This window comes from Candidatus Pantoea multigeneris (genome assembly GCF_011752615.1).
Lineage (GTDB): Bacteria > Pseudomonadota > Gammaproteobacteria > Enterobacterales > Enterobacteriaceae > Pantoea > Pantoea multigeneris.
The window spans coordinates 345706-400406 of record NZ_VWXF01000005.1; the positions used below are offsets into that span (position 1 = coordinate 345706).

General features: G+C 53.2%; 47 protein-coding genes, 1 rRNA gene, 1 pseudogene and 1 riboswitch (1 of these 50 running past the window's edge). Of the genes and pseudogenes, 20 read left to right on the forward strand and 29 right to left on the reverse strand.

Annotated features, from left to right (window positions below; all coding sequences use genetic code 11):
* Positions 1-1459, forward strand: partial view of a hypothetical protein gene (locus tag F3J40_RS14340; RefSeq protein ID WP_017347294.1) — the 3' portion only. Its footprint begins 86 nt before the window's first position; only the last 1459 of its 1545 coding nucleotides appear in the window; its start codon lies beyond the left edge, outside the window; the stop codon is at positions 1457-1459.
* Positions 1460-1502: 43 nt separating this feature from the next.
* On the forward strand, positions 1503-2453 hold the full coding sequence (locus F3J40_RS14345; RefSeq protein WP_167015608.1) for a carbamate kinase family protein: 951 nt from the start codon (positions 1503-1505) through the stop codon (positions 2451-2453).
* 125 nt (positions 2454-2578) lie between these two features.
* Here F3J40_RS14345 and F3J40_RS14350 read toward each other — a convergent pair whose 3' ends face one another.
* From F3J40_RS14350 to F3J40_RS14365, 4 genes are read right to left on the reverse strand one after another with little or no spacing between them, the layout of a single operon-like run.
* On the reverse strand, positions 2579-3892 hold the full coding sequence (locus tag F3J40_RS14350) for an MFS transporter (protein WP_017347292.1): 1314 nt from the start codon (positions 3890-3892) through the stop codon (positions 2579-2581).
* Complete coding sequence (locus F3J40_RS14355) at positions 3885-4517, reverse strand: DUF4286 family protein (RefSeq protein WP_167015610.1); 633 nt, start codon at positions 4515-4517, stop codon at positions 3885-3887. The genes F3J40_RS14350 and F3J40_RS14355 overlap by 8 nt, the downstream gene beginning before the upstream one ends.
* Positions 4518-4519: 2 nt before the next feature.
* On the reverse strand, positions 4520-5863 hold the full coding sequence (locus F3J40_RS14360) for an amidase (RefSeq protein ID WP_167015612.1): 1344 nt from the start codon (positions 5861-5863) through the stop codon (positions 4520-4522).
* An 11-nt stretch (positions 5864-5874) separates the two neighbouring features.
* Positions 5875-6555 (reverse strand): DUF2848 domain-containing protein, encoded by a 681-nt coding sequence (locus tag F3J40_RS14365; protein WP_167015614.1) that lies wholly within the window; start codon positions 6553-6555, stop codon positions 5875-5877.
* 114 nt (positions 6556-6669) lie between these two features.
* Between F3J40_RS14365 and F3J40_RS14370 the strand changes: the two genes are divergently transcribed.
* A complete protein-coding gene (locus tag F3J40_RS14370) occupies positions 6670-7344 on the forward strand; it encodes a GntR family transcriptional regulator (protein WP_017347288.1) in 675 nt (224 codons plus the stop codon).
* A gap of 269 nt (positions 7345-7613) precedes the next feature.
* Here F3J40_RS14370 and ssb1 read toward each other — a convergent pair whose 3' ends face one another.
* Positions 7614-8162, reverse strand: a complete 549-nt coding sequence (gene ssb1 / locus F3J40_RS14375; RefSeq protein WP_017347287.1) for a single-stranded DNA-binding protein SSB1 — start codon at positions 8160-8162, stop codon at positions 7614-7616.
* A gap of 224 nt (positions 8163-8386) precedes the next feature.
* On the opposite strand from ssb1, the gene uvrA reads away from it, so the two are divergent.
* Together uvrA and F3J40_RS14385 are read left to right on the forward strand one after the other, a co-directional pair.
* A complete protein-coding gene (uvrA, locus tag F3J40_RS14380; protein WP_017347286.1) occupies positions 8387-11218 on the forward strand; it encodes an excinuclease ABC subunit UvrA in 2832 nt (943 codons plus the stop codon).
* Positions 11219-11433: 215 nt separating this feature from the next.
* Entirely contained in the window at positions 11434-12486 is a 1053-nt protein-coding gene (locus tag F3J40_RS14385) for an NAD(P)-dependent alcohol dehydrogenase (protein WP_167015617.1), read from the forward strand.
* A 15-nt stretch (positions 12487-12501) separates the two neighbouring features.
* Here the strand turns inward: F3J40_RS14385 and F3J40_RS14390 are convergent, their stop codons facing one another.
* The 7 genes from F3J40_RS14390 to dnaB all read right to left on the reverse strand — a co-directional run bounded on the left by F3J40_RS14390 (position 12502) and on the right by dnaB (position 19237).
* The gene (locus F3J40_RS14390; RefSeq protein ID WP_017347284.1) at positions 12502-12849 is read right to left on the reverse strand and encodes an MmcQ/YjbR family DNA-binding protein; all 348 of its coding nucleotides are present in this window, start codon (positions 12847-12849) and stop codon (positions 12502-12504) included.
* Entirely contained in the window at positions 12846-13268 is a 423-nt protein-coding gene (locus tag F3J40_RS14395; protein WP_167015619.1) for a secondary thiamine-phosphate synthase enzyme YjbQ, read from the reverse strand. Before F3J40_RS14395 ends, F3J40_RS14390 begins: the two co-directional genes overlap by 4 nt.
* A gap of 111 nt (positions 13269-13379) precedes the next feature.
* Positions 13380-14927, reverse strand: coding sequence for a catalase (locus tag F3J40_RS14400; RefSeq protein WP_240155467.1), 1548 nt, complete (start codon positions 14925-14927; stop codon positions 13380-13382).
* Between the two features lie 213 nt (positions 14928-15140).
* Positions 15141-16334, reverse strand: coding sequence for an amino acid aminotransferase (locus F3J40_RS14405; protein WP_167015621.1), 1194 nt, complete (start codon positions 16332-16334; stop codon positions 15141-15143).
* A 48-nt stretch (positions 16335-16382) separates the two neighbouring features.
* A complete protein-coding gene (locus F3J40_RS14410; RefSeq protein ID WP_017347280.1) occupies positions 16383-17000 on the reverse strand; it encodes a YitT family protein in 618 nt (205 codons plus the stop codon).
* Positions 17001-17259: 259 nt separating this feature from the next.
* Complete coding sequence (locus tag F3J40_RS14415) at positions 17260-17721, reverse strand: Lrp/AsnC family transcriptional regulator (protein ID WP_017347279.1); 462 nt, start codon at positions 17719-17721, stop codon at positions 17260-17262.
* 109 nt (positions 17722-17830) lie between these two features.
* The gene (gene dnaB, locus F3J40_RS14420; protein ID WP_017347278.1) at positions 17831-19237 is read right to left on the reverse strand and encodes a replicative DNA helicase; all 1407 of its coding nucleotides are present in this window, start codon (positions 19235-19237) and stop codon (positions 17831-17833) included.
* A gap of 71 nt (positions 19238-19308) precedes the next feature.
* On the opposite strand from dnaB, the gene F3J40_RS14425 reads away from it, so the two are divergent.
* Positions 19309-20292, forward strand: a complete 984-nt coding sequence (locus tag F3J40_RS14425; RefSeq protein WP_167015623.1) for a quinone oxidoreductase — start codon at positions 19309-19311, stop codon at positions 20290-20292.
* Positions 20293-20480: 188 nt separating this feature from the next.
* Here F3J40_RS14425 and pspG read toward each other — a convergent pair whose 3' ends face one another.
* The 3 genes from pspG to F3J40_RS14440 all read right to left on the reverse strand — a co-directional run bounded on the left by pspG (position 20481) and on the right by F3J40_RS14440 (position 23266).
* On the reverse strand, positions 20481-20744 hold the full coding sequence (gene pspG / locus F3J40_RS14430; protein ID WP_167015625.1) for an envelope stress response protein PspG: 264 nt from the start codon (positions 20742-20744) through the stop codon (positions 20481-20483).
* A 169-nt stretch (positions 20745-20913) separates the two neighbouring features.
* Positions 20914-21909, reverse strand: a complete 996-nt coding sequence (gene dusA, locus F3J40_RS14435) for a tRNA dihydrouridine(20/20a) synthase DusA (protein ID WP_167015697.1) — start codon at positions 21907-21909, stop codon at positions 20914-20916.
* Positions 21910-22015: 106 nt separating this feature from the next.
* Entirely contained in the window at positions 22016-23266 is a 1251-nt protein-coding gene (locus F3J40_RS14440) for a conjugal transfer protein TraF (RefSeq protein WP_167015627.1), read from the reverse strand.
* A 433-nt stretch (positions 23267-23699) separates the two neighbouring features.
* On the opposite strand from F3J40_RS14440, the gene zur reads away from it, so the two are divergent.
* On the forward strand, positions 23700-24221 hold the full coding sequence (gene zur / locus F3J40_RS14445) for a zinc uptake transcriptional repressor Zur (RefSeq protein WP_167015629.1): 522 nt from the start codon (positions 23700-23702) through the stop codon (positions 24219-24221).
* A 72-nt stretch (positions 24222-24293) separates the two neighbouring features.
* Here the strand turns inward: zur and F3J40_RS14450 are convergent, their stop codons facing one another.
* The 4 genes from F3J40_RS14450 to F3J40_RS14465 all read right to left on the reverse strand — a co-directional run bounded on the left by F3J40_RS14450 (position 24294) and on the right by F3J40_RS14465 (position 27168).
* Positions 24294-24506, reverse strand: coding sequence for a CsbD family protein (locus tag F3J40_RS14450; RefSeq protein WP_017347271.1), 213 nt, complete (start codon positions 24504-24506; stop codon positions 24294-24296).
* A 149-nt stretch (positions 24507-24655) separates the two neighbouring features.
* On the reverse strand, positions 24656-25978 hold the full coding sequence (gene dinF / locus F3J40_RS14455; protein ID WP_167015631.1) for an MATE family efflux transporter DinF: 1323 nt from the start codon (positions 25976-25978) through the stop codon (positions 24656-24658).
* A 101-nt stretch (positions 25979-26079) separates the two neighbouring features.
* Positions 26080-26694, reverse strand: a complete 615-nt coding sequence (gene lexA, locus F3J40_RS14460) for a transcriptional repressor LexA (RefSeq protein WP_026042543.1) — start codon at positions 26692-26694, stop codon at positions 26080-26082.
* A 114-nt stretch (positions 26695-26808) separates the two neighbouring features.
* Positions 26809-27168, reverse strand: coding sequence for a diacylglycerol kinase (locus F3J40_RS14465; protein WP_017347269.1), 360 nt, complete (start codon positions 27166-27168; stop codon positions 26809-26811).
* 127 nt (positions 27169-27295) lie between these two features.
* On the opposite strand from F3J40_RS14465, the gene plsB reads away from it, so the two are divergent.
* Positions 27296-29719, forward strand: a complete 2424-nt coding sequence (gene plsB, locus F3J40_RS14470) for a glycerol-3-phosphate 1-O-acyltransferase PlsB (RefSeq protein ID WP_167015699.1) — start codon at positions 27296-27298, stop codon at positions 29717-29719.
* 64 nt (positions 29720-29783) lie between these two features.
* Here the strand turns inward: plsB and ubiA are convergent, their stop codons facing one another.
* The 3 genes from ubiA to psiE all read right to left on the reverse strand — a co-directional run bounded on the left by ubiA (position 29784) and on the right by psiE (position 31665).
* The gene (gene ubiA, locus F3J40_RS14475; RefSeq protein ID WP_167015633.1) at positions 29784-30668 is read right to left on the reverse strand and encodes a 4-hydroxybenzoate octaprenyltransferase; all 885 of its coding nucleotides are present in this window, start codon (positions 30666-30668) and stop codon (positions 29784-29786) included.
* A gap of 2 nt (positions 30669-30670) precedes the next feature.
* Positions 30671-31189 carry a chorismate lyase gene (ubiC, locus tag F3J40_RS14480; RefSeq protein ID WP_167015635.1) on the reverse strand — a complete coding sequence of 173 codons (519 nt, stop codon included), beginning with the start codon at positions 31187-31189 and terminating at the stop codon, positions 30671-30673.
* A gap of 65 nt (positions 31190-31254) precedes the next feature.
* The gene (gene psiE, locus F3J40_RS14485; protein ID WP_017347265.1) at positions 31255-31665 is read right to left on the reverse strand and encodes a phosphate-starvation-inducible protein PsiE; all 411 of its coding nucleotides are present in this window, start codon (positions 31663-31665) and stop codon (positions 31255-31257) included.
* Between the two features lie 325 nt (positions 31666-31990).
* Between psiE and F3J40_RS14490 the strand changes: the two genes are divergently transcribed.
* From F3J40_RS14490 to F3J40_RS14515, 6 genes are all read left to right on the forward strand, one after another.
* Complete coding sequence (locus tag F3J40_RS14490; protein WP_167015637.1) at positions 31991-33052, forward strand: ABC transporter substrate-binding protein; 1062 nt, start codon at positions 31991-31993, stop codon at positions 33050-33052.
* 18 nt (positions 33053-33070) lie between these two features.
* Complete coding sequence (locus tag F3J40_RS14495) at positions 33071-33883, forward strand: alkaline phosphatase family protein (RefSeq protein WP_167015639.1); 813 nt, start codon at positions 33071-33073, stop codon at positions 33881-33883.
* Positions 33880-34725 carry an ABC transporter permease gene (locus tag F3J40_RS14500; protein ID WP_017347262.1) on the forward strand — a complete coding sequence of 282 codons (846 nt, stop codon included), beginning with the start codon at positions 33880-33882 and terminating at the stop codon, positions 34723-34725. The genes F3J40_RS14495 and F3J40_RS14500 overlap by 4 nt, the downstream gene beginning before the upstream one ends.
* Before the next feature lie 36 nt (positions 34726-34761).
* A complete protein-coding gene (locus F3J40_RS14505; protein WP_036645783.1) occupies positions 34762-35514 on the forward strand; it encodes an ABC transporter permease in 753 nt (250 codons plus the stop codon).
* A 2-nt stretch (positions 35515-35516) separates the two neighbouring features.
* Entirely contained in the window at positions 35517-36509 is a 993-nt protein-coding gene (locus tag F3J40_RS14510) for an ABC transporter ATP-binding protein (protein ID WP_167015641.1), read from the forward strand.
* A gap of 108 nt (positions 36510-36617) precedes the next feature.
* Positions 36618-38243: a Na/Pi cotransporter family protein gene (locus tag F3J40_RS14515; RefSeq protein WP_167015643.1), complete on the forward strand. Its 1626-nt coding sequence runs from the start codon at positions 36618-36620 to the stop codon at positions 38241-38243.
* Positions 38244-38276: 33 nt separating this feature from the next.
* Here F3J40_RS14515 and panS read toward each other — a convergent pair whose 3' ends face one another.
* Together panS and lysC are read right to left on the reverse strand one after the other, a co-directional pair.
* Complete coding sequence (gene panS, locus F3J40_RS14520; protein WP_167015645.1) at positions 38277-39206, reverse strand: ketopantoate/pantoate/pantothenate transporter PanS; 930 nt, start codon at positions 39204-39206, stop codon at positions 38277-38279.
* A gap of 233 nt (positions 39207-39439) precedes the next feature.
* Positions 39440-40792: a lysine-sensitive aspartokinase 3 gene (gene lysC, locus F3J40_RS14525; RefSeq protein WP_167015647.1), complete on the reverse strand. Its 1353-nt coding sequence runs from the start codon at positions 40790-40792 to the stop codon at positions 39440-39442.
* Positions 40793-40900: 108 nt separating this feature from the next.
* Positions 40901-41095, reverse strand: a riboswitch (Lysine riboswitch).
* A 256-nt stretch (positions 41096-41351) separates the two neighbouring features.
* On the opposite strand from lysC, the gene pgi reads away from it, so the two are divergent.
* The 6 genes and pseudogenes from pgi (at position 41352) to iclR (ending at position 48358) form a co-directional block, all read left to right on the forward strand.
* On the forward strand, positions 41352-42998 hold the full coding sequence (pgi, locus tag F3J40_RS14530) for a glucose-6-phosphate isomerase (protein ID WP_167015649.1): 1647 nt from the start codon (positions 41352-41354) through the stop codon (positions 42996-42998).
* Between the two features lie 600 nt (positions 42999-43598).
* Positions 43599-43826, forward strand: a pseudogene (gene yjbE / locus F3J40_RS24915) (exopolysaccharide production protein YjbE); the annotation flags it as partial.
* A 72-nt stretch (positions 43827-43898) separates the two neighbouring features.
* Positions 43899-44546: a YjbF family lipoprotein gene (locus F3J40_RS14540; protein WP_167015653.1), complete on the forward strand. Its 648-nt coding sequence runs from the start codon at positions 43899-43901 to the stop codon at positions 44544-44546.
* Entirely contained in the window at positions 44543-45268 is a 726-nt protein-coding gene (locus tag F3J40_RS14545) for a capsule biosynthesis GfcC family protein (RefSeq protein WP_167015655.1), read from the forward strand. Before F3J40_RS14540 ends, F3J40_RS14545 begins: the two co-directional genes overlap by 4 nt.
* A complete protein-coding gene (locus F3J40_RS14550; RefSeq protein WP_167015657.1) occupies positions 45268-47358 on the forward strand; it encodes a YjbH domain-containing protein in 2091 nt (696 codons plus the stop codon). The genes F3J40_RS14545 and F3J40_RS14550 overlap by 1 nt, the downstream gene beginning before the upstream one ends.
* 163 nt (positions 47359-47521) lie before the next feature.
* Positions 47522-48358 (forward strand): glyoxylate bypass operon transcriptional repressor IclR, encoded by an 837-nt coding sequence (gene iclR / locus F3J40_RS14555; protein WP_017347251.1) that lies wholly within the window; start codon positions 47522-47524, stop codon positions 48356-48358.
* Here the strand turns inward: iclR and aceK are convergent, their stop codons facing one another.
* From aceK to rrf, 5 genes are all read right to left on the reverse strand, one after another.
* Entirely contained in the window at positions 48359-50092 is a 1734-nt protein-coding gene (aceK, locus tag F3J40_RS14560; RefSeq protein ID WP_167015659.1) for a bifunctional isocitrate dehydrogenase kinase/phosphatase, read from the reverse strand.
* A gap of 45 nt (positions 50093-50137) precedes the next feature.
* Complete coding sequence (gene aceA, locus F3J40_RS14565; protein WP_167015661.1) at positions 50138-51442, reverse strand: isocitrate lyase; 1305 nt, start codon at positions 51440-51442, stop codon at positions 50138-50140.
* A gap of 16 nt (positions 51443-51458) precedes the next feature.
* A complete protein-coding gene (gene aceB / locus F3J40_RS14570; RefSeq protein ID WP_167015663.1) occupies positions 51459-53042 on the reverse strand; it encodes a malate synthase A in 1584 nt (527 codons plus the stop codon).
* A 272-nt stretch (positions 53043-53314) separates the two neighbouring features.
* A complete protein-coding gene (gene metA, locus F3J40_RS14575; RefSeq protein ID WP_017347247.1) occupies positions 53315-54244 on the reverse strand; it encodes a homoserine O-acetyltransferase MetA in 930 nt (309 codons plus the stop codon).
* 343 nt (positions 54245-54587) lie between these two features.
* A 5S ribosomal RNA gene (rrf, locus tag F3J40_RS14580) occupies positions 54588-54701 on the reverse strand; the annotation flags it as partial.

Below are 54701 nucleotides of genomic sequence, written 5' to 3' on the forward strand. Positions count from 1 at the left end.
GATGATGGGACTGCTGATTTTTGTGGTCGGCATTCCAACTGAGATCGTCTACGGCCGTATTGCGCCTGCCTTTGGCCTGGCCGTAATGACAGCGGCGATTTGCTACACCTGGTTTGGTATCCAGATGGCAAAACACACCGGCCGCAGTGATGTGACTGCACTGCCTTCCGGCCCTAGCGCACCCTCAATATTTACCGTCACGTTTCTCGTGCTGATGCCGGTGTATCAAACCACTGGTGATGCTGAGTTTGCGATCCAGATTGGCCTGGTGTGGTGCTTCGTTGAAGCGCTGATCCTGATCGGGGGATCATTCCTTGGCGAATCGATCCGCCGGATGATCCCACGCACCGTGCTGCTCTCTTGCCTGTCTGGTCTGGGCCTGCTGCTGCTGGCCATGAACCCGATGCTTCAGGCCTTTGAAGCACCAACCGTTTCGTTCATCGTACTGCTGCTGATTTTTATCAACTGGTTTGGTAAGAAGCCAATATTTGCCCGCATCCCAACCGGGCTGCTGCTGCTGATTGCCGGTGCGGCGTTGGCCTGGATTTCTGGCCTGCAAAGCCCGGAAGCGATCAAAGCCTCTATCGCTTCATTTGGTTTCCATCCACCGACAATTCAGATCTCCAGCTTTATGGATGGCTTACCTCATGCGTTGCCTTATCTCGCTTCTGCCGTGCCTCTGGGTCTGGCGAACTACATCTTCGATCTGGAGAACATTGAGAGTGCGCATGCCGCAGGGGATGAGTACAACACCCGTAACGTGATGTTAACCAATGGCTTGGCCTCAATTCTCGGCTGCCTGATGGGCAATCCTTTCCCGGTCACGGTGTATGTCGGCCATGCCGGTTGGAAACAGATGGGCGCACGCATCGGTTATACCCTGGCTTCTGGTGTGACGATGTTTATCGTACCGCTGTTTGGCCTCGGTGCTTTTATGCTCTCCATCATCCCGATGACCGCCATCGTGCCGATTCTGGTGTTTATCGGCGTGGTGACCGCCAATCAGGTGGTACGGGAAACCCCGAAAGCAGAAGTGCCGGTGATCTTTATCTGTCTGTTCCCGTGGATTGCCAACTGGGCGCTGACCATGATGAAGAGCGTACTGAGTGCCGCGGGCACCTCAGCCAGCGAAATCGGCACCGATGTGCTGCACAGCAAAGGCGTCTACTGGGATGGATTAGTGCATCTCGGCAGCGGTGCGCCGCTGGCCAGTATGCTGTGGGGCTGCATCGCTATCTTCGCCATCATGAATAAACCGCTGCGTGGCGCAATTGCTGCGGCTTGCGGTGCCTTCCTCGCACTGCTCGGCATTATTCATGCGCCTGCTTTAGGCCTGGCTCAGGGGACTTCCATGCTGTTCGTCATCGCCTATCTGATGATGGCCGCCATGCTGGTCGTAAAACATTTCCTCGATAGCCGTGAAACCGCTGTCACACAGCCTGCTGATAAAACCGCATAACACCTCGGGCGAGCTCATGCTCGCCCCAGTACTGGAAACAGAGATGAAACAACTCGTTGTGGTTGCCATTGGTGGCAACAGTATTGTGAAAGATAACCAGAGTCAGTCGGTTGCTCACCAGGCCGAGGCCGTCAAACAGGTGGCGGATACCGTGCTGGAGATGCTGGGCAACAATATTGATGTGGTGCTGACCCACGGTAACGGTCCACAGGTAGGGCTGGATCTGCGTCGCGCCGAGCTGGCACATCAGCATGAAGGTCTGCCTTTGACGCCACTCGCCAACTGCGTGGCTGATACTCAGGGCGGCATTGGTTATCTGATCCAGCAGGCACTGAATAATCGCCTCCAGACACTTAACGGTAAAAAAGCCGTGACGGTGGTCACTCAGGTCGAAGTCGATGCCGAAGATGCTGGCTTTATCACCCCAACCAAGCCGATTGGGGCATTTTTCACGGCCGAAGAGCGCGATGCTTTACTAGAAGCCAACCCCGACTGGCACTTTATTGAAGATGCCGGACGCGGTTTCCGTCGCGTGGTCGCTTCGCCGCAGCCGCAGCGTATTGTGGAAGCTGATGCGATAAAAGCTCTGGCGCAACAAGGCTTTGTAGTGATTGGCGTGGGCGGCGGCGGTATTCCCGTGCTGCGCGCTGCCAATGGCGATTACCGCAGCATCGATGCCGTGATCGACAAAGATCTCTCCACGGCCTTGCTGGCAGAAGAGATCAAGGCCGATGTGCTGGTGATCACCACTGGCGTAGAAAAAGTGTGCGTACACTTTGGCAAGCCAGAGCAGCAGGCATTGGGTGAAGTCACTGCGAGCGAGATGCAGCGCTATAGCCAAGAAGGGCACTTCCCGCCAGGCAGTATGCTGCCAAAAATCGAGGCCAGCCTGGCCTTTTTACGGCAGGGAGGAAAACGCGTCATCATCACTACGCCGGAATGTCTGCCAGCCGCACTACGTGGTGAAACCGGCACGCATATTGTGGGGGGTTGATTTTAAAGCGGTAGAAAAATGGCAGTTGGCCGGGTTCCTGAACGCAATCCGCTGACTGCCAGACATGAAAAAACCTCGTCCTGTGAGGTTTTTTCATGTCAATCATGGTCACGCATAAGAGTTTATCAAAGGTGTTTGTGTGCTGTTTCTTTCGCTTTCCACAGGGCAAACAGCGTGATGGCCAGCGCCAAACTGACATACAGCGACACCCACAGCGTGCTACCCATTTCCTTAAACAGCGTCGTGATAATCAACGGTGCAAAGCCACCACCAATAATGCCTGCCAGGGTATAGGCCAGTGACGATCCAGCATAACGCACATGACTGGGGAACTGTTCAGTGACAAAGGCTGCCTGCGGACCATACATCATCGCATGGATCAGCAACCCGCCGATGACCGCCAGCACAATCAATACCGGTTGGGTACTGTCGAGCAATACGAAGAACACAAACGACCAGACAATCGCCAGTAATGCCCCGGTGATATAAACCGGACGGCGGCCCCACTTATCTGACAGCGCGCCAAACATCGGTACAGTAATTGCGTTACCGATCGCCCCCAACATCGTTGCCATTAATGCCAACGGACGCGGCAGTTCTAGCACCGTGGTGACATAAGTCAGGGTAAACACCACCACCAGTGCGTAGAGCACATCAGAACCAATACGTGAACCACCGGCAATCAGCAGCTGTTTCGGATAACGCACAAACACCTCTTTTAACGGGGTATGCGTCGTTTTCTCCGCAGCCTGCATAGCGACAAAAGTCGGCGTCTCTTCCACACCGCGACGCAGCCACAAACCAAACATCACCAACAGCAGGCTGAGCAGGAAGGGAATGCGCCAACCCCAGGCCTGGAACTGCTCGGCACTCATCAATACCGTCACTAAGGTAATAAAGCCCGTGCCAATGAGCGTTCCGCAAGATGGCCCAACTTGCGCAAAGGAGGCGTTACGTCCGCGCTTGTCAGGATCGCCATGCTCCATCGAAAGCAATACTGCGCCTGCCCATTCGCCCCCTAACGCAATACCTTGCACAAAACGCAGCGCGACCAGCAGCACAGGACTCCAGATCCCCCAAACGGCATAGCCTGGCAGTAATCCCATGAGCGCAGTGGTCACACCCATGATCACCAACGTGATGATCAGCACCGCTTTACGACCGGCCACATCCCCTAAATGACCAAAGACAAATCCACCAAGCGGACGTGAAATGTAGCCAACCGCATAGGTCGAGAAGGCCAGAATGGTACCGACCAGCGGATCGAAGCTGGGGAAAAAGACATGATTGAACACCAGGGCTGCCATGATGTTGTAAACCGTAAAGTCATACCATTCCAGCGCGGTTCCAATCGAACTGGCCGCAGCCAGTCGACCGGTTTTCGAAGTGGTGCGCTTAGCGCGCACCGTCTGCTGCAAAGAGGAATCTGTATTAGCCATGTGCCAACTCCTGTTTAGTGAGCTGCCAGCTCAGGGCATAACGTTGACTTACGCCTGAAAGTGCTGCGGCTGCGGTCGTCGCCAGTTGATCACAAGTTTGCGCGTCGCTGCAGTGAATCAGCAGCATGGGGAGCATCTGACGCGGTGTTTTGGGCTCCATCGGCAAAGGTGAGCTGAGTTCAGCATCCGGGGTCAGTAAGCTGGAAGAGATATAGCCTGACGTCTGGCTGACCTGTTGCTGCCATGCGATTAACATGTCGCTATCGAAGCTGCTTAACGTCACCACCGCCAGATTATTGCCACTGCCTTGACCATGGCGATGGGTAACGGCACTGACCCGGCGCATCGGGTTCACCATTTTTTGCAGATTTTTCACGGACCACTCAGTTTGGCGAGTGAACGCCGCGTGATAGTCCGCGCTGGTGAACGCTTCCAACGATTCGGTTTCATATAAGCCAAGATATTTGCGCTCAGCGTTGATCGCCTGATAGCGCGTTCCACTTAAGAACCCACTGATCGCCACGCGCTCTTCAACGTGTTCATGGTCATACCACTGGTTAAAATCAGCTTCATCTTCAGCACTAATGTTAGTGGCGACAAACAGCATGCCGTGAGGTTGAGTCATTATCAGGATCTCCAGTTGAGGGCAGTTTCCACGGCAAGAGACCAGCTGATTAAGCGGGCATCGTCACCATGAACAGAAGCAAGGCTTAGGCCAACCGGCGCACTGCCGGCGGTGTGGCAAGGTAAAGAGAGCGCACAGCCATCCAGCATGTTGATTACGCTGGTGTTGCGCAGCATCAGGGCATTGATCTCCATGTAACGCTGTGGGTCATCCAGTGAAGCAATGCCAGGCGCGATACAGGGCACAGTTGGCATCAGTAAAGCGTCAAAGCCGACCAGGGCAGCATTTACACGGCGCTGCCAGGCTTGCCGTTGTTGATAAAGCACTTCCGCATCCTGAGCGGTGAGATGGCTGCCCCGCTGTACGCGCACCAGTACTTGAGGATCGTAAGCTTCCGGCTGCGCCAGCACGGTTTGTTGGTGCCACTGCCACGCCTCATACGCCGTAATACCGCCACGGGCATTCATGCTGTTCAGTTCATCCAACTCATTGAGTGGAATATCGATTAGCGTTGCGCCTGCCTGCTGCAGGGTGTGAATTGCCTTTTTCCAGGCATCAGCCACATCGCTATCCAATCCGTCCAGTACACGCGTCTGTGGGATAGCAAAGCGCGCTCTGTGCAAATCAACCTCTTGCATCTCCAGCGGCTGTTGCGCAATGACGCTATCGAGCAGCCAGCAGCTGCGAACGTCATGGGCAATCACGCCAATACTGTCGAGAGAGGTAGAGAGCGGCAAAGTTCCTGCCTGATTGATCCGGCTGGCTGTAGGTTTAAAGCCGGTCAATCCGCACAGTGCAGCAGGGATGCGCACTGATCCCCCTGTATCCGTGCCAATTGCGCCGAGACACATGCCATCAGCTACGGCGACGGCCGCACCGGAGGAAGATCCGCCCGGAATACGTTGTTCTGCTCGCTTCCAGGGATTAGCCGGTGTGCCGAAATGTGGGTTGATACCCAGCCCTGAGAAGGCAAACTCGGTCATATTGGTTTTGCCAACCACCGCGGCACCCGCCTGTTGCAGGCGATCGACCACACTGGCGTTAGCCACGGCTGGCGCTGCATTCAGGAGAAGATGAGAACCCGCCGTCGTTGCCTCGCCCTGAACATCAAAGAGATCTTTGATGCTGACAGGTAAACCATCAATTGCACTGCGAGATTGCTGCTTCTGCCAGCGCTGTGCCGCGTCAGTCGCCTGTTGTGCTGCCTGAGATACATAGCGCCTGGTAAAAACGCGTGCGCCCTCTTTCGCCGGATCTTGTGCTGCATGCAGTGCCGATGCGGTGAAGCTTTCAGGACCCGTTTCACCGGCCAGCAGTTGCTGACTGGCTTGCCAGAGTGTGGTCATCAGCGAGCTCCTTATGCCACCACCGGCAGTGCACCGGTTTGATAAGCGTGTTCCAGCGTGCGCTTCAACACGGGATCGTGCAGAGACATACGGAATTCACTGGCCGGGCGAATGCCGCCAATAGCCCCTAAGGTGCCGCAGGACATCGCCATTCCTTCTCTCGCTTCAGCTCCCTCCAGATAACGCGCCAACAGCTCTTGCGGCGTAAGCAGTGAGGCAAGCGTGCCTTGCTGATAAACCACCCACTCATCGTGCTCTTTAATCCATGAGGTCAGCACCAGTGAATCCCAGTGCTCAATCACCTCCACCATGCGCCAGGCAGTGCGGGCAACGGGTTTAATACAGGCTTGCTTGGAGAGCGCTACGCTAAATGTCTCCAGATAGCGGTCAGTGTGGTCAGAGGTGAGAGAAACCCACCACTCCCCGCGATGGAAGAACACGAAAGGCTCGGCTTCACCGGAGGTTTCATTTCCCACCACTTCCAGCTGCTGCTGCTGGCTTAGCTGATTAGTTGCGACACGATAGAACAGGGGCACTGCACCAGGAGCGGGCACGCCTAAAGCCTCAAGTTCCCTGATGTGGTGCAAAACAGCGTCTTTATCGCGTCCTGCCCAACCCGCAATAATAAAATGAGTAACCTCAACATCGAGGGTCGTGGCGGTTTGATCGCCGAGAGTGAACTGAAGGTGCATGCGATAATCCTCTCTTTAAAAATCACAGTGAAATTTCACAGTGATTTCAAACTAGCGATTTTCATGCCACTTTTTTGTGTAATATGTCTCACAGGCAAAAAAAGGAATGTCGTGATGAGTGAGTCAGTTACTGAAAGTGTGAACCCGGCCAACCCAGAGAAGAGTCTTTCGTTAAATGAACAGGCCTATCTGGCGTTCAGATACCGGCTGACCACCCTGCGTTACAAGCCCGGGGAATATTTAAATACTGCTCAAGTCATGGATGATTTAGAAATGGGACGTACCCCCATCAACCAGGCGATTCACCGTCTGGCAACCGAGGGGCTGTTGCAGATCATTCCACGTAAAGGCGTAATGGTTGCCCCTCTGTCGATTGACGATGCGCTGGAATTGATTGAGGTGCGATTGGTAAACGAGACGCTCTGTGCTGAGCTTGCCAGCCAGAAAGCCAGCGAGTCACACATTCAACAACTGCGTGACCTGAATCAGCAAATTGCTCTGGCAGGTAAGTCACGTAACCGCGAAAAAATGATGTTATTAGACCGCGAGTTTCATCAGGTGCTGGCTGATATCGCAGGCAATCGCCGTCTCTCAGACATTCTTAGCGTCATACATGCTCAGACCCAACGTTTCTGGGCAACGACCCTGTCTAATCGTGACCATATTGATGAAGTGATTGATGAGCATAACGAGATTATCAATGCACTCGCTTCCGGTGATAAACAGCACGCAGCCAGCGCTACCCAGGCACACATTTTTTCCTTTAAGCGCGCGCTAATCCTCACTTAATGTTGAGGAGTGCCCTCGCTTTGATGGTAATTTTTATGTTACCTCCCGGCTACTGACGCAGAGTCCACAGGCTGTAGCGCAGCACATTGTTTGAAATCGCAGTCCTCGCTTTTACAGCACTCGCGCAATAAACATTTATGCAGGCAGCGGAAAATAAAAAAGCCCTGCGAATGTTGCACACTCGCAGGGCTCTAAATTGCTTTTTCTTTGAAAGACAACCAGTTAAAACATTACATCAAGTATGATTTAACGCGGTGGCTTTATTCCACTCAGAATGGAATGTCGTCATCAAAGTCCATCGGCGGTTCGTTATTCGCCGGGGCACTCTGCTGTTGTGGCTGCGGACGAGACTGCGCGCCGCCGCTGAACTGGTTGCCGCCCTGTGGCTGCTGTGGCTGGCCCCAACCGTTGTTGTTGTTGCTCTGGCCCTGACCGCCGCCCATTGGAGCGCCTGCGTTACCACCCTGCTGACGTCCGCCCAGCATCTGCATGGTGCCGCCAACGTTAACCACGACTTCGGTGGTGTATTTTTCCTGACCGCTCTGGTCCTGCCATTTGCGGGTACGCAGCTGGCCTTCAATGTAAACCTGAGAGCCTTTACGCAGGTATTCACCGGCTACTTCGGCTAACTTGCCAAACAGCACAACACGGTGCCATTCGGTGATCTCTTTGTTCTCACCGGTTTGCTTGTCACGCCAGCTTTCTGACGTTGCCAGCGTAATGTTCGCCACCGCGCCACCATTTGGCATGTAACGTACTTCCGGATCCTGACCCAGATTCCCGACTAGAATCACTTTGTTAACGCCACGACTGGCCATGTTGGTGTCTCCCGATGAGTTGATGCTTAAAGTCTAAACCGTGAATTCTACCACGTCACACGTGGAGTTCCCACTTTCCGAGCAGGGTTCCATTTTCGCCTGGTTTGTCACCAAATTGCAAAGAGTACTGGATATTTATTCAGCTTTTTTTTTGTGCCATAATGATGCGTTCTGCTGGTCATGTCAGCAAGGCATGGCGAGTGTTGCTAATCCGGGAAATGTGAATGGATAAGATCGAAGTTCGCGGTGCTCGCACCCATAATTTGAAAAACATTAACCTGACCATTCCGCGTGACAAACTGATTGTGATCACCGGTCTGTCTGGCTCAGGAAAATCCTCGCTCGCCTTCGATACCCTGTACGCTGAAGGCCAGCGCCGTTACGTAGAATCGCTCTCTGCGTATGCGCGTCAGTTTCTGTCGCTGATGGAAAAACCCGATGTAGACCACATCGAAGGGCTTTCTCCTGCCATTTCCATCGAACAGAAATCCACGTCGCACAACCCACGTTCAACCGTGGGCACCATCACTGAAATTCACGATTACCTGCGCCTGCTGTTTGCACGCGTGGGGGAACCGCGCTGCCCGGACCACGACGTCACGTTAGCCGCACAGACGGTCAGCCAGATGGTCGATCAGGTCCTGGAGCAGGATGAAGGCCGTCGCCTGATGTTGCTGGCACCGGTGGTGAAAGATCGTAAAGGTGAACACACCAAGACGCTGGAGAATCTGGCGTCTCAGGGCTACATTCGCGCCAGGATCGACGGCGAAGTGTGCGATCTCTCCGATCCCCCTAAGCTAGAACTGCAAAAGAAACACACCATTGAAGTGGTGATTGATCGTTTCAAAGTGCGTGACGATCTGGCAACCCGCCTGGCCGAATCTTTCGAAACGGCGCTGGAGCTGTCTGGTGGCACCGCGATTGTGGCCGATATGGACGACAAAGAAGCAGAAGAACTGCTGTTTTCGGCCAACTTTGCCTGCCCGGTTTGCGGCTACAGCATGCGTGAACTGGAACCTCGCCTGTTCTCCTTCAACAACCCAGCCGGTGCTTGCCCAACCTGTGACGGGCTTGGCGTGCAACAATATTTCGATCCCGATCGCGTGGTACAAAACCCAGAGCTTTCGCTGGCTGGCGGCGCGATTCGCGGCTGGGATCGCCGGAACTTTTACTATTTCCAGATGCTGCGCTCACTGTCTGAGCACCTCAATTTTGACGTCGAAGCGCCGTTCAACAGCCTCGACGATAAAACCCAACAGGTGATTTTGTACGGCTCAGGCAAAGAGAGCATCGAGTTCAAATACATCAACGATCGCGGCGATACCTCGGTCAGACGCCATCCGTTTGAAGGCGTGCTGCATAACATGGAGCGCCGTTACAAAGAGACTGAGTCTGCCGCCGTTCGCGAAGATCTGGCGAAATACATCAGCAACCGCTCCTGCACCAGTTGCGAAGGCACACGTCTGCGTCGTGAAGCGCGCCATGTGTTTGTCGAGAACACCACGCTGCCGACGATTTCAGATATGAGCATCGGCCATGCAATGGACTTCTTCCGCAACCTGAAACTCAGCGGACAACGCGCCAAAATTGCCGAAAAAGTCCTGAAAGAGATTGGCGATCGCCTGAGCTTCCTGGTCAATGTGGGCCTGAACTATCTATCAATGTCCCGCTCGGCAGAAACCCTCTCCGGCGGCGAAGCGCAGCGTATTCGCCTCGCCAGCCAGATTGGGGCTGGCTTAGTGGGCGTCATGTATGTGCTGGATGAGCCATCGATTGGCCTGCACCAGCGCGATAACGAACGCCTGCTGGAAACCCTGATTCACCTGCGTAACCTCGGCAATACCGTGATCGTCGTGGAACATGATGAAGATGCCATTCGCGCCGCAGACCATGTGATTGATATTGGCCCAGGTGCCGGTGTGCACGGCGGGCAAATCGTCGCAGAAGGTACGGTGCATGAAATTATGGCGCAAGAGGCTTCACTGACGGGTCAGTTCCTCAGCGGCAAGCGCGAGATCGCGGTTCCCCAGGAGCGCGTTAAAGGTGATCCGAGCAAAGTGTTGAAGCTGAGCGGCGCGCGGGGTAACAACCTCAAAGATGTCACTCTGACGCTGCCTGTCGGCCTGTTTACCTGCATTACCGGTGTCTCCGGTTCAGGCAAATCGACCTTGATCAACGATACGCTGTTCCCGATCGCTCAGCGCCAGCTTAATGGCGCAGTGAACAGCGAACCGGCTCCGTATCGCGAAGTCTCCGGGCTGGAACACTTTGACAAGGTCATCGATATCGACCAAAGCCCGATTGGCCGTACACCACGCTCCAACCCCGCCACCTATACCGGCATTTTCACCCCGGTGCGTGAGCTGTTTGCCGGTGTGCCTGAATCACGTTCGCGCGGTTATAACCCAGGGCGTTTCAGCTTTAACGTGCGCGGCGGGCGTTGTGAAGCCTGTCAGGGTGATGGCGTGCTGAAAGTGGAAATGCACTTCCTGCCAGATATCTACGTTCCCTGCGATCAGTGCAAAGGCAAACGCTATAACCGTGAAACGCTGGAGATCAAATACAAAGGCAAAAGCATTCACGAAGTGCTGGAGATGACGATTGAAGAAGCACGCGAGTTCTTCGACGTAGTGCCAGCACTGGCGCGTAAGTTGCAAACGCTGATTGACGTGGGCCTGTCGTATATTCGCCTCGGGCAGTCCGCCACGACGCTTTCCGGCGGTGAAGCACAGCGTGTGAAGCTGGCGCGTGAACTGTCGAAACGCGGCACCGGTCAGACCATCTATATTCTGGATGAACCGACCACCGGCCTGCACTTTGCCGATATTCAGCAACTGCTGGAAGTCCTTCATCAGCTGCGCGATCAGGGTAATACCATCGTGGTGATTGAGCACAACCTCGATGTAATCAAAACCGCAGACTGGATTGTCGATCTCGGCCCAGAAGGCGGCAGCGGCGGCGGCCAAATCCTGGTGGCTGGCACACCGGAAACCGTTGCTGAGTGTGAGCAGTCGCACACGGCACGCTTCCTCAAACCGCTGCTGAACAAAGCGTAAACCGTTCTCCTGTACCTGTTTCTTCTCGCCTGTTTCCCCGCAGGTGTGGAGAAACAGGCAAGATTTCGACACATACAGGCATATACGCTATGCCGCTCAGTGACTATCCTTTCTCCTGTTCCCCTTTGGCACGCTACTGGCGTTGCCGCGTTTTGCGGTGATCTCTCACCGCCTACTCTTCGAAGATACTCACGACACATCAAACTGGAGACACCATGAATATTTCGCACGCCTATGCCGCCCAGGATGCTAAATCTGCGCTGGTACCGTTTGACTACAAGCCGCGTGAACTGCGCGCCCATGATGTACAAATTGAAGTGTTATTCTGTGGCGTCTGCCACTCCGATCTCCACCAGGCTCGCAATGAGTGGAAGAACACCATTTTCCCTGTAGTGCCAGGCCATGAAATTGTCGGTCGTGTTACCGCTGTAGGTGCACATACCGGTAAATATAAAGTGGGCGATCTGGTGGGCGTTGGCTGTATGGTCGACTCTTGCCGTAGCTGTCCAAGCTGCGCTCAGGGACTGGAGCAGTACTGCGAGAATGGCTTTGTCGGCACCTATAACGGTGAAGATCGCGAAACGGGCGCTATCACCTTCGGCGGCTACTCCACTTCTATCGTGGTCGATGAAAACTTCGTGCTGCGTGTCCCGGAGAATCTTGACCTCGCGGGTGTAGCTCCCCTGCTGTGTGCTGGTATCACCACCTACTCACCGCTGCGTCACTGGAACGTTGGCCCAGGTAAAAAAGTGGGTATCGTTGGACTGGGTGGCCTCGGTCATATGGGCGTGAAAATTGCCCATGCGATGGGCGCGCATGTTGTGTTGTTCACCACTTCGCCGGGCAAAATCGAAGATGGTAAACGTCTGGGCGCAGATGAAGTGGTTATCTCTAAAGATGCCGATCAGATGGCGGCTCATGCCAACAGCTTTGACTTTATCCTGAATACGGTTGCAGCACAGCATGACCTGAACCCGTTTATCACCCTGCTGAAACTGGATGGCAACATGACGCTGGTGGGGGCACCAGAGCACGATCACCCAGCACCGCAGGTGTTTAACCTGATCTTCAAACGCCGCAGCATTGCAGGCTCGCTGATTGGTGGCATCGCGGAAACACAAGAGATGCTGGATTTCTGCGGCCAGCACAATATCGTGTCAGATATTGAGCTGATTGATATGCAGCAAATCAATGAAGCCTACGAGCGCATGCTGAAAAGCGATGTGAAATACCGCTTCGTGATCGATCTCGATTCACTTCGTAATTAATCCCCGGCGGGCGGGTCACTGACCTGCCCGCAGTTCCGCCTCTTTAGCCGCCACCGCCTGCTGATATGACGCTTCTGCCAGCGCGTAGAGCTGAGAATCTTTTAACGATCCATCCAGATAGACTGTACTCCAGTGCGCCTTATTTAAACGCTGGCTGGGAAGCACATCGCTGTGCTGTTCCCGGAGCAGATCGGCTAGGGCTTGGGTCGATTTCAGCGATACAGCCGGACGGCCTTCCACTTCATGTACCATGGCAAACAATATGCCATCATACTGAATTTGCGTGGCTTTCCAGTCGTTGTGTACCTGCTGTTCTGCCCCAGGTTTCGTCATACAGTACGAAAGTAAATCCGAAAGCGTCATTCTTCTTCTCCTTGCAGCGTTGCCACAATGCGCCGTGCTCCGCCACGAATACGATGTTCACCTAACCAAATGCCTTGCCAGGTGCCCAGCTGTAGCTTGCCCCGACTGACCGGCAAGCACAGTGAAACGCCTAGCAGGGAAGACTTGATGTGTGCAGGCATATCATCCCGCCCCTCATAATCGTGCTCATAGGGCGCATTTTCTGGGACGTGGCGCAAAAAATGTTGTTCCATATCGCTGCGTACCGTGGGATCACAATTTTCATTCAGCGTTAAAGAAGCAGACGTGTGCTGGAGCAGCAGATGGAGCAGCCCGGTTTTTACCCGTGCCAGATGCGGTAGCTGGCTGACAATTTCATCCGTCACCAGATGAAAACCGCGCGATTTAGGGCTAAGACTGAAATGGGTTTGAAGCCACATAGATTTTTCCTGTTTGCATCACCTCGCTTAAGTGTGCAGCAACACAGAAAAAGGTAAACCCGCCGATAAAATTAATGCGACGGTTCAACCCACCGCCGCATTATCTACCGGTTAATCTTCGAGTTTTTCTGCCATTGCCGCGATGGTTTTAATGTCATCTTCCGTCACGCGCGCTAGCCGCTCACCATACTCCTTGTCCGCTTTATAGAAGTAAGACAACATGATCTGACGACTGGTACTGTCTGCGGTCGCTAATGAACTGCCGAGTGATCCAATCAGATCGGCCCGCTCTTTTTCATTGAAAGAGCGATACAGCTCACCGGCCTGTTTGAAGTTTTGTGGTTTATGAATCACTTTCTGCTGGGTGTGCCCGGAAATCGCCAGTTGGCTATAGCGTGCGCTTGCCAGTTCTTCGCGTGGATAACTGCGGCTGGGTTGATAATTCACACCTTGCGTATCAGTCACTGCGCCATTCATGGCCCCATCCTGATTGCCATTGTTCACTGCAACTTTAGGTGCGTTGATCGGCAAGGAGAGGCCGTTGGTGCCAACCCGATAGATTTGAGTATCCGCGTAGGCAAAGAGCCGCCCCTGTAGCAGGCGATCTTCAGAGGGTTCAATACCGGGTACCAGGTTAGACGGTGACATGGCGACCTGTTCAGTCTCCTGGAAATAGTTAGCCGTGTTGCGATTAAGCACTAACTGCCCGACTTTGACTTCCGCAATACCCGGCCAGGTTTTAGTGGCATCTAGCGGATTAAAATCGAACTTATCCAGCTCGCTGGCTTTAATGGTTTGAATATAGAGATCCCATTTAGGGAATTTTTTCTCGTTGATCGCTGCAACCAGGTCTTCCGTCATATGACTGAAGGTGGTGCCCTGAATCTCTGCTACTTGTTTAGGGTCGAGGTTTTTTTCTCCCTGTAGCGTTTTCCAGCGAAACTTCACGTAATGTACTTCGCCCTTGGCATTGATGAACTTATAAGCATGCACACTGTTACCGTCCATCTGCCGATAGCTCGCTGGCGTTCCCATATTAGAGTAGAGCCGTGTCAGACCATGAGTGGATTCGGGAACGTGGGAAAAGAAGTCAAACCGACGCGCATCATTCCCCAGATTCGTGCGCGGATCGGGCTTAAACGCATGTACCATGTCCGGGAACTTAATCGCATCACGAATAAAGAAGACTGGCAGGTTATTCGATACCAGGTCCCAGTTACCTTCAGCCGTATAGAACTTGGTTGCGAAGCCGCGAGGATCGCGCAGCGTTTCAGGTGAATGCAAACCATGAACGACCGATGAGAAGCGGACAAACACCGGCGTTACCGTTCCGGGCTTGAACACGCCGGCTACGGTCAACCCACTAATATCCTTACTGGCTGTGAACTCACCATGCGCACCTGTGCCACGAGCATGCACGACCCGCTCGGGGATTCTTTCCCGGTCGAAGCGCTGCAACTTCTGAATCAGCTGTGAGTCCTGCAGCAGAACGGGGCCAGTGTCGCCTGCGGTTTGCGAGTTCTGGTTGTCTCCCACCGGTGAACCATTATCACGCGTCAAAACCTGGCTATAAGCTGGCGCGCTTAGCACAACAGCCAGTATCAAAGTGAGGGGTTTAAGCTGTGGCAGACGACTATTGCAGAGAGAAGATACGGGCATAAAAAGTTCCTCATAGGATGACGGCGTCGGTTGCGCCTGTTCTTACCCGTCAACTCTATGAAGCAGCCGATAGACATAAATACAAGACTTTACCCGTTTCCCTTCGCTTAAGGATGAAGTGTGACCTTCTCTGCTGTTTCTCAATTGGCTGTTAACAACAATAAAAAAACCGCCGTACAAAGACGGCGGTTTTCAGTTACTGCGAGGTAACAATTACATCACGGCAGCAAAAGCTTCAGCGACCTGATGAACGTTGTTGCTGTTCAGGCCAGCGACGCAAATACGGCCACTGCCAACCAGATAAATGCCGAATTCATTACGCAGACGATCAACCTGCTCTTTGCTCAGGCCGGTGTAGCTGAACATACCGCGCTGCTGGAGCAGGTACTCAAAGTTTTTGCCTGGCAATGCTTCGCTCAGTACTTTAACCAGCTCATGACGCATCGCGATGATGCGGGTGCGCATCTCTTCAACTTCTGCCAGCCAGCTTGCTTTCAGGGCATCATCGTTCAACACGCGCGCCACAACCTGCGCACCAAAGTTCGGTGGGCTAGAGTAGTTACGACGTACGGTGGCTTTCAGCTGGCCCAACACGCGGTTAGCTTCTTCGGCATCTGCACAGACGATGGAAAGACCACCGACGCGCTCACCGTAGAGAGAGAAGATTTTCGAGAATGAGTTGCTTACGAAGGCTGGCAGGCCCGCGCTAGCAATGGCGCGAATCGCATACGCATCTTCTTCCATGCCTTCACCAAAGCCCTGATAAGCGATATCCAGGAACGGAATCAGCTCCTGTGCTTTCAGCACTTCAGTCACTTCATCCCACTGGGCGTTAGTCAGGTCTGCGCCGGTTGGGTTGTGGCAGCACGGGTGCAGCAGCACGATGCTCTGTTTTGGCAAGGTTTTCAGCTTGCTGATAAAGGCAGCGAAATTCACGCCTTTGGTTTCTGCGTCATACCATGGGTAGGTTTGCACTTCGAGGCCTGCACCGTTGAAGATGGCAATGTGGTTATCCCAGGTTGGATCGCTGACCCAAACGCCAGATTGCGGGAAGTAGCGCTTCAGGAAATCCGCACCCACTTTCAGTGCACCTGAACCACCCAGCGTCTGGATAGAGGCAATACGGCCCGCTTTCAGCATCGCGTGGTCGCTGCCAAACAGCAGTGGAGCAATCGCGTTACGATAAGAGACCAGACCTTCCATTGGCAGATACAGTGATGCCTGCTGTGGCTCAGCGTGCAGTTGTTCTTCCGCTGCGGCAACCGCCTGCAGCTGAGGAATGATGCCCTCTTCGTCATAATACAGACCGATGCTCAGGTTTACTTTGTTAGCACGCGGGTCTTGTTTGAAGGCTTCCATCAGCGACAGAATTGGATCGCCTGCATAGGCATCAACGTTTTGAAACACGGTACAGATCTCCATGATTGTTCGTAATATTTTAGTAAATTGCCACTATCAGACCGTATAACGTCCTGGGCGATGGTTCATGGCGATGATCAGATTCAGGATCACCGCGCCAGCGATAGAGACGATAAGCATCTGCCAGCTAACCACAAACAACGATGCTAACACCACACAGGTGTCGATCCCCATTTGCAATTTGCCAGCACGTAAACCAATGCGATCCTGTAGCCAGAGCGCCAGAATATTGACGCCGCCGAGGCTAGCCTTGTGGCGAAACAACACTATAAACCCAATCCCGGTGATGACGTTACCGAACAATGTGGCGTAGATCGGATTTAGCGTAGAGAAATGCATGTACATCGGGTGCAGGTGCGTAAACAGTGACACCAGCGCAACGGCACAGAAGGTTTTGATGGTGAATTCCCAGCCCATACGCTTCACCGCCAGCCAGTAGAATGGCAGGTTAATCAGGAAAAATGCGCTACCAAAGGAGAGCGGGGAAACATAGCTGATAAGAAACGCGATCCCGGCGGTGCTGCCGGTCAATGCGCCAGCCTGTTTCATCAACATCACGCCAAAGGAGACCATTAAGGTTCCCATGACGATGGCTAATGCATCTTCTATACGCGAATGTGGGATTTGTGCAGGTTGTTGTACAACGTTATCCATGGTCTTGTCTCAGTGCAAAATGATGCGGCTAAGATGCAAAAAACGCACCACACACTCAGCATCATGCTGCTGAAGTCGTGGCGTTCGCGTTTATCCCATTGATAATTAACACACTTTAAAATGTTTTTTTTATGCAACTCGCCATTAAAACCGGCAAATCACGCATTAATCAGGAATTTCACGCTTGTTTTTTGCATTCATTTTATAAAAACCGCACCACATTAGCACAGAGCGCACATTTTTGGCGCATTTTGTGCGCTTATGACATCACTAATCCATTCTCTTTCAAACGGCCTAACACCACGGATGTTTTGACATGCGCTACGCTCTGATGACCCGCCAACAATTGGCTGATCAAGGCGCTTAGCGAAGCAAGATCGGCGACCGCCACTTTCAGCAGGTAATCAGCATCGCCGGTGGTTTTAAAGGCATCCACAATCGCGGATTCTCGCTCCACCATACTGTGGAAGCTTTCGACGTACTCTGCCGTGTGATTAATGAGGCGGACTTCGATTAAGCCCACCATACCCAACCCTACCGCTTCCGGTGACAGGCGGGCATGATAGCCAAGAATCAGATTTGCCTGCTCAAGATTAATCCGGCGACGCGAACATTGTGAGGCGGACAGCCCCACTAAATCGCTGAGTTCCTGGTTGGTCAAACGGCCATTGGCCTGAAGGAGTGTCAGTATTTTTAAATCGTAATCATCAACTTGGGTCATTTCGCTTCCAGCGCGTAGTCGGGCACTGGTAACAGATAACCTGAGAAGTAGCGTGGTTGTCCAACACTATTTCGTAATGCCGTGATACTGATGCACGAATCGTGCATCGTTACTCATCGTCGTACTGCGGTCCGGCATAGTTATCAAAACGCGACCACTGACCATTGAAGGTCAAACGGACAGTACCGATCGGGCCGTTACGCTGTTTACCCAGAATAATCTCCGCAATCCCTTTCAGATCGCTGTTTTCGTGGTAAACCTCATCGCGATAGATAAACATGATCAAATCGGCATCCTGCTCGATAGAGCCTGATTCACGCAGATCGGAGTTAACCGGTCGCTTATCAGCTCGCTGCTCCAGTGAGCGGTTAAGCTGCGAGAGGGCAACTACCGGCACATTCAGCTCTTTCGCCAACGCTTTTAATGAGCGCGAGATCTCGGCAATTTCTAGCGTACGGTTGTCAGAAAGCGATGGCACACGCATCAGCTGAAGGTAGTCGATCATGATCATACTGAGCCCATCATTTTCACGGAAAATGCGTCGCGCACGTGAACGGACTTCAGTTGGCGTCAGGCCGGAAGAGTCATCAATATAGATGTTCTTTTTCTCCAGCAAGATGCCCATCGTGCCTGAAATACGTGACCAGTCTTCATCATCCAACTGGCCGGTACGAATTCTGGTTTGATCGACGCGTGACAGCGAAGCCAGCATACGCATCATAATTTGCTCGCTGGGCATCTCCAGGCTGAAGATCAACACTGGTTTATCCTGAAGCATCGCTGCGTTTTCGCACAGGTTCATGGCGAAAGTGGTTTTACCCATTGATGGACGCGCCGCGACAATGATCAGATCCGATCGCTGCAAACCGGCGGTCTTTTTGTTCAGATCCTGATAACCCGTATCAACACCGGTAACGCCATCATGAGGCGTTTGGTAAAGCGACTCGATACGCGATACCGTGGCTTCAAGGATCTGTTCGATATTTTTTGGGCCATCGTCTTTATTGGCGCGCTGCTCTGCGATTTTAAAGACGTTGGATTCCGCGAAATCCAGCAGCTCTTCACTGCTGCGGCCTTGCGGATCAAATCCGGCATCCGCAATCTGATTAGCCACCACGATCATTTCACGTACAACCGCACGTTCACGCACGATGTCTGCATAAGCGCCGATGTTAGCTGCACTTGGCGTATTTTTTGCCAGTTCAGCCAAATAGCCAAAGCCGCCCGCCATCTCCAGCTCACCACGGGTTTCCAGCGATTCGGACAAGGTGATGAGGTCGATAGGCTGGCTGTCTTCCAGCAGGCGCTGCATTTCAGAGAAGATCAGACGGTGTGCGCGGTTATAGAAATCCTGCGCCACAACACGCTCGGAAACGCTGTCCCAACGTTCGTTGTCCAGCATCAACCCGCCCAGCACCGATTGCTCCGCTTCCAGCGAATGCGGTGGCATTTTCACGCCTTCCAGCTGTTGGTCGCGCGGTTCGTTCGATTTGTTGAAGGGTTTATTTCCTGCCATAGTGAGTGCAATACCGATCTTAAAGGGGGACGCACCAGTATACCCCAGGATACACCTTTAAAGGAGCCAGCATGGCAAAGCGTATTCAGTTTAACCAGAATGGCACGCCCGATGTGCTGCAATGGGTCGATGTCGAAGTCGCAGATCCCGCCGAACAGGAAGTCCAGATTGAGAACCGTGCCATTGGCATTAACTACATCGATACCTATATCCGTAGCGGCCTGTATCCCACGGCCACCTTCCCCTCTGGGCTAGGTACCGAAGCCGCCGGCGTGGTAAAGAAAGTCGGGAAAGGCGTGACCCGATTTAAGCCAGGCGATCGGGTGGTGTATGGCCAGTCGGCGCTGGGTGCCTACAGTGAGCTGCATAACGTTGCCGCGGATCGCTTGGTGGCGTTACCGGATTCCATCTCCTTTGAGCAGGCAGCAGCGCTGTTTCTGAAAGGCCTGACGGTGCAATATTTGCTGCGTCAAACCTATGTGGTGCAACCGGGCGAGACCTTTTTGTTCCATGCCGCCGCAGGGGGTGTTGGATTGATCGCTTGCCAGTGGGCCAAAGCGCTGGGTGCGCATCTGATTGGAACTGTCGGCTCAGCGGAAAAAGCGCAGTTGGCAAAAGAAAATGGTGCCTGGCAGACCATCAACTATCGTGAAGAAAATATTGCTCAGCGCGTGGGTGAATTCACCGAAGGCAAAAAAGTGTCTGTGGTGTATGACTCCGTGGGCAAAGATACCTGGGAAGCCTCGCTGGATAGCCTACGCCGTAAGGGGTTGATGGTGAGTTTTGGTAACGCTTCCGGTCCGGTGACCGGTGTCGACCTGGGCATTCTGAATAGAAAGGGTTCGCTGTTTGTGACACGCCCTTCGCTGTTTGGCTACATCACTAACCTTGAAGAGCTGACCAGCGCCAGCAGCGAGCTGTTTACCCTGATTGCCAGCGGGGCTGTTCACGCCGATGTGCCAGACCAGCAAAAATTTGCCCTGAGTGATGCGGCTCAGGCACACAAACTGCTGGAAAGCCGTGCCACCACCGGCTCCTGTTTACTGATCCCTTAAATGCAAACGGGGCTTCCCGTAGGAAGCCCCTTTCTTTCTTCTTTTTTATAGTTCGCGCTGGGTGTAGGGTCAGCGGCGATGAATTCGTTTGCACAACTGAATTCATACTCGCAGAAAACATAAGGAAAAAATATGTTTAATTGCGGAAAACGCATGAGCAATCCTCCACTCTGTGATCCAAACCGCATTTAACGCCAGCTATTGCGATCTAACCTACTGATTTTACGCCTCAAGGCCGCCAGCTTCCTGTCGTCAGCGTGCTGAAAATAACGCCAGGCCCATACCGCGACCACCGCCAGTAGCAACCAGGGCAGAAGTTTGAACACCAGAGTAAACAGCCCACCGACAAACATCACTACCGTCGCTACCACCAGTGCCGCAATGACCCCAAGTAGCGAAACGCCCGTCAGCAGTAACATCAGGAAAAAACCGAGTACGAACAGGATTTCCATTTTTGATCCTCAGAACAGTATTTCTTCAATGTCTTACAAGAAACATGCCAACATCATAAGATGATGATTTGTATCAAAATAGAGAATGGAAGCTTAGCGAATTTAGCGGAAAAGCCCATTTTATGGCGTAAAAAAAACCAGCCGAATGGCTGGTTTTTATCGCGCGTGATTATGCTTCCTGCGGAATCTTATCCGCGACCAGTTTCAGTGCGGCTTCAACTACGCTGATCCCTGCGCCTGGCTTGTGTGCATTTTCACTCAGATGACGTCGCCACTGACGTGCGCCAGGGATACCCTGGAACAGGCCCAGCATATGGCGTGTAATGTGGCCAAGCCAGGTCCCTTTCGCCAGTTCGGTCTCAATATAAGGGTACATGGAACGCACCACCGCCACGGTATCGACCTTCAGCGTTTCACGGCCAAACAGCTCACGATCAACATCTGCCAGGAGACCGGGGTTTTGGTACGCTTCGCGCCCCATCATCACACCATCAAGATGCTGCAAATGCACCTTAGCCTCTTCCAGCGTTTTAACACCACCGTTGATGGCCATGGTCAGATGTGGGAAATCACGTTTTAGTTGGTACACGCGCGGATAATCCAGCGGTGGAATTTCGCGGTTCTCTTTCGGACTCAGACCCGAAAGCCAGGCTTTACGCGCATGGATAATAAAGGTATCGCAATTGCCGCGCTCGGCCACCGTACCGACGAAATCGGTCAGAAATTCGTAGCTATCAAGATCATCAATGCCAATTCGGGTTTTCACTGTTACCGGGATCGATACCACATCACGCATCGCTTTAATGCAGTCGGCAACCAACGTGGCTTCAGCCATCAGGCAGGCGCCAAAACGGCCATTCTGTACCCGATCGGATGGACAGCCCACATTAAGGTTAACTTCATTGTAGCCGCGCTGTTCCGCCAACTTTGCACACTGTGCCAGTGCAGCCGGATCGCTACCCCCTAACTGAAGCGCCAGGGGCTGCTCGGCCTCACTGTAGGCCAGGTAATCGCCTTTGCCATGAATAATGGCACCGGTGGTCACCATTTCGGTATACAGCAACGTTTCACCGGTCAGTTGGCGATGAAAATAGCGACAGTGACGGTCGGTCCAGTCGAGCATTGGAGCAATGGAAAAACGTTGCGAAGAGAAGGTAGCGCTCATGAACAGCAGATATTCCAGAATAGATTGACGATAATCTGCGCGATGATACCACAAAACAAGCCAGACCGTCAGCCGCCCCGCAGGCAGCCGACGTCAGAGGTTAAAATCAGAAGTTAAAGGCCAATTGCACCACTCCGCCCACGGTATTGTTGTTACCCACCGAGCCTGCGACATCGAAATGCACTTTGTTGTTAAACGGAGAGAAGCCCACACCGGCGGTGAACACATTCTCATCGGTGCCTTTCACATCCGCACGATAACCGGCACGCAGCTGCATCCAGCTCAGCAGGCGGTACTCTGCACCCACGCCGATGTACTGGCTATCTTCCTGAGATTTGAAACGCTTGGTTGGGGTGAGATCCACATCACCGGTCACGGTAAATGGCCCCTGATCCCAGGCTAAACCGGCCGTCGCCAGCGGACGGATTTGATAGGTATCACGGTAACCGCTGATCTCTTTAGTATCATAATCTTGTGCAATCAGGTTCTGTCCGGTCAGTCCGAACGTCAGGTGATCGCCAATATTGGTTGCCATCCCGACATCCAGGTTAAAGCCGGTATGTGAGTTGCGGTACTCACTACTCCTGACATTGCTCTTATCAAATTCGTAAATCTTGGTCGTATAGTTATACAGCCAGACCTGCTGCATTTTTGGCGTAATACCGAAGGAAACGGCATGTCCTGCGACATTAAACTGACGGGCAAATGCTACGCCATAATCCGTGACCAATGCGGCCAGACCATTACCGGTGGAGAGCAAGCGATCCTGATCGCCAGGCAGAGGAATGATCGTGCCGTTTGAAACACCACGCAGATAGGTAATGTCGTCTTCGCTGATGTTAGAGCGCAGATGTACGGTGCCATAAGCTTTGGTGACAAAAGCGAAAGGTAACGTCTCATTGGGAACTGTCACGGCCAGCGCCGCGCCACCATTGGCATTTACCTGGTTACCGCGCAGATCGCTCAGCTTATTGGCCATATCGCCAGCCGCTGCTTTTAACTCTGGATACCCGCTCAGAAGATCGGCGAAGGTCAGCGAGCTAATCGTGCTGCGAAGATTATCCACGGTATTACTGATGTCATCGATCTTATCGACCATTTTGTCTTTATCAGTAACCTGTAGGCCTACGGACGGAAGAATCACACTGACGCCATCTTCCGGTTTAGCTTTGGTCATTAAAGCCGGGTTAGCCAACACCGCCGAGCCATAACGAGAAGCTGCAACACCTGCCCCGCCCATCGCATCATTGCGGGCGTCATACCATGTCCCTGCGGCGACAGCTGAAGAAGAGACTAACAGCGAAGTAAGAGCAATTGAATAACCCAGGACCTGACGCGAAATTATGTTCTTTACCATTTGCCTGCCACCATCGAAGTGTCTTTAGAATTCACAACCAACATGAGTAATAGCGTCCATTTTGGAACGCTAACCGGCGTGTTATTGCTGTGAATTTAAAGCCAACAGCAGTGCTGTTTGCAGGATTGAACAAAAAACATACAGAATATTCTTATTGTGAATGGCGTCTATTCTGGTTTAGGGGTTCATCAGCACCTGATTTATCTTAAGACACGCTAAACATTATTCAAGAAAGGTAAAGAATGCAAATAAAACGCAATTTTTTATCACACGCTAACCGGCCTGGTTTTGACGCATTTACTGGTGAGATTCAGAGCAAAAATTAAGGCGTACTTTTCATACTGTTACTTCATTTTTATTACAGCTTTATCCTGCTCAGCGCGAAAAACATTTGTGTGATAACATAACGTCTCATTTGCAGCGGAGAGTAACCATGTCAACGATGATGCCTGAACAGATCATGACCCAGGCGGAAAAACTTTGCCTACAGCGCGGTGTTCGCCTCACCACTCAGCGTGCTGAAGTGTTGCGTCTAATGGCGGAACAGCAAGGTTCGATCAGTGCTTACGATCTGCTGGATCAACTCCGTGTCAGTGAGCCGCAGGCAAAACCGCCCACTGTTTATCGAGCGCTGGACTTTTTGCTGGAGCAGGGGTTTATTCATCGCGTTGAATCAAACAACAGCTATGTGGTGTGCCATCACTTTGAAGCACCCGCCCATACCTCGGTGATGCTGGTGTGTGATAACTGTGCTGCGGTGACTGAGCAACAGGCGCAAGGCGTAGAGAAAATCATCACGTCGCTGGCGTCGCAGGCGAAATTTACCTTACGACACACCGTGATTGAGGCACATGGGTTATGTGTGAAGTGTGCGGAAGTCGATGCCTGCGATCAGCATGATCATTGCGATCATGACCATCAGGTCGAACCAAAAAGGCGCGGTAGAAAGAGTTGATACACATCCTTGTGTCGGGCCGCCCATGAGCCAATGGGCTAGTTCCTGTGGGTTCAATCAATAGCGCTAGGCTTACCAGCGATAATCGCTATTGTGAGATTCCCAGTCCTTCACTTCCTCTTCAGCCCGTTCTTTGGCGTAGCCATAACGTTCCTGAATTTTACCCACTAACTGCTCACGTTTACCTTCGATAACGGTGAGATCGTCATCGGTCAGCTTACCCCATTTTTCCTTAAATTTGCCTTTGAACTGTTTCCAGTTACCACTGACTTGATCGTTATTCATCACTGACCTCCTGGTCATGGTTGCCGTTTCGCTTAATTAATCAGTAAAAAGTAGTGATTAACACTGACTAATTGCCGTTAGTTAAGTTAATTATAGCGATGAATACGGAACAGGTAGAAATAATGGGAACTATCCTAGTTCACAGGCGATCAATGGACGAACCAACGCTGCTGCTGCCACAGCCGACGCCAGATGATCCACAGCGTTAAACCACGCAAGCCGAGGAAAACCGTTATTGCCAGCCACAGAGCATGGTTCCCTAACCACGGCGTCAGTAATACGGCCAGCATAAAGCCCAGCGCAGCCAGAGCCATGCTATTACGCATCTCTCTGCCGCGCGTTGCACCGACAAAAACACCATCCAGCAGGTAACACCAGACACCCACCAGCGGAATAATCGCTTGCCACCCTAAAAAGTGGTGGGCTAACTCACGTAAACCCGGCAGCGTAGTCAAATGGGCGATAATGGCATCTCCCAGGAGCCAATAAATAATGGCGAAAGCCGCAGCGACTATCCCCGCCTGACGACAGGCCGCTTGCCACACCAGTAGCAACTGTTGGCTGTCTTTAGCCCCGAAGGCCTGGCCAGATACCGCTTCTACCGCGTAAGCAAAGCCGTCTAACGCATAGGCGGTGAAGGTGAGGAACATCAGTAATACGGCATTCACGGCCACGATTTCAGCGCCCATTCGCGCGCCAATCAGGGTAAGAGAAGCAAAGCAGATTTGCAGTAGCAGAGAGCGCAGCATGATATCGCGGTTTAAACGGAGTAGCCGCGAAACATCCTGCCACCATCCCTGCCACAGCAGGGCAGCTGGAATCTGATTTTGTCGCAATGCACGCCAGACCAGTGCGATGCCCAGAGCAAAGGTGACATACTCCGCGACCGCGGTAGCGGTGGCCGCCCCCGCAACCTGCCAGCCAAGTCCGACGACCAGCCAGAGATCGAGTAACAGGTTAACCAGGTTTCCAACCACCAACAGAATGACGGGTGCTCGCGCATATTGCACCCCCAGCAACCAACCGAGAATCACCAAATTTGCTAGCGTGGCGGGGGCACTGAGCCAGCGGATATGAATGAAAATCCGCGCCTGTTCCAGTACGGCCTCGTCGCCGCCAATAAGATGCGTCGCCAGTTGCGTGATGGGCTCACGGCACAGAATAAACAGTCCGCCAGCAACGATAGCCAGCATGAGCGGCTGCATCAGCGCACGCGCCAGTGCCGCACGATCGCCCGCGCCAAATGCCTGCGCCGTCAGCCCGGTGGTGCTCATGCGTAAAAACAGCAGCAGCATAAAGATAAAGCTGGTGATGGTCGTGCCTATCGCCACACCGCCCAGATAGATCGGGCTATTAAGGTGCCCTATCACTGCGGTATCGACTAAGCCAAGCAGCGGCACGGTGATATTGGACAAAATCATTGGTAATGCCAGCCGCCAGAGTCGCTGGTCAGTGGCAGAAAAAAGACGCATCAGCTGTGTCATGGTTTTGAGGGCGTTGTTTGGCAAGGAAGCAATGTTGCCGGAGGAAAAGACACGCCGGCAACAGAGAGAAAATCAGGGAGCAGAGAGAATTAGATCCATTCACCGTTACGCACGATGCCAACAGCAAGACCTTCCACCGTCAGTGATTGTACGCGAGTGTCGATTTCAATCGGTTTGAATTCGCTGTTCTCAGGGAGCAGATACACCATTGAGCCCTGCTTCTTCCAGCGCTTTACGGTCACTTCTTCATCAATACGCGCCACGACGACCTGGCCGTTGTGCACGTCCTGGGTTTTATGCACGGCAAGCAGGTCACCATCCATAATACCTATATCTTTCATTGACATACCACTGACGCGCAGCAGGAAGTCCGCTGAAGGCTTAAACAGCGCAGGATCGACCTGATAGTGCGTTTCGATGTGCTCTTCTGCTAACAGAGGCTCACCCGCAGCCACCCGTCCAATCAGCGGCAGGCCTTCAGGCTGTTCTTCTTCCATAAGTAACCGAATGCCGCGCGATGCACCGGAAACGATTTCAATCACGCCCTTCCTTGCCAGCGCTTTCAGGTGTTCTTCAGCCGCATTAGGTGAGCGGAACCCGAGCTGCGCGGCAATTTCTGCGCGTGTCGGTGGCATACCGGTCTGGTTGATATGGTCGCGAATCAGATCATAGACCTGCTGCTGCCTTGTAGTTAACGCTTTCATCCCGCCCCCTGGTTGTTTATACAGTCGCTGTGAGTATATACAGGTATCTAATAAATGGGAACCGAAACAGAGGAAAAAACAGCCATTTGTCTGGTTCTGGAAGCGCTATCGCAGTTAGCGCCAAAGCAACATGACCCAGACGAAAACAGCCAGTAGGATGCTGACCAATACGGCGGCTGAGCCCAGGTCTTTGGCTCGTCCTGCCAGGGGATGTTGCTCTTCACTTACCCGGTCAACAACGGCTTCAATGGCGCTGTTAATGATCTCCATAATCACGACCAGCACCACGGAACCGATGAGTAAAATACGGGAAACCCGATCAACATCCAGCCAGAAAGTGATAATAATAGCGATAATCGCTACGATACTTTCCTGACGGAATGCGGCTTCATGTCGCCAGGCGGCATTCAACCCCTGCCAGGAATAACGCGCAGCGCGCAAAATACGGATCAATCCCGTACTGGTGTTTGCCATAATGTGGAACCCTTTGTAAATATTGACGTCACTGTCTGGGTGGATTGCGTATAGCGCCACCACAGATCTTCGCTGCGCTTTCTGTTATGCTTGCGGCGCTTTGCTAACAAGAGGCTTCATGTTGTCTATGTCAGGTTGGCGTAAACTCTATTACAAATTACTTAATTTACCACTCTCTTTGCTGGTAAAAACTAAGTCTATCCCTACAGATCCCGTTTCCGAGCATGGTATTGATCCCAGTCGTCCGGTGATGTATGTGCTGCCTTATGATTCTAAGGCGGACCTGCTGACGCTGCGTTCGCAGTGTCTGAAGCACCATCTCCCTGACCCGCTGGAAGCGCTGGAAATTGACGGCGTGGTGCTACCGCGCCATGTATTTATTCATGACGGACCACGGCTGTTTCCTTACTACGTGCCCAATCAGGAGTCAGTGAAAATCTTCCACGACTACCTGGATCTGCACCGTAGCAATCAGGAACTGGACGTGCAGATGCTGCCAGTCACTGTGATGTTTGGCCGCGCACCAGGCCGCGAGGTTCCTGGTGACGAAGCGCCGTATTTACAGGTACTTAACGGCCTGCAGAAGCTTATCGCTATTCTTCGGCATGGTCGAGACAGCTTTGTTCGTTTCTCCCCTACCGTTTCGCTGCGCGACATGGCTAACCAGCACGGTACGGATAAATCTATCGCCCATAAACTGGCACGCGTTGCACGTATTCATTTTGCTCGTCAGCGCCTGGCCGCAGTTGGGCCGCGTTTGCCTGCACGTCAGGACCTGTTCAATAAGCTACTTCAGTCGAAAGCGATTGAAAAAGCGGTTGAAGATGAAGCGCGTAGCAAAAAAATCTCCCACGAGAAAGCGCAGCAAAATGCGGTAGAAATGATGGAAGAAGTCGCGGCTGACTTCTCATACGAAGCCATTAAACTCACTGACCGTGTGATGAGCTGGACATGGAGCCGTCTCTACCAAGGCATTAACGTGCATGGTGCTGAGCGCGTCCGGCAGTTAGCGCAGGACGGCCATGAAATTGTCTATGTGCCGTGCCACCGCAGCCACATGGATTACCTGCTGCTTTCGTATGTCATTTATCACCAGGGCCTGGTGCCGCCGCACATCGCCGCTGGCGTCAATCTGGACTTCTGGCCAGCCGGCCCGATTTTCCGCCGCCTGGGTGCCTTCTTTATTCGCCGTACCTTTAAGGGCAATAAGCTCTACGCGACAGTGTTCCGTGAATACCTGGGTGAACTGTTCAGCCGCGGCTACTCGGTGGAGTATTTCGTTGAGGGAGGACGCTCACGCACGGGCCGTCTGCTTGATCCGAAAACCGGTACGCTGGCTATGACGCTGCAAGCCATGCTGCGTGGCGGCAATCGTCCTATCACACTGGTTCCGATCTACATCGGTTATGAGCATGTGATGGAAGTCGGGACTTACGCCAAAGAACTGCGTGGCGCGGTAAAAGAAAAAGAGGGCTTTTTGCAGATGGTGCGCGGGTTACGCAAGCTGCGTAATCTCGGCCAGGGCTACGTCAACTTTGGTGAGCCGTTACCGCTGGTCAATTATCTCAATAAGCGCGTGCCAGAATGGCGTGAAGCTATCGATCCTATTGAACCGCAGCGTCCGGCATGGTTAACCCCTACCGTAAATGACATCGCGGATAAGCTGATGGTGCGCATCAATGAAGCAGGCGCAGCCAATGCTATGAACCTCTGTGTCACGGCACTGCTGGCCTCCCGTCAGCGCTCACTTACCCGCGAGCAGCTCACGGAACAGCTCACCTGCTACATTGAACTGCTGCGTAACGTGCCTTATTCGCCGGAAGCCACAGTACCGGATATGTCAGCAGAGCAGATGCTTGAACATGCAATGGGCATGAACAAGTTTGAAACTGAGAAAGACAGCATTGGCGATATCGTGATTTTGCCACGCGAGCAGGCAGTCTTAATGACTTACTATCGCAACAATATCCACCATATGCTGGTCATGCCTTCATTAGTCGCTGCGATTGTGCAACAGCATACGCAGTTGGAAGAGGCAGAATTGCTACGCCAGGTGCGTCTCATCTATCCGATGATGAAAAGCGAACTGTTCCTGCGCTGGAATCAAGAAGCCTTGCCTGGTGTGATCGCTGCACTGTGTCAGGAGCTGGCGCGACAGGGACTGGTTAGCATTGAAGGGGGCCAGATTCGCGTCGTTGCGGCTCGCCACCGGACATTGCAACTACTGGCCTCCGGCGTACGTGAAACGCTGCAACGCTATGCCATTACGTTCTCCATTCTCAGTGCGAAACCGACGATCAACCGCGGGACGCTGGAGAAAGAGAGCCGTACTCTGGCACAACGTCTGTCGGTCCTGCACGGCATTAACGCCCCAGAGTTCTTTGATAAAGCCGTATTTGCCACCCTGGTTCTGACCCTGCGTGATGAGGGTTATATCAGCGATAGCGGCGATGCAGATGCCACGCTAACGGCAGCCACCTGGCAGATTCTGGCAGAGCTGATCACCAGCGATGTACGCTTAACCATTGAGAACGCCACAGAGCAAGAATAATCGCCTGTGGTACAACAAAAAGGGCAACCCACTGGGTTGCCCTTTTTTCATTCGCCTCTGGCCATTACCACCAGTGGCTAAACGGTGCAGTGCTGAGCAGAATGCCAACAAACAGCGCCATACCGACATAGTTGTTATTCAGGAAGGCCTGGAAACAGGCTTCTCGCTCACGCTGAGCAATCAGTTTCTGCTGGTGCACAAACAGCACAGCCGCCAACAGTAGCGACCAATAAAAAGCACTGTTCAGATGCTGCAAAATACCGACGGCCACCATCAACAACAAGGTTGCGAGCTGTAATAGCCCAACGATCAGCTTGTCATAGCGGCCAAACAGGATCGCCGTGGATTTGATACCGATTTTCAGGTCATCATCACGATCGACCATCGCGTACATCGTATCGTAAGCAACCGTCCAACACATGTTTGCCAGGAACACCAACCAACAAACCAAAGGTAAGGACTCACTTACTGCCGCCCACGCCATGGGAATGGCCCAGCCGAAAGCAGCACCGAGCACCACCTGTGGTAAATGGGTATAACGCTTCATGAACGGGTAAGTCCATGCCAGTGCCAACCCAACGACGGAGAGCAAAATCGTCATCAGGTTCATCGTTAGTACCAGAGCAAAAGCCACCAGCGCCAGCCCGACAAACAGGACTTTAGCTTCCTTTGCACTCACCGCACCACTTGGCAACGGGCGCTGATGCGTGCGTTTTACATGCCCATCTACTTTGCGGTCAGCAAAATCGTTTATCACACAGCCTGCGGCGCGCATGATGAAAACGCCCGCAGTGAAAACAATGAACACCAGCAGCGGCGGATGCGCCATATCTGAGAGCCACAAGGCCCAGAATGTCGGCCAAAGCAGGAGCAGCGTACCAATGGGTTTATTGATACGCATCAGGCGGCTATAAGCCTGTAGTTTCGTCTTGGAGAGAATTGATTGCACAGTTATTTACCCTGGGAAAGCTGGCTGTAGACCGGCGCAGCGGGAAGAAACAGCTCAGTCAACAGAAACGGTTTATCTGACAGTCGCAGGCGCGAACGGCGTCCCCACAGCCCGTCAATCTGACCAATGGTAATAAAGTCGCGGCTGAGTGTCGAAGACGAGAACAGATAACGCCCCAGTGGCCGTGTCCCCATCTGGCTCAGCATGGCTTCTGGCCCATCCAGTGTGCTTTCAGGCACCAGCGTGCGCCCGGCCAACCACGGAACGCCATCCCCTGACAGGATGATTTCACGCAGCCAGAAACGCGCTTCATCCGGCAATTGTGCCCGTTCTTCTTCACTGAGTTCGGCGGAAGTAATAAACCCTTCCCGGTAAGGCTGTACTGTCACCTGCTGGCAGTGGCGCTCGAAACGTTGCGTCATCGAGTCTTCTTCCATCAACCAGTCAAGTGTAAACGTTGAAGGCTGTGCCGACCCTGTCCAGCACAGCGCATGCAGAAGCGTTAGCGCATCTTGCGGCATAACGTTGATCCCTAGCATCGGTCAAAGGGCAGTAGTTTACCTTACTGATGCCAGGGAGGCTGTGCTTATTCGCGCTTTAAGCGATTGCTGTTTGCCAACCATAAAGTGATCACCAGAATCAGAATCGCTGAGGAGTAGCACAGCGTATCGAACGGATTTTTATGGTCAACAATGATCAGACGGATAATCGCCGTAATCCCGATGTAGACAAAATAGCGCAGCGGGAAGTGATAGCCTGACTGGAAATACTTCACAATCAGCGCGATAAACTCGAAATAGAGAAAATAGATGACAATGCCTTCAATCAGCAAATAAGAAGACGCCTGCTCACCGGTACTGAACAGTACGGTCGCCAGATGAATCGTCTCTTTGCCAAGAAAGACCACTAGAATAATCGCTAAAATCACCAAGCCAATGTTAAGCACCCATTGCAAAACTGTGGCGATATGTTGCCCGCCTGTTGTTTTTTTATGCACAATAAACCCCTGAATATCAGTCAATTACCGTTATTCATCATGCTCTAGCCTCCGAGAAATCACAATATCGTTGCCGTGCTTTCCTGCGGGCTTTCTGTTGCATTGTTTGTCCTTATTTTTCCGCCTTCACACCCATTTCAGCGCCATTGCGGCGCGTGTCTGCACTATGACAGTTCAATGACATTTCGCCTAAACCACCAAAAATATCTGTCTTTGCGCACCCGGACGGGCAGTCATAAAAATGTCATAGCTGCTGGCTACATTGGCTCGGTTCTTGCTGGTCTGTATTCGCCAGGCCAATTCACTCATACCCGGAGCCTTAATAATGAAAGCGTTACTCGTCTCTGTTATTGCCAGTGCCGTTCTGCTTGCGCTCCCTGCTGCGCAAGCGGCGGATAACGATATGGCCGCACTGGAAAAAGCGGCTCGTGCGGAAGGTCAGGTCAACAGCGTTGGTATGCCGGACAGCTGGGCCAACTGGAAAGACACCTGGAATGACATCAGCAACACCTATGGCATTAAACACAGCGATACCGACATGTCTTCAGCGCAGGAGCTGGCTAAATTCAACGCGGAAAAAGAGAATGCCAGCGCGGATATTGGTGATGTCGGTGCCGCATTTGGCCCGGTCGCAGTGAAAATGGGCGTTGCACAGCCCTTCAAGCCGACCCATTGGGATCAAGTGCCCGCGTGGGCAAAAGATCCGGCGGGTAACTGGATGCTGGCTTACACCGGCACCATCGCTTTCCTGGTGGATAAGCAGCAGGTCAAAGATGTTCCACACAGCTGGGCTGACCTGAAAAAAGGCAAATATGTGGTGACCATCGGTGATGTTGGCGTGGCCGCTCAGGCCGCGAACGGCGTGCTGGCCGCCAGCTATGCGCTGGGTGGCGACGAGAAAAACCTGAAACCGGCACTGGATTTCTTCGCTGATCTGGCGAAGCAGGGCCGTTTAGGTGTCACCGATCCGGTGATTGCCAATATTGAGAAAGGCGAAATTCAGGTTGCCGTTGTGTGGGACTTTAATGGTCTGAACTACCGTGACCAGATCGATAAAAACCGCTATGAAGTGGTGATCCCTTCTGACGGTTCGGTGATTTCGGGCTATAGCACCATCATCAACAAATACGCCAAACACCCGAATGCCGCCAAACTGGCACGCGAATACATCTTCTCCGATGCCGGACAGATCAATCTGGCTCGTGGCTATGCCCGCCCAATTCGTGCTGAACACCTGACATTACCGGCTGATGTCCAGGCCAAGTTACTGCCGCAGGATGAATATAAGAATGCCCGTCCGATCAAGGATCAGGCAGCGTGGGATAAGACCTCGAAAGCACTGCCGCGTCTGTGGCAGGAAAACGTCATCATTAATATGAAGCAGTAACAGGCTCGGAGATAAAGCATGAAAACGATCCTGGTGGTACTGGATGGCCTGAGTAACCAGGTAGCGCGGTTTGCAATGGGCTACCTGCACGCTGAGTGCGCTCAGGGCAAAGGGCACTACTATTCACTGACCTGCGAGCTGCCTTCGCTGTCACGTCCCCTATATGAGTGCATATTGACCGGCGTTCCGCCGGTTGAGAGTGGCATCATTCACAACGGCGTTGATCGGCTAAGCAAAGAGCGCAGCGTGTTTCACTATGTGCAGGAGGCGGGGCTAAAAAGCGCCGCCGCCGCCTACCACTGGGTGAGTGAGCTTTATAACCGTACGCCGTTTGTTCCGGCGCGTGACCGTCATACCCTCGCGCCGGAATTACCGATTCCCTATGGTCACTTCTATTACGATGACGGCTACCCCGACTCGCATTTGTTTGAAGATGCCGAGAGCCTGCGGTTGCGCTACGACCCGGACTTTCTGCTGATCCACTCAATGAACATTGATGATTGCGGCCATAAGTTTGGTCTCTCTTCTACGCAATATCGTAACCGGGCGCGCATGGCGGATGGCTATCTGTCTCACTGGCTACCAGGCTGGTTAGCAGCGGGTTATCAGGTGATTGTCACTGCCGATCACGGTATGAATGACGACCACTCCCACGGCGGCAATCTGCCGGAAGAGACACAAGTTCCGCTGTTTGTCTTTGGCCGTGCCTTCTCGCGCCACGCCGATGCTACACCGCGTCAAACCGAGCTATGCGGCACGGTGTGCGAGTTGCTGGAAGTTGCACATGATAAACCCTGGTGCCAGGCACTGTTGGCGGAGCCGCGTGAATGAATAAAAAGCTCGTCGCGCTACTGTTGCTGTTGCCGTTTACGGTGTTTTGGCTGGCATTTCAGTTCGCTCCCTTGCTGTGGATTGCCATTAACAGCTTCTGGAGTGACACCAATGAACGCTGGGGCTGGGATAATTACAGCGATATTCTGACCTCTGCGTTCTATCAACAGGCGTTTGGTCTGTCGTGGGATATTTCGTTCTGGTCGAGCGTTTATGGCCTGCTGATTGCCCTGTTCTGCGGATATTCTCTGCATCAAATTGGTAGTGGGCGCTTACAACGATTTATGATGTCCTTCACCAACATGACCAGTAACTTTGCCGGTGTCCCGCTGGCATTCGCCTTTATTATCCTGCTTGGCCTGAACGGCTGCCTGACGCTGCTACTGAAGCATTATGGCGTAATGCAGGGCTTTCGCCTGTTCTCGCGCGATGGCATGGTGCTGGTCTATACCTGGTTCCAAATCCCGCTGGGCGTGCTGCTGCTCTACCCCGCATTTGATGGTCTGAAACGAGACTGGCAAGAGTCTGCCGCACTGCTGGGTGCCAGCCGCGCACGCTACTGGTGGCACATCGGCTTACCGATCCTGTTCCCGGCGCTGCTGGGGACTTTCGTTATTCTGCTGGCCAACGCACTGGGGGCTTATGCCACCATTTACGCCCTCACGACAGGTAACTTTAACGTGGTGCCGGTACGGATTGCGGCCCTGGTGTCAGGCGATATTTCACTCGACCCCAATACCGGTGGGGCGCTCGCCATGTTGCTGGTCTTACTGATGGCCTTTATTACTCTGGTGCAACAGTATCTGATGCGCCGCAGTTACCTCAACGCCAGACCGTCCTGACAGGAGCGACACGTGGAAAAGATTTATCATCGCTTTATGGTCGGGCTGCTGCTGTTGATTCTGGCACTGCCGCTGGTGGCGACACTGCTGTATGGCCTGTCCAGCGAATGGAGCAACACGATTCTGCCGCAAGGTTATACCTTGCAATGGTTTATCGAACTCTGGAGCGATGGCCGTTTCCTGAGCGCATTAGGCCATTCACTGCTGATTTGCTTCGGGGCGCTGTTGTTTTCACTGTTGCTGGTGCTGCCGGTAATGTTTGTGATCGCTTACTTCTACCCGAAGCTCGATGGCGTGATGAACGTATTGATTCTGATGCCGTTTGCCGTGCCTCCGGTGGTCTCCTCCGTTGGCCTGCTACAGCTCTACTCCAGCTCACCGTTGATGCTGACCGGCACCCCGTGGATCTTGATCGGCTGTTACTTCACGATCGCACTGCCCTTTATCTATCGCGCGATTGCTAACAACATGCAGGCGCTGAATCTTAAAGAGTTGATGGATGCTGCCCATCTGCTGGGTGCCAGTAGTTTTCAGGCCGCCCTGTGCGTGGTGCTGCCAAACCTGCGCAAAGGGATGTTGATCGCCGTGCTGCTGTCATTCTCTTTCCTGATTGGCGAATTCGTCTTTGCCAATATGTTGGTCGGCAACCGCTACGAAACGCTGCAAGTATATCTTTACAATATGCGCAATGGCAGTGGTCACTTTACCAGTGCGCTGGTGATCTCTTATTTCCTGGTGGTACTGCTGGTAACCTGGCTGGCGAATGCCCTGAATCGTGAACGAGGCTGAGAATGAGCTATCTGCAAATTAAACAACTGAATAAGAGCTACGGCCCTACGACCATTTTCCAGCATATCGATTTCAGCGCCGAAGAGGGTGAGTTTGTGACTCTGCTTGGCCCCAGCGGCTGTGGTAAATCAACCTTACTGCGCTGCATGGCCGGGCTGACCAGCGTGGATAGCGGCGAAATCCTGCTGCAAGGACAGAATCTGGTGCCGCTCTCTCCCCAGCAGCGCACCATTGGCATGGTGTTTCAGAGTTACGCCCTGTTCCCGAATATGACGGTAGAAAAGAATGTGGCCTTTGGCCTGAAAATGCAGAAACTGCCCGCCAGTCAGATTCAGCAACGCGTGATGGAAGCGCTGGAGTTAGTCGAACTGACCGAGTTCGCCAAACGTTATCCTCATCAGCTCTCCGGCGGACAGAGCCAGCGTGTGGCCCTCGCCCGCTCATTAGTGACACGCCCGCGCCTGCTGCTGCTGGATGAACCGCTCTCCGCGCTGGATGCGCGCATTCGTCGCCATCTGCGTGAACAGATTCGCCGCATTCAGCAGGAGCTTAAGCTCACCACGCTGTTTGTCACCCACGATCAGGAAGAGGCGCTGACCATGTCAGACCGTATCGTCCTGATGAACCGGGGTAAAATTGTCCAGAACGGGGATGCCGAGTCTCTGTATACCCAACCCGCCGATCTGTTTGCCGCCGGTTTCATTGGTAACTACAACCTGATCAGTGCCGAACAGGCACAACGTCTCACCGGGCAGGTTTTCTCCGGCCAGGTGGCCATTCGTCCAGAGTCGATCCAGTTCTGCGATATCAATGCCGGTATTCCGGCGGTGATCCTCAGCCACAGCTTGCTGGGCAATGTCATTCGTTATCGTGTACGGACACAGGATGTCGAACTTTCCGTGGATGTATTGAACCGATCGCGTGCAGATTTGTACCCTAATGGCAGCCAGACTGGTCTACAGTTAGCATTGTCTACACTGCGCGAAGTGGCTTAAAACACACAATAAATTGCGCAGTGAGGTGCGTTACTCCTCACAGTTAATGCTTCTCGCCAGGCGAGCTAACTGTGTTACCACAGGCCTGGCGGAGAAGAGGTGTGACAGGTGTTAACGTTACTTAATTTGCTGTCGGCGGTTGCCCTGTTGGTGTGGGGAACACACATTGTGAGAACCGGGATTATGCGCGTCTATGGCGCGGATTTACGCCGGGTTCTGAGTCACAGCATTGAAAAAAAACCGCTGGCTTTTGTTGCCGGGATTGGTGTGACGGCGCTGGTGCAGAGCAGTAACGCCACCACGCTGCTGGTCACGTCTTTTGTCGCACAGAACCTGGTGGGGCTTACGCCTGCACTGGTTGTCGTGCTGGGCGCGGATGTCGGGACCGCGATCATGGCCCGAATCCTGACGTTCGATCTCTCCTGGCTCTCTCCGCTGTTTATCTTCTTTGGGGTCGTGTTTTTCCTTGGCCGTAAGCAGACGCGCGCCGGTCAGCTTGGCCGCACCAGCATCGGCCTTGGCCTGATCTTGCTGGCGCTACAGCTGATTGTGACGGCGGCGAAGCCCATCACTCAGGCGGCGGGTGTCCAGGTGCTGTTCTCCACCCTGACCGGTGACATCGTGCTGGATGCCCTGATTGGTGCCGTCTTTGCGATCGTCAGCTACTCCAGCCTTGCCGCGGTACTGTTAACCGCCACGCTAAGCGCTACCGGCGTTATCTCCTTTAAAGTCGCACTCTGTCTGGTGATCGGTGCCAATCTGGGGAGTGGATTGCTGGCGATGCTGAGCGCCAGCAAAACCAACGCCGCAGGGCGGCGCGTGGCGCTGGGTAGCCTGCTGTTTAAAACCATCGGGATGGTGTTGATTCTGCCGTTTGTTAATCAGCTGGCAGACCAGCTCGACAAACTGCCGGTTAATGATGAAGAACTGGTGATCTTCTTCCATGTGTTCTACAACCTGATTCGCTGCATTGTCATGGTGCCGTTTACTTCTGCCATGGCGAACCTGTGTACCCGCCTGATCAGTGATGATGTGGTCGACGATCAGAAAGTAAGAGCGCGCCATCTCGACAGCAGCGCACTGGATACGCCCGCACTGGCGCTGGTCAATGCTGCGCGTGAAGCACTAAGAATGGGAGATGTGCTGGAGCAGATGCTGGAGAGCTTCCATAAAGTCATGCATGGCAATTTACAGGAAGAGCGGCAGGTACAACGACTGGACGATGACGTTGATACGCTCTATACCGCCATCAAACTCTATCTGGCGCAGATGCAAAAAGAGGAGCTGGCAGAAGAGGAGTCGCGCCGCTGGGGCGAAATTATTGAGATGTCACTCAATCTTGAGCAGGCTGGCGATATTATTGAACGCATGTGCGTGGATGTGGCGGGAAAATCACTGGCCGCCCGGCGGGCTTTCTCCGCAGAGGGTTTACAGGAGTTAGAAGTTCTGCAAACTCAGCTGATCAGCAATTTGCGTCTCAGCCTGTCGGTATTCCTTTCGCACGATCTCAACAGTGCTAAACGCCTGCGTCGTGCCAAACATCGCTTCCGTATCCTGATTCGCCGCTACTCTCATGCGCACGTGGATCGGCTGCACCAGCAAAATGTCCAGAGTATTGAAACCAGCTCGCTGCATCTCGGCTTGTTGGGGGACATGAAACGTCTTAATTCGCTGTTCAGCGCCGTTGCTTACACCGTACTGGATCAGCCGGATGACGAACGCGAGCTGGATTAAACCATAAAAAAGGCCGCTCTCGCGGCCTTAATATTATTCGCTATCCGTTGGTTTTTTAATTGGCTTGCCTGACCAGTATCCCGCCAGCAGCGAGCCTGAAAGGTTATGCCACACCGAGAACAGCGCGCCTGGCAGCGCCGCCAGCGGTGAGAAATAGAGCTTGCCCAGCGTCGCCGCCAGGCCGGAGTTCTGCATACCCACTTCCAGCGCCAGCGTACGGCAGGTGGATTCGTCAAAGCCAAACAGCTTCCCGCCCCAGTAGCCGCCCAGTAGACCAATGGCGTTATGCAGGATCACCGCCGCGATCACCATCAGACCCACAGAGCCGATAAAGCTCTGGCTGCCCGCCACTACCGCACTGATGATCAGTAAAATGCACACCATAGAGAATGCAGGTAGATAAGGCTCAACGCGACGGACTACACCGTTCAACGAGTGATGGACAATCAGGCCCAGCCCAATCGGAATCACCACAATTTTTACGATGCTCAGCAGCATCCCGACCACATCCACCTGAATATGGGTATCTACATACATTTTGGTCAGTAATGGCGTGGCAAAAACGCCAACCAGCGCAGAGACAGAAGAGATGGTCACTGACAGTGCAACATCACCTTTCGCCAGATAGATCATCACGTTGGATGCCGTACCACTGGCAACGCTGCCTACCAAAATCATGCCCGCAGAGAGATCCGGTGGCATATGGAACAGTTTCGCCAGGCCCCATGCCGCAAGTGGCATCACCAGGTAGTGCAGGAAAGTCCCGGCAATGACCGGCGCTGGGCGCACCAGGACGCGTTTGAAATCATCAATGTTTAGCGTTACACCCATGCCGAACATGATCAGCATCAGTAGCCAGGTCACCCAGGGACCAATAGCGAGGAACGTAGAGGGCGTGTAGTACGCCGCAACAGAGAGCAGCACTGCCCACAACGGGAACAGGCGAGTAATTTTGGCGAGCATAGCCAGTTATCCTTATAAGAATGTTTGTTTGATGGCCGCAGATGAAACGCCACGCAGGAACGACTGCGTAAACGAGCGCGGGATCATAACATTTCGTTATTGTAATGTGCTCAGAAGAGAGCCTGGCAGGGGAAAATGCGGATCGACTGCTGCCGGTCCGCATGAAAGGCATTAAATAACTCTGCTTTTCGCCGCAATGGCAGAAGGATCGCTCCCGCCACTGCCGTTAAGCATTACTCGAACAGGTTTTTATGCAGGGTGCGAACCACTTCATCAGCATCATTGCCTGGCACGAGGAAGCAAAGGTTATTGCTGCTGGCACCGTAGCAGATCATGCGCAGATGGAAGGGTTCCAGTACGCCAAACACTTCTTTACCCATCCCACAGGCTTTGGACAGATTGTTGCCGATCAGTGCAACCAGCGTCAGACCTTCTTCCACTTCAACACGGCACAGTGAAGAGAGTTCGGTCAGCAGCGCCTGAGTCAGCAGACTGTCGCCAGTAGAGGTTGAGCCGGTTGCATCCAGCGTCAACGCTACGCTGACTTCTGAAGTGGTGATCAGATCAACCGAGATGTTGTGACGCGCAAGAATATTGAACACTTCCGCAAGGAAGCCACGCGAATGCAACATGTTCAGGCTGTGCAGCGTCAGCAGAGTCTGCTTACGGCGCATCGCCAGCGCACGGAACAATGGCGGATTTGGCGTCTCATTGCACACTTCAGTGCCACCCGCAGCCGGATCTTTACTGGAACCGACAAAGACCGGGATATCGCTGCGTACAGCTGGCAGCAAAGTCGCAGGATGGAGAATTTTGGCACCAAAGGTTGCCATCTCGGCTGCTTCTTCGAAGGAGATCACATCAATACGCTTAGCGGTTGGCACCACGCGTGGATCGGTGGTGTAGATGCCCGGAACATCGGTCCAGATATCGACACGTGCAGCGCTCAGAGCTTCGCCGAGCAGCGCCGCAGTATAGTCACTGCCACCGCGACCCAGGGTCGTAGTGCGGCCTTTCTCTTCACTACCAATAAAGCCCTGGGTCACCACCAGTGCTTCCTGCAGACGCGGCTGAAGCAGCGCCTGGCTTTGTTCTTTTAACGTTGCAACATCAGGTTCAGCACGACCAAAACGGTCGCTGGTGCGCATGACTTTACGCACATCGAACCATTCCGCATTCACGTTACGTTCACGCAGGATCTCCACAAACAGCAGCGTGGACATCAGCTCACCATGACTTACCAGTTCATCCGTCAGTGCGGTTGAGGTAGCCAGTGCTGCCGCTTCGGACAGCATGGTGATGTTTTCCAGCATGCGATCAATCTCTTCGCTAATCACAGTTTGATTTTGCAAAGAGTCGATAATGGCATATTGGATACGGCGAATTTCATCAAGCAGGTACGCGCGTTGCGCCTGCTCCTGCCCTTCGGAAAGGGAAACCAGCAGGTTAGTCACACCAGCAGATGCGGAAAGGACTACCACACGGGTATTAGCATCAGACAGCACCACGTCGGCGCTGCGGTTCATGGCTGCAAAATCGGCAACGCTAGTGCCACCAAATTTCGCAACAATCAGATTTTGAGACATGAAATGACCTCGAGTCAGGTTACCTCGCTCCCGCAATAGCGCGGAGAGCACATCATCAGCCTGGGCACAAGGAAGGGACGAAAGGGCAGACAAGATCGGAAAGACGAGTCACCCAGAAGCGCCCCACCCTCGCGGAACGTCCGACTGCGGACGATCCTGGTGACAACCCAGGGGATTCAGCCCCTGCAGCCGACAGACAATCACCCCGCGCGATTGTCCACCTCGGCGTCGCTCCCCCTATGTGTTTTCACTGGATACGGATCCTCCAACACACGACCTGGGCGACGCGCCTCTTCTGGCTTGCGCAGCGTGGCGCAAGTAGCCGCCTAGAAATACAGCGCAATCGCTTTTGTGTCAATGTTTGTCGCCCCTTGAGGGGGAATTTTCCTGAATTTTTTCCCTGCGCACCGTAAAACAAACTCGAATCGCGGTTGAGGGCTAGAGTGCTGGCAGTGACAAAATTTTTCCTTTCAGAAACAACTGTGGTCATACTGAAACCCGAAGCGGGTAATATACGCCTGGATGGAAAGCCGGTTCTTAATTCAACAAGAGTGTTGCTATGAAAAATATCAATCCGACACAAACCGCGGCCTGGAAGGCGCTGGAACAGCATTTTGACCAGATGAAATCGGTAACGATTGCCGAGCTGTTTGCACAGGACCACGAGCGTTTCGCGAAGTTCTCCGCGACTTTTGACGATCAGATATTGGTCGATTTTTCCAAAAACCGTATTACCCAGGAAACGCTCGATAAGCTGCAATCACTGGCGAAAGAGACTGACCTGAGCGGCGCGATTAAATCTATGTTCTCTGGGGAGAAGATTAACCGTACCGAAGACCGCGCAGTGCTGCACGTTGCGCTGCGTAACCGCAGCAATACCCCAATTCTGGTCGATGGCAAAGATGTGATGCCAGAGGTCAATGCGGTATTGGCTAAAATGAAAGGCTTCTCTGAGCGCATCATCAGCGGCGAATGGAAAGGCTACACCGGCAAGCCTATTACTGATGTGGTTAACATTGGTATCGGCGGTTCTGATCTCGGCCCATTCATGGTGACCGAAGCGCTGCGTCCCTACAAAAACCACCTGAACATGCACTTTGTTTCTAATGTGGATGGCACGCACATTGCCGAAACAGTGAAAGATTTGAACCCGGAAACCACCCTGTTCCTCGTGGCCTCCAAGACCTTCACCACGCAAGAAACCATGACTAACGCCCACAGTGCGCGCGACTGGTTCCTGCAAACTGCCGGTGATGAACAGCACGTTGCTAAGCACTTTGCCGCACTCTCCACCAACGCGAAAGCGGTGGGTGAGTTTGGTATCGATACCGACAACATGTTCGAGTTCTGGGATTGGGTCGGTGGCCGTTATTCCCTGTGGTCAGCGATTGGCCTGTCGATCATTCTGTCGGTTGGCTTCGAGAACTTTGAGCAACTGCTGAGCGGCGCACATGCGATGGATCAGCACTTTGCGAACACGCCTGCGGAGCAGAATCTGCCGGTATTGCTGGCACTGATTGGCATCTGGTACAACAACTTCTTCGGCGCTGAAACTGAAGCTATCTTGCCGTACGATCAGTATATGCACCGTTTTGCTGCCTATTTCCAGCAGGGCAACATGGAATCCAACGGTAAGTATGTTGATCGCGCTGGCAATCCGGTGGATTACCAGACGGGTCCAATTATCTGGGGTGAGCCGGGCACTAATGGTCAACACGCGTTCTATCAGTTGATTCATCAGGGCACCAAGCTGATTCCTTGCGACTTCATTGCGCCAGCCAACAGCCATAACCAGCTTGGCGACCACCATCCGAAACTGCTGTCTAACTTCTTCGCGCAAACCGAGGCATTGGCCTTTGGTAAAGCACGCGAAGTGGTGGAGCAAGAGTTTGCCGATGCGGGTAAATCTGCTGAGTCAGTCGAACACATCGTGCCGTTCAAAGTGTTTGAGGGCAACCGCCCAACGAACTCCATTTTGCTGCGTGAGATCACCCCGTTCAGCCTTGGCGCATTGATCGCGCTGTATGAGCACAAGATCTTCACGCAAGGTGCCATCCTGAATATCTTCACCTTTGATCAGTGGGGTGTTGAATTAGGTAAGCAACTGGCTAACCGTATTCTGCCAGAACTGGAGAACGAAGCGGAAATTGCTTCACACGATAGCTCAACCAATGGCCTGATTAACCGCTATAAGTCCTGGCGTTAATCCTAAGCACTTGCATTAAGGGTGGCACTAGTGCCGCCCTTTTTTTGTTTTTCTGCTCTGAATTTGCATGGTACTAATCTTAAAAAAGCCCGACATGGCGCATTTTATTACGAATACTCCTGGTTATTCACGGGGATTATTTCGGCACAAAAATAGCAGGAAATATTATTTATTCATTTAAATACATGAAGTTAATGGATGTCTATATTGAGGTAATTCTGATATTAATGCAAAAATCGCGACAGAAGTAAAATACAGAACATTAATCGTTGATTTGTTAATTAAGACTAAAAACAACATTCACCCATTAATTAAATCCCCGTTAAATAAGTGGCATATTCTCTATTTTAACGCCTCTAACGCCGCTAATTGGTGTTTTTTACTGCCCTTTTCCCCTCTATGAAGTCTGCTAATTTGTTGCCATATACTGAATACGCCCAACCGGGTAGATCCTTCATTCCTTAAATGCAGGAAATTGTTATGAAAAAAACTCTGGTTGTTCTCGCAACCTTGTTAACCGCAGTCACCACCAGCGCGGCATTTGCTGCACCTGGCGATCGAGGTGCTGCACAAAGTGCCGGCCCATTTGCGGCAGCACAGGGCGCAACAGCGTTCAGCGCTCCACAAAATGCGGCGTCCTTTAATGCGCCGCAAGGTGGCGGAACCGCAGCTGGCGCTCGGGCAATCTCCGCTTCAGCAGGCGCTTCGGCACCTGCTGGCGTCGGTGTTGCCGGTGCGTTAGTGGGCGCAGGTGTCGCGGCGGCGGGCGGGGGTGATGGTGCCAATACCGGCACCACGACTACCACCACCACAAGCACCATGCGTTGATATCACCGCCTTAACCATAACCACACATTTGTGTGGTTATTCTGCTTCAGCCTGAATCTTGACGGAGCCTCAGTGCGTCGACTTACTCTGCTTCTCAGTTGCCTGCTTTTACAGGCCTGTACCCAAACCGAACAAGGGCTGCAACAGTCGCTGGTAAGCGCTGTTACCGGGCCGCAAGACATCACTCTGACGCCACAACAGATTGCTGATACACCGTATGCGAGCCTGTATGCGCGCATCAATCACGGTCCACGTATTTTTGTCGTGCTGGCATTTAACGAAGCAGGCAGCCAGAAATGGGTCACAGCCGATGAAGCTATGTTGGTCACTGTGCATGGCCGACTGGTGAAAACCCTCGGGCTGAAAGATAACCTGCAAGATGTGAGCAATTTAGCGCAAGACCCGCTGGCACAGGGACTCACGCTGGCCGAAGGCGCCCAGTGGACGCGCATTATTCAGTGGCAGGAGCAGGGAAAAGTGCGCGCGGATACCGCCACCTCACGTTTCCACCGCCTTGCCGATAGCACTCTCGAGATCGCTGGGCAGCAGGTTCCCTGCCGGGTTTGGCAGGAATACGTCACGCTGTCAGCCACTCATCGCCAGTGGCACAACACCTTCTGGATCGATAACCGCAGTGGCGAGGTGGTCCAGGCGCAACAGACCCTCGCCGCAGATGACTTCCCGGTGGAAACCACCCTGCTTAAGCCTGCAAAATCATGATGATAAAAACGCTCATAGCCAGCCTGATGCTGTGTGTCGGCACGGCCTACGCCAGTGCTGAGATCCAGATTCACCAACAACCCGTCCTGCAACTTAGCCATATCAACGATTTGGCGCAGCTCGTTACCCAACCCGCACTACAACAAAACTGGTGGCCCGGTACGGTGATTGCCGATCCCGCACGCGGCCTGGTGGCCCGGCAGCAATATCAACAGACACTGGAACAGATCCAACACTGGCAACGCAACAGCAGCGCGAACTATGCAGAGACGGCGCAAGCACTCCTGCGCCAGCTTGGTCAGATCCGGGTGACGGGACGCCTGTTTACCTCGCTAGACCCGGATACTGTGCGTCTTTATCCCGCCGCTGACCGTACGCTGGCCGGCAAGTACGATCTCTATCCGGCCCATCAGCCAGATACCATTCTGCTGCTTGGCGCGGTAGACGGGGCGGGAGCGATTCCCTGGCAGCCGGGCTATAGCGTGCGTCAGTACCTTGCACATCATGCCACGCTGGCCGGAGCAGATAAGAGCTACGCCACGGTGATTGCACCCGATGGAAGTACCGAGCAGGTGCCCATTGCCTACTGGAATCACCGTCATGTTGAGGTGATGCCAGGCAGTATCCTCTGGCTCGGTATTGATCCCTGGCACTTGTCCGGCGAAGACCGATCTCTTAACCAGCATATTGTTTCTCTTCTGACTAAGCGGATCCCGGACTGATGAAAAAACCGTTGCTTCTCAATCTGCTGGCGCTGTCTGTTGCCACAGCTTTTCATGCCCAGGCTGACACTTTCCCCGATTCCGTTGGCCCATCGCAATCAGACTTTGGTGGTGCTGGCTTAATGCAAACGCCCACTGCGCGCATGTCCCCGGACGGCGAATTCAGCCTTAACTATCGCAATAACGATCAGTACCGCTTTTACTCTGCTTCACTGCAACTGCTGCCCTGGCTGGAAACCACCGTGCGCTACACCGATGTGCGCACCCGGCAATACAGTAGCAATCCCGGATTCAGCGGCTCGCAGAGCTATAAAGATAAGTCGTTCGATTTCAAACTGCGCCTGTTAAACGAGAGCTACTGGCTACCGGCGGTGGCCTTTGGTACCCGCGATCTCGGCGGTACTGGCCTGTTCGACAGCGAATATCTGGTTGCCAGCAAAGCCTGGGGTCCACTGGACTTTACCTTCGGTATTGGGTGGGGATATTTGGGCAACAGCGGCACGCTGACCAATCCCTTCTGCTCAGCCAGCGAGAGTTACTGCAAACGCCCGAGTGGCGGTACAGCAGGCGCGATCAACGGCTCACAGATGTTCCACGGCCCGTTGGCCCCGTTTGGCGGCGTAGAGTATCAAACGCCGTGGCAGCCCCTGCGGTTGAAGCTGGAGTATGAGGGCAACGATTATCGGGGTGATTTTGCCGGTAAGCTGAAGCAGACAAGCAAACTCAATGTGGGTGCCGTCTACCATCTGAACAACTGGACCGAGCTGAATGCCAGCTATGAACGTGGCAATACCTTCATGTTTGGCGTGACGCTGCACACCAATTTTGATGCAATCCAGCCCGGTCACGTTGATAGCCCGAAACCGGACTATCGCCCCGACCCCCAGGATGCGATGCTGGAGCCGAGCGTGGTAGCCAGCCAGTTGGGCGATCTTAAGTACAATGCGGGGCTAAATGCGCCACAGATCCAGACCAAGGGATCGACACTGTATGTTTCCGGTGAGCAGGTGAAATACCGCGATACGCGCGAAGGGATCGATCGCGCTAATCGGATCATCATGAATCATCTCCCCGCCGGGATCGACACTCTGGACGTGACTGAATCTCGCGCCAATATGCCGCAGGTCACCACCCGTACAGATGTGGCCAGTCTGCGGCAGGATCTGGCGGGTTATCCCCTTGGACAAGATCGTCCCCTGCGCCAGCAAAGAATCGATCCGGTTGATCCTGGCACGACCGAACAGGGCTATTTCATCCGCAAAAGTCGTTTCAGCTATTACCTCTCACCGGTACTCAATCAGTCGATTGGTGGCCCTGAGAGCTTTTACATGTACCAGCTCGGTGTAATGGGGGGCGCAGATTACTGGCTCAGCGACCACCTGCTGGTCGGCGGCAGCGTCTTCGCCAATCTCACCAACAACTACAATAAATTCAACTACGACGGCCTGAGTGCTTACCATGGCCTGGCCCGTGTGCGTACCCACATCCGCCAGTACGTTGAAAACAAAGCGTACGTTAACGACCTCCAGGCGAACTATCTCGGCTACCTTGGCAATGGCTTCTATGGGCAGCTGTATGGCGGCTATCTGGAAACCATGTATGGCGGCGTGGGGGGCGAAGTGTTGTATCGCCCTATCGACAGCAACTGGGCATTTGGCATCGATGCTAACTATGTGCGCCAGCGTGACTGGGATGACATGATGCGTTTCACCGCTTACAAAGCGCCAACCGGGCATCTCACCGCCTACTGGCGACCATGGTTTATGCAGGATGTCCTGGTGAAAGCCAGCGTTGGGCAGTATCTGGCGAAAGATAAAGGCGCTACGGTGGATATCTCCAAACGCTTTGACAGCGGTGTGGTGGTCGGTGCCTACGTGACTAAAACCAACGTTTCGGCAGAAGAGTACGGCGAAGGTGATTTCACCAAGGGCTTCTACATTTCCGTACCGCTTGATCTGTTCACCACCACGCCAAACCGTGGACGTGCGCAAATTAACTGGGTGCCACTCACCCGCGATGGCGGGCAGATGCTGGCGCGTAAGTACCCACTCTACAACCTCACCAGCGATCGGGACGATCGATTTAACTGACCTCGATAAAACACGCCATGGGGTAACCAGGACCCGGCGTGTTTTTTTCTTCGACTGTAAGCATGTAGCGAGTGCAGGCCAACATGTGCCCTCCCGACATCATTTACTTTCCCGCGGATTAAAACGAAAATGGTTTCCATAATCGGTCACCAAGGAGCCTGTTATGGCCACCCCCGTAGCCGCAAAACGCGGTAAGAAACCCCGTGCTGTTGCGGCGACTGCTAGCCCCACGTCCACTGGCGGCCAGGTACAGTCACTGACCCGAGGCCTGACGTTACTGGAGCTGATCGCCGCTTCACACGGCAGTGTCGCCCTGACCGACCTGGCACAACAGGCAGGTTTACCCAACTCCACCACGCATCGTCTGCTCACTACCATGCAGCAGCAAGGCTTTGTGCATCAGGTGGGTGACTTAGGTCTCTGGACCATTGGCGCTCATGCTTTTGTGGTTGGCAGTAGCTTTCTGCAAAGCCGCAATTTGCTGGCATTAGTCCATCCGGTGCTACGCCAGCTTATGGAAACCTCGGGTGAAACCGTTAACCTGGCCGTGCTGGATTTGGGCGATTATCAGGCAGTGATTATCGACCAGGTGCAGTGTACGCAGTTGATGCGCATGTCCGCCCCGATTGGCGGCAAACTGCCTATGCATGCTTCCGGCGCAGGCAAAGCATTTCTTGCCCATCTCAGCGATGAACAAGTCACAAAACTGCTGCATCAGAAAGGCTTGCATCACTACACGCCGAAAACCCTGATGTCACCACAAAGCCTGAAGGCCAATCTGGCGCAGGTACGTAAAGCAGGCTTTTCCTTTGATGATGAAGAACATGCGCTAGGCCTGCGCTGTGTTGCCGCACCGATCTACGATGAACATGGTGAGCCTTTTGCCGCACTGTCAATTTCCGGCCCGCTGGCACGTATGACAGATGACCGCATCACGGAGTTAGGCGCGCTGGTGATTCGTGAAGCGCGTAAAGTTACGCTGGCTTTTAGTGGCCGCTGATTACGCTAACGCGTTGAGATAACGCACGCTGAAGCGCTGGCTGTGCCGCCAGGCCATCACTTCTTCAATATGCCCCTGCGCAATCCGTTGTTGCAGGGCGCGCCACCAACCGGGATCAAACAGTTCCGGGTGTAGCCGCAGCAGCAGCGCTCCGGTAGCGGCTTCGCAGCACAGCACCGGACGGAATGTCGCCGGGAAAACGTCATCCGGCCCGACGCTGTACCACGGCTCCGCGCTGAGCTCATCCTCCTCGTAGCGGGCCGCAGGCACATCACGAAAACACAGTTCGCTCATCGGGCGGATCTCATCGTAATCATAAAACACCACCCTGCCGTGGCGCGTCATGCCGAAATTTTTAAACAGCATATCGCCTGGGAAGATATTGGCAGCCGCCAACTGTTTGATGGCATTACCGTACTCTTCAATCGCGTGCTGCTGTTGTGCGGGTGTTGCCTGTGCCAGCCACAAGTTGAGCGGCTGCATTCGGCGTTCGAGCCACAAATGGCTGATGACCAGGCTCTCTCCTTCAATGCGTAATTTTTCTGGAATTGATCGCTGTAGCTCGGCCATTAATGCAACGGGGATGCGGGCCAGCGGAAGGGCAAAATGGCTGAATTCTTGCGTATCCGCCATGCGGCCGACGCGATCGTGCTCTTTTACCTGCTGATAACAGGCTCGCACCTGCTGTGGCGTGACCTCTTTTTGTGGCGCGAAAGTGTCTCGCATCACCTTAAAAACGCGATCAAAACCGGGCAGCACAAAGACCAGCATCACCATGCCCGGTACACCAGGTGCGATCTCAAAGGGTTGGGTACTGTGCTCCAGTGCGTGCAAATATTCGCGAAACGTCTCTGTTTTCCCGTGCTTCTGGCAGCCAATCGCCATGTAGCGTTCTGCCAGAGTCTTGCCCGGCAAAATCGGCTGTAGCCAGGCGACCAGGGCGGCAGGTACCGGGGCATACACCATAAAATAGGCACGGGCGAAGCCAAATACGATGCTGGCATCGTTGCTATCGGTCAGGCAGGTATCGATCCATAGCTTCCCGCCCTCGTCACGTTGTATCGGCAACAGGAACGGCTGAATCCCCTGTGGCAAATGCAGACGAGCGACTAACCAGGCCGTTTTGTTGCGATAAAACAGTTCACTGGAGACTTCTAATGACGCTGAGCCTAGCTGTGCTTCGCTGAACTGTTCATGCAGATGGCACAGGATATGGTGTGCATCACGCGACAGATCGCGCCATGCCAGCGAGAGTGGTACATCATGCAGAACTTGCTGTATTAGCCTCAGCCAACCCGCTTGTGGATGATAGCAACGCGCCAGCGGCCGAAGCGGCTGCGTGTCTCCAGCAGGCGAGGAATGGCTGGCGATAAACAGGCGCTCTGGATGTAAGTGCCGATGCCCATACAACCGGCAGTAGACGGAGTTAAAAAAGCTTTCCGCAATCTCATGGCGAGGATAGCCCGGCAGCAAGGTTTCATAGTGCGCTTTAACTTTTAGCCAGAAATGTTCATCCCAGCGGCTGGCGTCACTTAGCGCACGTAGCTGATCGGCCACCAGTCCTACATGGTGATCATAAAGATGAATGCGCGCTTTCATCGCCTGGCCTACGGCCTGCCATTCAGCCTGTTCAAAACGTTGGCGAGCGCCTGCTGTGACATCCAGAAAGCGACTGTATTGCGCATCAAAACCTTGCAGGATGGTGTGAGAGATTAGGGCAATGGCAGAGGACATAGGCCGCTCCTGAAAAAGCCCTCTGGTCGCCAGAGGGCGGAGAACTCAGAACTGATGGGCTTCGGTGGAGTTATTCATCGCCGTCACTGAGGAGTTGCCTCCCTGGATAATGTTGGTGACCTGATCGAAGTAGCCAGTCCCCACCTCCTGTTGATGCGAGGAGAAACTGTAGCCACGTTCACGGGAAGCGAATTCCGGTTGCTGCACTTTTTCCACGTAATGGCGCATCCCTTCGCCCTGCGCATAGGCATGGGCCAGATCGAACATGTTGAACCACATGCTGTGAATGCCCGCTAGCGTAATAAACTGGAACACGTAGCCCATCTCACTCAGTGCCTGCTGGAAGTGGGCAATGGTGCGATCGTCGAGATTCTTCTTCCAGTTAAACGACGGCGAACAATTGTAGGCCAGCAGCTTGCCCGGATACTGCGCGTGAATGGCATCCGCAAAACGCTGGGCCAGCGCCAGGTCTGGGGTTGAAGTCTCACACCACAACACGTCAGCATAGGGCGCATAGGCCAGTCCACGACTGATCGCTTGTTCGATACCCGCGCGCGTGCGGTAAAAGCCTTCTGCCGTTCGCTCTGGCAGAATAAATGGCCGATCGTTGGCATCGCAGTCTGAAGTGATTAAATCCGCCGCATCCGCATCTGTCCGGGCGATTAGCACCGTGGGTACGCCCATGACATCCGCCGCCAGACGTGCGGCAACCAGCTTCTGGATCGCTTCCTGAGTCGGCACCAGCACTTTTCCTCCCATGTGTCCGCACTTTTTCACCGCGGCCAGTTGGTCTTCAAAGTGTACGGCAGCCGCCCCGGCTCGAATCATCGATTTCATCAGCTCATAGGCATTCAACACCCCGCCAAAACCGGCTTCGGCATCAGCCACAATCGGCAGGAAAAAGTCGATATAACCAGCATCGCCAGGGCTACTGCCATTGGCCCATTGAATCTGATCGGCACGTTGAAAACTTTGGTTAATACGTTCAACCACGGCAGGAACAGAGTTCACCGGATATAAAGACTGATCCGGATACATTTCCCCAGCCAGATTGGCATCTGCCGCGACCTGCCAACCAGAGAGATAGATCGCTTCAATGCCTGCTTTGGCCTGCTGTAATGCCTGCCCGCCGGTTAATGCGCCCAGGCTGTTGATGTACCCTTTTTGGGAACCGCCTCGTAGCAGATGCCACAGTTTCTCTGCGCCTCGTGTCGCCAGCGTACAGGCAGGTGAGACCGAGCCGCGTAGCTTCACCACATCACTGGCGCTGTAGGGGCGTTCAATGCCCTGCCAGCGTGCTTCATCACGCCACTGTTGTTCAATTTGAGCAATTTGTTGAGTACGCGTCATGGGTGTTCTCCTCATTTCAGGGAAGCAGGCGGTAGCCCGGTAAGGTCAGAAAAGCGATAAGGTCCGGTTGTAGTGTGATGTCCTCCATTAATTTCGCGGCCTGGGCAACTGGATTGGGATTGCCCGCAGATTGCAAGGCATCTAGCTCCTGTTGCAGCATCTCGCGGAACAGTGACTCTGTGACTTGCCGTCCGTCATTTAGCGTCTGCTGGTGATGGATCCATTGCCAGATTGAGGTACGCGCGATTTCGGCGGTTGCCGCATCTTCCATTAATCCTTCAATCGGTACACAGCCATTGCCATTGATCCACGCCGCCAGATAGCAGAGCGCCACACGAATATTGGCGCGCATGCCTGCTTCCGTTCTTTCACCTGTACAGGGTGCCAGTAACTCAGCGGCAGTGATGGGAGCATCCTGATCGCGTCGAATGTGGAGCTGGTTCTGTGCCGTACCCAGCACCTCTTTAAATGCCGCCATTGCAGTGTCAGCCAACCCAGGATGCGCAACCCAGGTGCCATCATGGCCGTTGCGCGCTTCCCGCAGTTTGTCCTCTTTAACCCGCTGTAAAACCCACTGATTTTGTTCGGTATCTTTGCTTGGGATCAGCGCTGACATGCCGCCCATAGCAAAGGCCCCACGCCGATGACAGGTGCGCACCAGGAGACGAGAGTAGGCATCAAGAAACGGCTGTGCCATCGTGACCTGCTGGCGATCCGGCAGGATGCGATCGGCATGCTGGCGCAGCGTTTTGATGTAGCTGAAGATGTAATCCCAGCGGCCGCAGTTAAGTCCAACGATGTGATCGCGCAGATGCCAGAGGATCTCATCCATTTGAAATACCGCCGGCAGCGTCTCGATCAGGACCGTGGCCTTGATCGTGCCACGCGGCAGATCAAAATGATCCTCGGCATAGCAAAAGATGCGGTGCCACCAGGCCACTTCCTGCCAGCTCTCGGTTTTTGGCAGGTAAAAGTACGGACCACTCCCCTTAGCCAACAGCGCCTCAGCGTTATGGAAAAAATAGAGCGCAAAATCAAACAGTCCGCCGGGAATGGCTTCCCCCTGCCAACGCACGTGTTTTTCATCCAGGTGCAGTCCGCGTACGCGGCACATTAAGATCGCGGGATCTGCCCGCAGTTGGTAGATTTTTCCGTCCGGACTTTGGTGTCGCAAAGTACCGCGCACTGCTTCCCGCAGCGTTTGCTGTCCCTCAATCAACTTCTCCCATGTGGGGGCGAGTGAATCCTCGAAATCAGCCATGAATACATTGACGTTGGCATTCAACGCATTGATCACCATTTTTCGATCTGGTGGGCCAGTGATCTCCACCCGACGATCGCGCAATTCCTCAGGAATACCGCGAATTTCCCACTCGCTATCTCTTATGGAAATGGTTTCCGATTCAAAGCCAGGGAGTTCTCCAGTATCAAACTTCTGCTGGCGTAGCAGGCGAGCATACAGCAACGCACCACGATCCTCGGTGAAACGCATGACCAATTGCTGTAAGAAGTTCACCGCTTCCGGCGTTAAAATTTGCTGATCTGACGGGGATAAATCACGATCAAACTGAAGATCGGTATCAATCGCTGAATCTGTCATCGAGGCTTACTCCTGTGATCGTTGAGATCGATATGGCGCGATCCGATGTAGGGTGTTTTTTAAGCTACTGGATCTCAGAATAAGCATTTAATTTTCAAAATCAAAAACTATTTCCATTTTTAAAGATAAATAATTATAACCACATGATTAAATTGAGTTTATTTTATGAATTAAAAGGGCAATTGTTTTCAATGTTTCTTTGGCGCAAAAAAAACCGCAACAGTTACCTGTTGCGGTGCAATGTGGTGGCCTACTGCGAATTTTTTGGGTGATTACTCTAACGTCGGATTCATTTTACGCAGATCAAATGGCGTTATCTGATAGACATAGTAGTTGAGCCAGTTGGAAAACAGCAGATTACCGTGACTACGCCAGGTGGCACTTGGCGTCAGCAGTGGGTTGTCCTGTGGGAAATAGTTATAAGGTACGAGTGGTTCAAGTCCGGCATCCGTATCACGCTGGAACTCCCCAGCTAGCGTGAAGGCATCGTACTCCGGGTGGCCTGTGACAAATGCCAGGCGCTTGTCTTTACTCGCCATCAGATAGGCACCGGTCTGCTCAGAATCAGCAAAGAGCTCTAAATCGGTGTAATCACGGATCAGCTGAGTGGGGAAATCTGCATAGCGTGAATGTGGTGCAAGGAATACATCATCAAAACCACGGGTCAGCAGCGCGTGTGGGTGCAGCGTTTGATGTTCAAACACGCCTGCCAGTTTAGTCTGCCGTGTCTGTTTTGGAATACCATAAAGAATATTCAACGCCGCCTGCACGGCCCAGCAAACAAATAGCGTAGAGGTTACATGCTCTTTCGCCCAGTGCAGTACACGCTGGATCTGTGGCCAATAGGCGACGTCATTAAAGTCTACTAATCCCAGTGGGGCACCCGTGACGATCAATCCATCAAAATTATCGTGTTCAATATCTTCAAAGTTGCAGTAGAAATTGTTCAGATGCTCAGTGGGCGTATTGCGGGATTCCCGGCTGTCGATGCGAAGTAACTGCACATCGATTTGCAGCGGTGAATTCGACAGTAAACGTAGAAACTGATTTTCAGTCTCGATTTTTTTCGGCATCAGATTAAGTATCAAGACCTTCAGAGGACGAATTTCCTGCACACTGGCACGTGAGGACGTCATAACAAAGACATTCTCATGACGTAAAAAATTCACAGCGGGTAAATCGTCGGGAATTCTGATCGGCATAACCTGATAACCTCTTACAACCGTATAAACGTTTAGACATCCAGATGCCTGACATTATCCTGGCATGATAAAAATGTCGAGCGCTCATGCGATTTATGAAAATGTTTCAGCTTAAAGCGGGATTTAATGGGCATAATCGGTCGATATTGCCGCATTTCATAGTGAATAACAGTGTTCTATATGCATATTCCACATATAGAAGATAGCAGAGGCTGAGTAAATAACGCCGGAGCGTGCACTCAATAAAGAGATTTTACGACTACCCCGCGATGAGGAGAGGGTTTTTAAACACCATAAACGCAAAAAACCCCTGTCTTTCGACAGGGGTCTTCGCTTATTTGATGCCTGGCAGTTCCCTACTCTCGCATGGGGAGACCCCACACTACCATCGGCGCTACGGCGTTTCACTTCTGAGTTCGGCATGGGGTCAGGTGGGACCACCGCGCTAAAGCCGCCA

What these genes read in the sequence shown, in the direction of transcription:
- F3J40_RS14345 (WP_167015608.1), top strand. Translation starts at nt 1,503, where the DNA reads ATGAAACAACTCGTTGTGGTTGCCATTGGTGGCAACAGTATTGTGAAA.
- F3J40_RS14350 (WP_017347292.1), bottom strand. Translation starts at nt 3,892, where the DNA reads ATGGCTAATACAGATTCCTCTTTGCAGCAGACGGTGCGCGCTAAGCGC.
- F3J40_RS14355 (WP_167015610.1), bottom strand. Translation starts at nt 4,517, where the DNA reads ATGACTCAACCTCACGGCATGCTGTTTGTCGCCACTAACATTAGTGCT.
- F3J40_RS14360 (WP_167015612.1), bottom strand. Translation starts at nt 5,863, where the DNA reads ATGACCACACTCTGGCAAGCCAGTCAGCAACTGCTGGCCGGTGAAACG.
- F3J40_RS14365 (WP_167015614.1), bottom strand. Translation starts at nt 6,555, where the DNA reads ATGCACCTTCAGTTCACTCTCGGCGATCAAACCGCCACGACCCTCGAT.
- F3J40_RS14370 (WP_017347288.1), top strand. Translation starts at nt 6,670, where the DNA reads ATGAGTGAGTCAGTTACTGAAAGTGTGAACCCGGCCAACCCAGAGAAG.
- ssb1 (WP_017347287.1), bottom strand. Translation starts at nt 8,162, where the DNA reads ATGGCCAGTCGTGGCGTTAACAAAGTGATTCTAGTCGGGAATCTGGGT.
- uvrA (WP_017347286.1), top strand. Translation starts at nt 8,387, where the DNA reads ATGGATAAGATCGAAGTTCGCGGTGCTCGCACCCATAATTTGAAAAAC.
- F3J40_RS14385 (WP_167015617.1), top strand. Translation starts at nt 11,434, where the DNA reads ATGAATATTTCGCACGCCTATGCCGCCCAGGATGCTAAATCTGCGCTG.
- F3J40_RS14390 (WP_017347284.1), bottom strand. Translation starts at nt 12,849, where the DNA reads ATGACGCTTTCGGATTTACTTTCGTACTGTATGACGAAACCTGGGGCA.
- F3J40_RS14395 (WP_167015619.1), bottom strand. Translation starts at nt 13,268, where the DNA reads ATGTGGCTTCAAACCCATTTCAGTCTTAGCCCTAAATCGCGCGGTTTT.
- F3J40_RS14400 (WP_240155467.1), bottom strand. Translation starts at nt 14,927, where the DNA reads ATGCCCGTATCTTCTCTCTGCAATAGTCGTCTGCCACAGCTTAAACCC.
- F3J40_RS14410 (WP_017347280.1), bottom strand. Translation starts at nt 17,000, where the DNA reads ATGGATAACGTTGTACAACAACCTGCACAAATCCCACATTCGCGTATA.
- F3J40_RS14415 (WP_017347279.1), bottom strand. Translation starts at nt 17,721, where the DNA reads ATGACCCAAGTTGATGATTACGATTTAAAAATACTGACACTCCTTCAG.
- dnaB (WP_017347278.1), bottom strand. Translation starts at nt 19,237, where the DNA reads ATGGCAGGAAATAAACCCTTCAACAAATCGAACGAACCGCGCGACCAA.
- F3J40_RS14425 (WP_167015623.1), top strand. Translation starts at nt 19,309, where the DNA reads ATGGCAAAGCGTATTCAGTTTAACCAGAATGGCACGCCCGATGTGCTG.
- pspG (WP_167015625.1), bottom strand. Translation starts at nt 20,744, where the DNA reads ATGGAAATCCTGTTCGTACTCGGTTTTTTCCTGATGTTACTGCTGACG.
- dusA (WP_167015697.1), bottom strand. Translation starts at nt 21,909, where the DNA reads ATGAGCGCTACCTTCTCTTCGCAACGTTTTTCCATTGCTCCAATGCTC.
- F3J40_RS14440 (WP_167015627.1), bottom strand. Translation starts at nt 23,266, where the DNA reads ATGGTAAAGAACATAATTTCGCGTCAGGTCCTGGGTTATTCAATTGCT.
- zur (WP_167015629.1), top strand. Translation starts at nt 23,700, where the DNA reads ATGTCAACGATGATGCCTGAACAGATCATGACCCAGGCGGAAAAACTT.
- F3J40_RS14450 (WP_017347271.1), bottom strand. Translation starts at nt 24,506, where the DNA reads ATGAATAACGATCAAGTCAGTGGTAACTGGAAACAGTTCAAAGGCAAA.
- dinF (WP_167015631.1), bottom strand. Translation starts at nt 25,978, where the DNA reads ATGCGTCTTTTTTCTGCCACTGACCAGCGACTCTGGCGGCTGGCATTA.
- lexA (WP_026042543.1), bottom strand. Translation starts at nt 26,694, where the DNA reads ATGAAAGCGTTAACTACAAGGCAGCAGCAGGTCTATGATCTGATTCGC.
- F3J40_RS14465 (WP_017347269.1), bottom strand. Translation starts at nt 27,168, where the DNA reads ATGGCAAACACCAGTACGGGATTGATCCGTATTTTGCGCGCTGCGCGT.
- plsB (WP_167015699.1), top strand. Translation starts at nt 27,296, where the DNA reads ATGTCAGGTTGGCGTAAACTCTATTACAAATTACTTAATTTACCACTC.
- ubiC (WP_167015635.1), bottom strand. Translation starts at nt 31,189, where the DNA reads ATGCCGCAAGATGCGCTAACGCTTCTGCATGCGCTGTGCTGGACAGGG.
- F3J40_RS14490 (WP_167015637.1), top strand. Translation starts at nt 31,991, where the DNA reads ATGAAAGCGTTACTCGTCTCTGTTATTGCCAGTGCCGTTCTGCTTGCG.
- F3J40_RS14495 (WP_167015639.1), top strand. Translation starts at nt 33,071, where the DNA reads ATGAAAACGATCCTGGTGGTACTGGATGGCCTGAGTAACCAGGTAGCG.
- F3J40_RS14500 (WP_017347262.1), top strand. Translation starts at nt 33,880, where the DNA reads ATGAATAAAAAGCTCGTCGCGCTACTGTTGCTGTTGCCGTTTACGGTG.
- F3J40_RS14505 (WP_036645783.1), top strand. Translation starts at nt 34,762, where the DNA reads ATGGTCGGGCTGCTGCTGTTGATTCTGGCACTGCCGCTGGTGGCGACA.
- F3J40_RS14510 (WP_167015641.1), top strand. Translation starts at nt 35,517, where the DNA reads ATGAGCTATCTGCAAATTAAACAACTGAATAAGAGCTACGGCCCTACG.
- panS (WP_167015645.1), bottom strand. Translation starts at nt 39,206, where the DNA reads ATGCTCGCCAAAATTACTCGCCTGTTCCCGTTGTGGGCAGTGCTGCTC.
- lysC (WP_167015647.1), bottom strand. Translation starts at nt 40,792, where the DNA reads ATGTCTCAAAATCTGATTGTTGCGAAATTTGGTGGCACTAGCGTTGCC.
- pgi (WP_167015649.1), top strand. Translation starts at nt 41,352, where the DNA reads ATGAAAAATATCAATCCGACACAAACCGCGGCCTGGAAGGCGCTGGAA.
- F3J40_RS14545 (WP_167015655.1), top strand. Translation starts at nt 44,543, where the DNA reads ATGATGATAAAAACGCTCATAGCCAGCCTGATGCTGTGTGTCGGCACG.
- F3J40_RS14550 (WP_167015657.1), top strand. Translation starts at nt 45,268, where the DNA reads ATGAAAAAACCGTTGCTTCTCAATCTGCTGGCGCTGTCTGTTGCCACA.
- iclR (WP_017347251.1), top strand. Translation starts at nt 47,522, where the DNA reads ATGGCCACCCCCGTAGCCGCAAAACGCGGTAAGAAACCCCGTGCTGTT.
- aceK (WP_167015659.1), bottom strand. Translation starts at nt 50,092, where the DNA reads ATGTCCTCTGCCATTGCCCTAATCTCTCACACCATCCTGCAAGGTTTT.
- aceA (WP_167015661.1), bottom strand. Translation starts at nt 51,442, where the DNA reads ATGACGCGTACTCAACAAATTGCTCAAATTGAACAACAGTGGCGTGAT.
- aceB (WP_167015663.1), bottom strand. Translation starts at nt 53,042, where the DNA reads ATGACAGATTCAGCGATTGATACCGATCTTCAGTTTGATCGTGATTTA.
- metA (WP_017347247.1), bottom strand. Translation starts at nt 54,244, where the DNA reads ATGCCGATCAGAATTCCCGACGATTTACCCGCTGTGAATTTTTTACGT.